Below are 57,671 nucleotides of genomic sequence, written 5' to 3'. Positions count from 1 at the left end.
ATGTTTTCTCACTTCCAACTGTGCTTAGTGCTGTAACTATTTTGTCTATCGTAGAAATAGTTATTATTACTATTCTTTCTGCTATTACTGCACTTCTATATAACGTTGTTGGTGCTCTTGTTGGTGGTATCCACGTAACTTTAGGTGATGATTAATATCTTCACTAATTAATTTTCATGTAATCATCAGTGTATTACATGGTTATAAAATAGCCCCGCTTACCATTTTAAGTGGGGCTTTATTTTGCTTAAAATATTTTATTTCAAACTTTTATGAGTTTACTTTTCTTTTTTAACTAACTCATCTCTAATTTCTTGCAAAAGAATAATAGTTTTTTCTTCACGCTCTTTACGTTTTTCTTCATCAGTTTTTTCTTGATCAATTTGAAGAAGATTAGCGCTTACTTCTCTTAATTTGTTAATTGGCAAAACAATGAAGAAGTATACGGAAGCTCCTACTATAAGAAAATTTAATATGGCACCAAGAACAGCTCCGAAAGAAATTGTTGCGCCATTAATGGTTATAGTTAATACTCCATTAAGTTCCGTTTTTCCGCAGATTATTGCTATAAGAGGGTTAATAACATGTTTTACTATTGCTGTTACTACGGAAGTAACTGCACTACCCATAACAACACCGACAGCCATATCAATAACGCTGCCTCTTGAAATAAATTTTTTAAATCCTTTAATCACAATTACTTCTTTCTAATAAATATATGAGATTTTGTAATCTGTTAGTTTTCGTTAGATATGTATAAACCGTGATTTTGGAATACTTTCAATAAAGTTGCAGAAAGAAGAGGATAAATAATTGCTGCTGCTAAAACGTCAGTAGGGAAGTGAGCTGCAACAATAAGTCTAGAAATTGCCACGATGATAACAACAACACCGCACAAAATAAGCATAATTTGCGTAAGTTTAGGCTTAACAACATAAATAATTAGCATAAGCATTGTGCATACTGCAACTGCTGCAGAAGTGTGACCACTTGGGAAACTAGGATCAGGAGGTAATTTCAAAGACAATCCTATATATGGTCTAGGGCGATGAACAGCAAACTTAACTGCAAAAATATAAACCATAGGTAGCAGAGAAATAAGAAGCTGTATTAAAAGTACATGCCAGTCTCTAATAAGAATATAAGAGAGAATTGCTAACAAAATTATTAATACTATGCAACCTTTTGTAGAAAAAACAGTTGCAAGAATATTAGAAAAACCTGCTAAAAATGATGGCGAATTCTTATGAAACCAAGAAACTATAGTTGTTTCGTAAGAACGTTCTTCAGGAGAAACAAGTAAACTCTTACCAATACATGGAACGCATACTGCAAGAATAAGCGTTATTGAAGTTGTCATATTTCTGAGTAGTGAAAAACGTGTATCGCCGCTATTTTGAGTATTATTCGTCATACTTTTAAGAGTACACTCAAGAGTACACTCAAATCACGTAAAATCACAGAAAATGAATAGTTTTGATAAACTATTAATGCAATGTTGTAACTGTAGTAAAATAAGAAACTTACATGAGTTGAATACCGTACGCGGTGACGAGTACTATGATGAACAGATAGAAAGGGTTTATCATGAGCGTGTTTGACCGATTTGAGAAGAGCGTGGAAGGTGCAATGAACGGCGTCTTCGCAAAATTCGGCTCCAAAGATTTGCAGCCAGTTGATCTTTCCAGCGCGTTGGAAAGAGAAATTGATGCTGAAGCTATGCCGATTGGTAGAGATCATACTGTTGCTCCTAACGAATACCGTTTTAAGTTGAGTACTCCTGATTTCGATCGTATTGAGCAGTGGGGTAGTGAAGCGTTAGCTAATGAGCTAGCTGATAATTTAACTCAGTACGCAAAAAGTCAGCATTATGCTTTTGTAGGTCCTGTAGTTGTTATTTTTGAGGAAGATTTAGAGCTTACAAAAGGTAATTTCCACTTAACTTCTGAGTCTGTTCAAGGTAATGCGGTTCCTGTTACAACTGACGATCAGTCTCAAAGTCATCCAATGTTGGAAATTAATGGAAATCAGTACTTATTGACTAAAGATCGCACTATTTTAGGACGCGGTTCTGGCTGCGATATTGTTATTGATGATCCTGGTATTTCTAGGCGTCACCTTGGTATTGATATAACTCCTGATGGCGTCATAGCTCGTGATCTTGGATCTACGAATGGCACATACGTAGAAGGTCATCAAGTACCTGCAGCAACACTTCTTGATGGCAATACGATTACTATTGGTCGTACTCGTATTCTTTACTGGGCTTCTTCTCAAGAGCAGGAGTAACTGAAACTTCTCACAAGGAGACGAAGCACCCATGATATTTACTGAATTAACTTTTGCGATACTAAAGTATGGATTTTTAATTCTACTTTGGGTTTTCGTATGGTGTGCCGTTCGATCTTTGCGCAGAGATATCGAAATTTTCAGTCCAAAGAAATCTTTTTCTTGGAAGAAGAAAAATCGTCACTCATCTAAAGCTGTTCCTAATCGTCAGCCTATGCCAGCGCAACCAGTTATCGCACATCCTCCTGTGCCACCTCAGCCAATGGTTCAACAGCGTACTTCTAATACAGTAGAGAGACCTACATTATTGGTTATTATTGATGGTCCTTTAGCTGGATCATCATTCCCGTTGGATGCTGCAGGTGTTACTTTAGGCCGTGCTCCTTCAAATACTGTTGTTCTAAACGATGAGTTTGTTTCTTCGCATCATGCAAGAGTGTATTTCAACCAAACTGTGCAATCCTGGATTCTTGAAGATTTAGGAAGCACAAATGGAACTATGATAGGACACTCTCGTGTAACTGAACCAGTAGTATTAGAGCCTCGTACTTCAGTTCGTATAGGCGCAACAATGTTTGAATTGAGGTGAGAATATGACACCAAACGATTCAAACAACAATGATGTTAATTTAGTTAATAATAAAGATTTTATTGCTGATACAACGCTTTTTATGTATGCAACAGCAGTGAGTGATGTTGGTACTGTAAGAAGCAATAATCAAGATTCTGCATTTGCTGGAGAACATCTTGCCGCAATATGTGATGGAATGGGTGGCCATGCAGGCGGCGATACAGCTTCTACTATTGCAATACGCTCATTAGCTCATATTGAGCAAGATTCTCGCCCTAATGATGTAAAAATTGTGTCTTCTATGCTTGAAACTTCAATTATGGCAGCTCACGATGCAATAGTTGGAAAAGCAAAAAGAGAACGCAAACTTGCAGGAATGGGAACTACAGTTACTGCTGTTACTTTAGTACACGGTTACTGGGTTTTAGCTCATTTAGGTGATTCTAGAGCGTATCTTCTTAGAGATAATCATCTTATGCGCATGACATCAGATCACAGTTATGTGCAGCATTTAATTGATACAGGTCATATTACTCCAGAAGAAGCGCGCAATCATCCTCAGCGTAATGTTGTTATGAGAGTTCTGGGTGATTTTGATATTGATCCTCGTCCAGATGTAGCTTTGCGTGCTGCTCATCCTTCAGATCGTTGGCTTTTATGCTCAGATGGTTTATGTGGAGTACTAGAAGATTCAACAATTCAAGAAACTTTGAGTACTATTTCTAATCAAGAAGAGTGCGCGCAAAAGCTAGTTTCAATGGCTTTGAAAGCCGGAAGTACAGATAATGTTACTGCAGTAATAGCGGATGCCACTTTAGCGTTAGACGCAGATGCTTTTGATCTTCCTCACCAAACGCCATTAGTAGGCGGTGCTGCAGGAAAAGATTTAGAAGCAATAGCAGATATTGTTAATAAAGCAGTAGCTTCCACTCCAGAACTTAGAGAAGGTAAAAATTCTCCTGCACAGCGTGCTGCAGCTTTAGCTCAAAACAATGAGTCAGAAAAATCAGATGATGAAAATAAAACTTCTTTATCTCGAATAGTACAACCATCGCATATTAGAGAAGAAGAAGGAGAATTTCATAATACTGATACTAACGAAATACCTATTGTTACTAAGAAAAATGGCAGAATTTCAACTGATCCTAGAGACCCGGATGTTGCTCGCGCTGTAAAACATGAGCAAGATGAGGCTCATAAAGCTAAACGTATTCGTTTACGTTGGACAAGAATTGGTATAACTTTGGCTGTACTAATGTTCTTAGTATTAGCAGCTTTAGGTGGTTACGGCGTATATTTGTGGACACAAACTCAGTATTACATTGGTAAAGATAGTAGCCATGTAGTTATTTATCAGGGTGTTCCTACTAACATTTTTGGTTTTGAACTTTCTCACAAGATTGAAGAAACAAATATTTGTGTTAAAAATCTAGACAAATCTTGGCAAGATCAGCTTAAAGATGGTATTACTTTCGGAAATCTTAAAGAAGCTCGCGGTCATATTAAGCTTATTCGCAAAGAAATGCGTGAGCGTGAGATTGAGAAACGTAAGGAAGAGCAGAAGAAGAATTCTTCTGATACTAATAACGCTACAAATAGTACGAATAGTAACTCTACTAATACTGATCAGCAGAATAATCAGCAACAGAATAATCAGCAACAGAGTGATCAGCAGAATAACTCTACTCAAGGAGGTAACGCTTCATGAGTATGGTAATAATGCGAATACGTCAAGCTACGCTACTTCTTCTTTCGCTTGTTATTAGTGCAATAGCATTTGTTCAAATGTTCTTCCGAATAGACGGATACATATCTACAAATTACATTGGTATGCTATCTCTTGTAACGCTACTGTTCGTAATATTGTGGGGAGTGTTACTTATAAAGCAGCCGTATTGCAGTCAAGCTATTCTCCCGTGCATGGTGTTACTAACTGCTATTGGCACTGTGATGATTGCTCGCATAGACAGGCAAAACAATACTAATGTAGCTATGAAACAGCTTATATGGGTTTGTGCAGCTCTTGTTTTGACAATCATATTTGTGGCAGTTTTCAACGATTATAGAGTATTAAGACGATTCTCATACATAAGCATGATTATTGGTCTTATACTTTTACTTTCTCCAATGACTCCAGGATTAGGAAAAGAAATTGGTGGAGCTAGAATTTGGATTGGTTTTGGAAGCCACACTATTCAGCCTGGAGAGTTTGCAAAATTATTCTTAGCATTCTTCTTTGCAGCATATTTGTTTAATCATCGAGACAGATTAGCTGTAGGTGGCAAAAAGATATTAGGCTTGCATATGCCTAGAGTCAAAGACATGGGTCCTATTGCAATCGTGTGGGCAGCTTCTATGGCAGTTTTGGTTGTTCAGCATGATTTAGGAACTTCATTAATGTTCTTTGCAATGTTCGTGTCAATGTTGTATGTTTCAACAGGCAGAAAAGGATGGCTTGCAATTGGTTGCGTAGCTTTCGTAATTGGATGTTTAGCTGCAGTAAAACTTTTTGCTCACGTACAGTATCGTGTTGATTCTTGGCTTCACCCGTTTGATCCAGTAGTATATAACCGCTTCCCAGGCGGTTCCGCTCAGATTGTATCAGGTTTATTTGGATTAGCTGCAGGTGGATCAACTGGAACAGGTTTAGGACAAGGTCATCCTGCTCTAACTCCGTTGGCTAATTCTGATTTTATTTATGCATCAATTGGTGAAGAGCTCGGTTTATCTGGTTTACTTGCCGTACTTATGCTTTATTTGATAATTATTTCTTCTGGAATGATTACAGCAATGAAAATTAAAGATGGTTTTGGTAAACTTCTTGCTTCTGGTTTAGTTTTTACTATGGCATTCCAAGTATTTACAGTTGTTGGAGGTATTACGCTTGTAATTCCACTAACTGGCTTAACTATGCCTTATATGGCTGCTGGAGGTTCTTCTCTTGTAGCAAATTATATTCTTGTAGCAATTCTTATAGTTATATCTAATTCTGCTAATAAGCCTGAAGTTAATGTCATGTCTGATACTTTCCAATATGAAGCTTTGGCGGCACTTCGTGAACGTGAGCTTAAAGAAAGAGAAAGTGATAAAGAATCACGTAAGAGTGAAGAACAAATTCCTTTTGAACAATCTTCTTACGAGAATTTTGCAGTAAATAATAACGTAAACTCGTATCCTAACGAGAATGAAAATTTGTTTGAGGAAGAATCGCCTTCAACAAGCACTATGCCAGTAGTGCAAGGAGGTGAGCAAAATGAATAAATGTTTACGTCAACTTTTTACAGCAGTAGTTTTTCTATTTTTAATACTCGGATTATCAACGACTTATATTACTTCTATACATGCAAGTAAGTTGAATGCTGATCCTCGTAATCGTCGTGCTTTATATCACGAATTTGGCGCTCCTAGAGGTGCTATATTAACTTCCGACGGTACAGTTATAGCGAAATCTGAACCTTCAAAAGATGCTTTCGTATATCAAAGAATGTATGCGCAAGGTGAAATATATTCTCCTATTACAGGTTATTTCTCTATAAGTCAGAGAGCAGATAGAGGAATTGAAGCATCAAGAAATGATCTTTTAAGTGGACAATCGGATGCTCTTTTCTTGAAACGAATTAAATCTCTATTTACGGGTGCTGAAGACAAAGGTGCTTCTATCGAAACATCTATTGATTCAAAATTGCAAACTCTTGCATACAATCTTATGAAAGGTAAAGATGGTGCAGTAGTTGCAATAGAACCTAAAACTGGACGTATTCTAGCTATGGTTAGTACGCCAAGTTATGACCCTAGCGAATTAGCGTTACATAATATTGGTAATGTTAATAAAGCTTATGCGCGTTTAACTTCAGATGCTTCAAATCCTATGCTAAATCGTAGCATATCTGAGTTGTATGCTCCTGGATCAGTATTTAAAACAGTAGTTGCAGCTGCAGCTCTTGAATCTGGAAAATATCAGCCGGATACAAAAATACCTGCAGGAGCTAGCTACATTTTACCTGGCACTAAAACGCCTCTTATAAATTCTAATCATCTAGCAAACGGTGTTGATGGTCAAATATCTTTCGAAGATGCGTTAGCATATTCATCTAACACTGCATTTGCTCAACTTGGTGTTTCTTTAGGGTCGGATGCGATTGTTAAGCAAGCAAAGAAATTTGGTTTCTTTGGATCATTTACATTAGACGGTTCTGATTCTAATAGTCTTCCTATGAGGCCGGTAACGTCTAAATTCTCTATAAAACCTACACCAGATAGATTAGCATTGGAATCTGTTGGACAAGGGGATTCAAAAATTACTCCTCTTCAGGGTGCAATGATCGCTTCAGCAATAGCTAATAAGGGTGTCCTTATGAAACCTACGCTTGTTGATTGCGTTAGAGCAAGCGATTTATCTGCACTTTCACAGACTTCGCCGACTGTTATGGGACAAGTTATGAGCAGTGATACTGCAGAAAAACTTACCGGAATGATGCAAGCTGTAGTAACAAAAGAAAACCCTAATCTTGCGCTAGGTAATATTCGTGTTGCCGTAAAAACAGGTACTGCACAACTCGGTGCTAGAAGTAAAAAAGTAAATGGTTGGGTAATTGGTTTTGCTCCCGCGGAAGATCCTAAAATAGCCATAGCTGTTATAGTGCACAATGCTAATACTTATGGAAGCTATTCTGCTGGACCTATTATGAAACAAATAATGAAGGAGGCGCTTACGAAATGAAACTTGTTGAAGGGCAGTTAGTTCATCACCGTTATCGTCTCGATCAACGTCTAGCTCAAGGCGGTATGGGAGAAGTCTGGAAGGGTTTTGATATACAGCTTGGGCGAATAGTAGCAGTAAAAGCTTTACGAACAGATACGAGTAATGTTGAAGCAAAATTAAGACGTTTACGTGCTGAAGCTCATAATTCCGCAAATTTGGCTCATCCAAATATTGCTGCACTTTTCGACTATTATGAGCATGACGGAATAGGTTTCCTAATAATGGAATATGTTCCGAGCAAGTCTTTAGCTGATTTATACAGAAAAGAAGGTGCGGTAGAACCTACTCGTCTTCTACCGATTCTTATTCAAACAGCCAGAGGACTGTTTGTAGCACACTCACATGGTGTTATTCATCGTGATGTGAAACCAGCTAATATTATGGTTTCTGAAACAGGAAATGTGAAAATAACTGATTTTGGTGTTTCATATTCTAACGATCAGGAACAGATTACTCAAGATGGAATGGTAGTTGGTACAGCGCAATATATTTCCCCAGAACAAGCTCAAGGTGAGCAGGCTACAGCACAGTCAGATATTTATTCTCTCGGAGTAGTAGCCTACGAGGGTTTGTGCGGACATAGGCCATTTACTGGAGCAACACCTGTTGATATTGCAGCAGCTCATGTAAATGATCCAGTTCCTCCACTTCCGGAAAATATAGATCTTCAGCTTAGACAGTTTGTTATGTCTATGCTCGCTAAAAATCCTGAAGATCGCCCTAAAGATGCTTTAGTGGTTTCAAAAATTTTGGCTCGAATTGAAAGAAGATTGTTGGATCAGCAAACGTTGTTTAATGATAAAACTTCAGTTCTTTCTCTTCCTGGATCTAGATCACTTAGACGTGTAAGAAGCATACCTCAAAATCAAGTTGATATTATTAGCATTTTTAATACCAATAATCGCAAGGAGCAGCAATGAATACCACAATGCCCACTTCGTTAGCGAATGGTCGATACGAATTAGGAGAGCTTATTGGACGTGGAGGCATGGCAGAAGTACGTGTTGCCACAGACAGGCGCTTAGGTCGTACTGTTGCTGTAAAAATCATGCGTTCTGATTTAGCTAATGATGAAATCTTCCTTTCCAGATTCCGCAGGGAAGCACACGCCATTGCACAAATGAATAATCCAAATATCGTAAACATTTACGATTCTGGAGAAGAAACAGTTGTGGTAGACAATGGCACGCAAGAGAGACTTCCATACTTAGTTATGGAGTATGTGCAAGGTAAAACTTTACGCGACATTCTTAAAATGAATGGTGCTTTAAACCAACGTGATGCTGAACAAGTTATGATTGGCGTGTTGAATGCTTTAGAGTATTCTCACCGCATGGGCATTATTCACCGTGATATTAAGCCTGGAAATATTATGATTTCCGAACAGGGCATGGTGAAAGTGATGGACTTCGGCATTGCTAGAGCTCTTGATGATTCTGCAACAACTATGACACAGTCACAAGGCGTTGTTGGAACAGCACAGTACTTGTCTCCTGAGCAGGCTCGCGGGGAGCAAGTAGACATGCGTTCCGACTTATATTCTGCCGGTTGTGTGTTGTATGAAATGCTTACAGGACGTCCTCCATTTACTGGTGATTCTGCTGTAGCTATTGCATATCAGCATGTTTCTGAAGTAGCTACACCGTTAAGTACTTTGGTACCTGGTCTGCCAGTTATGTGGGATAAGATTTGTGCTAAAGCTATGGCGAAAGATCGTCAAAATCGTTATGCTACTGCAGCTGAATTTAAAAACGATATTTTGGCATTCATGAGTGGGAATGTACCTACCGCAGAGGCTTTTAATCCTCTGAATGATCTTTCTAATATGAATGCAAGGAAGCAGGCTGAACAGACTGCTGCTACTATGGCTTTAAATGGCATAAAAGATGTGTCTGCAACTCAGAGCTTTAATCCTATAACAGGTCAATTTGATTCTTATAACACTGGTGTAAGTACTCGTGCGGCACAGCGTGCAACAATGCAGGCTCGTAGGCGTAAACGTGTTGTTATAGGTTCAATTGTTGGTGTACTTTCAGCAATAATCGTATTAGCTGGCATAATGTTTATGCTAAGCCGTGCTCGCATGAATGGAGAGGTTACTGTACCAACATTCAGTAGCACAACTACTAAGGATGCTGCTAGTGAAAAATTGCATGCTCTTGGATTGATTCCAGAAATATTGGATGATAATCAATCTTCTAAACCTGAAGGTGCTTTAACTAAACAGTATCCGAATGGTGGAGAACGAGTAGAAGTAGGTTCAAAGGTTAAGCTTTGGTTCTCAGTAGGACCGCAGTCTTCTAGAGTTCCAGATGTTACTGGTAAATCTCAAGACGACGCGAGAAGAATTCTTGAAAAAGCTGGTTTTAAGATAGCAAGCGTACGTGTTGAAGATAGTGCGGAAGTGAAGAAAGATCACGTAACTCGTACTGATCCTGATTCTGACTCGTTTGCAGATAAAGGTACTTCAATTACACTGTACGTTTCTTCTGGAATTATTAAGATTCCTGATAATCTGATTGGACAGAATAAAGATAGTGTAATTAGTCAGCTACAGAATATGGGATTCAACACGAATACTGTAACTGAAGAGTCTGATGATGTTCCAGAAGATTCAGTAATACGTTTAGATCCAGCTTCTGGAAGTTCCGTGAAAGCACATAGTTCTATAACGGTTTATGTGTCTAAAGGTTCTCCAAAAGTAGAAATTCCTCGTATTGCTTTGGGTACTGTGACACTTAAGCAAGCTCGACAAACTCTTGAAGCCAAAGGATTAAGAGTTACGACAGCTGCAATGGCTGATGATGACGATATTGTAATTTCCATGTCAGAAGAAGCTGGAACTAGTGTGAGCAAGGGTACTGCTATTACCCTTGTAACTAAGCCAGCAACAACGACTGGAAGCAGTAGCAGCACTAGCGGTAGTAGCAGTACTGGTAGTAGTGGAACATCTGATGATTTAGATTCTGCTTCTACATCAAAGCAGTAGTAAAGTTCTAAATAATAAGCAGTTCGACTGTTTTAATGAGAATAAGATTAGGCGGAAAGCGAAAGTTTTTCGCCTAATTTATTTAGAAGCCTGATTTATTTAGAAGCCTGTTAGTAAATAGTCTGTTAGTAAAATGCCTTAAGCATGCCAATAGCATCAGTATTAGCAACATAATAAGCAAGGATTTTAGAATAATAATATTATTCTTACTGTTCTGCGTCGTAATACTTTATTTAAAGTTATAAAGCAAGCAAAAAATAAAGGCAACTGCGTAATCGCAATTGCCTTTATTTATTTAAGCGCCCCTATAAGCCTTGTTATGCGCCTTGTAAGCTACGCAAGCGTATAGTTAGACATTTGATGCAGGAACGGTACGGTTGCGGCTGCAAAAGGGAAAATCCACTGAAGCAGTACAAGTGTAATAAAAAAGTAAATCAGCAATGATAAAACCCAACGAATAGGTTTAATTCCTGGCTGATATCTCAAAATACTTCCGAAAATACTCGCATCTGGCTTAGCTTTGCGGCCTGTGCGAATGAGACGAAGCTCTGGCCATTTCCAAGCGACAGCACCTGCAGCAAAAATAACAATATAGATAGCAATTACAACAAGCATGACTGGAACTAATGAGTCAAGCCTAGAAATAAGAGATTGCTGTTCGTTGTTTATAAACCTAACGTGTCCGTTTTCGTCCAAAGTAGAAAGCTCTTTAGGAATACCATCCTTAATCTTAGCCCAGTAAACGAATTCACCATAGCTGATCCAACGATGAGTTGGAACAGAATACTTTGGCTCACAAGTTGTAAGAGTAAGCATTCTCTTAGTTGGTTTCTCATCAGGATGTTCAGGATTTGGAGCAACAACTTCACCGTGATCTGGTGTAACAATCTTGTGTGTTGTGTACTTGTATACGAACCAGTAGTCTTTTGTGCGAACAATTATAGGATCTCCTGGTTGCAGCAAGTCAACATCACCTAAAGGTTGACCATAGCCTGCACGGTGGCCTGCTACCGCAAAGTTACCAATTTCGCCAGGCATTGCTGACTCATGATAATGTCCTAAACCACGCAAGTTAAGGATGTCGTTAGAAGTACCTTCTACAACGTTACGTTCCCACTGATTTCCGAATCGAGGTATGTATAAACGAGCTATAAGATCGCCTATATTGTTCTTATCTTTAAGAGCAGGAGGATCGTCTGTTTGTGGAATAGCGATTTTGGTTTTGTCTCCGCCTTGAGGGTTAGTCCACGAAGTGGCTTGACGTGCTTCTACCTGTATATGCTCAGCTTGAGCGCCTGTCCACCACATTTGCCACACGATATAAAGCACGCAAACAATAGCAGAGGCAATTAATATTTCGCCAATAACACCAATAGTTTGCCACAAAAAGCTTGATTTGCTTTTTTTAGTGCTTTCTTCGTTTGAATGGCTAGAACGCATTATGTACCCCTTTATTTGTTAATAACATCTTAAAACGCGGTGTTACCTGCAGAACCTTGAGAAACTGTAGCGTATCGCAGAGGTTGAAGTAAAGCAGACGATTCAGGGAATCGTAACTTATTCTTTTTTTCAATCTTCCATCCTAAGCCAAATGTACTCACATAGTCTTTATAAGTTTGTACAGCTGGTGAATTATTTAGAGCTTCATCCATAGAGTCCATCGGGCCAATAGCAGATATTCTATATGGTGGTGAGTACTGATGTCCTTGCAACATTAGTACATTACCTATGCAAATAACTGCCGAATTAAACAGTACACGCTGATCCTGAATCATCATCGCTTCAGCTCCACCCTTCCACAATGCGTTAACTACAGCTTCAACATCTTGTTGGTGAACAACATAATCATTAATGTTGCTTGTGCTGCCAGATCCGTTTACCGCATTTTTCCACAAAGGTGAGTCGTTAAGAGTAACTGTAATTCCTGGTCCTTCTAATTTAGGAAGTACTGTGCTGCTTCCTGTATCTGAAGAAATTTTAGCTACACTACCGCTGTCTACTAAAGTTTTATTAAGAAGAGTAATTTTAGAGTCTAAAGATTTTATATCTTCTCGCAAAGTTTTTGTTCGTTGAGAATTTCTCTCAACCATTTGACCAGTATTAGAAGTTACGAAAGCTGTGCGATTTACTCGAAGATTAGTTACAAACAGAAAGCCTGTTAAGCACACTGCAATAGCAACAGCAAAACTACCCAATGATGGGTGTTTGCTACTGTGCTTACCTGTACGTTTTGCCATAATTTCCCATTTTCTTTCTGCGTTCGAGTGTAACCACTATTATAGCGTGTAGCCGATTGATTGGAGAGTTAACGTTATGGCTGACGAAGAATTGCAACCGCTAAATACTACTGCAGCAACAGATGATGCTGAAGAAAATAAAACAGATGATACATTCTACGGTGTTCCAATGGATAAGGTAGAAGCAGTATTGAATGCTACGGCTGATAAAGCTACGCTAACGCCACAAATGCAGCGTATGATGCAGCGCCAGGCAGAAAATACTCGCCGTGTTGAGGAAAGCATCAAAGGCACTAAAGCTAACGCAAGCTGGTTTGTACCTCTGTTTTGTGCACTCATGATTATTGGCTTACTGTGGGCTGTTGTGTATTATTTGAATCCTAATTTGCCGGTTCCTGGCATTGGTGCTTGGAATCTAGTTATTGCTTTAGTAATAGTTATGGCAGGATTCGTAATGACCATGTGGTGGCGTTAATTTAGTTTGCGTAAGTTTTTAAATTTACTCAAACGCTTATATGATAGCTGCACAATTCGTGCAGCTATTTTTATTTGCTGTCTATTTTTCTGTTTCTGTTTCTGCTGCTCGAATAAGAATGTGTTGATTATTGCTGTCTGTTGTAGCAATCAGTCGCGTATTACCGCCATTTTGTATGTGTAAACGTTTTCTTAAAGTTTCTGCAGACATTGGGAAGTTTCTAGTTACTATATTTGCGTGAGTAAGATTTTCTAATGCTTTTTTGATTTCTTTTTTGTTCATACTGCACACGTTTTCGATTTTCCATATTTTTCCTGGAAATCTTTTGTTATAAGCAGAAGACACGAATACGTGACTATTGGTTTGCAATTGCAGTGTGTGATACTGCTTTTCAATAAGCGAAAAACATCCAATTTTCATAAGTGCAGCATTTGGTTCATAAACATATTTTGCATAATTCTGCCATGAGTTTTTATCGCAGATTGAATTTTCTGTATCTTCTTTAGATTCGCAATATTCTATAGATTCTGCTTTTACTTGCTGAGTTTCACTATCATATGATGCTCGTATTTTAGTAATCTGCTGATCGTTTACACAGTACACTTTTAAATCTTCATGTATTTGTGAATCCACTACCAGCAATAATTCTTTACATTCGTTATGTGATGCAATTATGTGTAGTGAAGATACGTTTCCCTTAAGATCTTGCACAGCTTTATGCCAGTCGAGCATTGGTGAAAGCTTAACAATAACTATTTTTGCTTTTTTCAATAGCTTATTTTTTAAATTTAGTACGTTCGGCGTGCAGTCTTCTATAGCATATGTGCGCTCGCCGTTCGCATTTCGACGTGCTGGATCAATATATATTATTGTTGCTTTTTCAATTGCTTCTAAAGCTTCTATGCAATTGTTGTTATAGCAATTTACGCGTGAATGGCATAATGCGTTCATATTATGTTGTGAAATGCTTGATAGTTCACTCTGTTGCTCTATGCATATTGCGGAATCGAAAAATTCCGACATTAGTGTGCAGTCAACACCAAAGCCTCCTGTAAGATCTACAAGTATTTTTTCAGAGTTTGTTTCAAGTTCTGATAGTAAATTTTTTGCAAGTTGCGCCTTATATTTTGCTGTAGCTTGAGAAGAGCATTGTTCCATAGATAGATGTATTGGATATATTACTTCTTCACATTGCGCCCATAACGGTAGTTTCTGCTTTGCTATTTGTTTTCCTGCTATTTGATTTAATGCGAAAACAGCGTCAACATTTGGTTTATTGTGAGCTAAAAGAGCGGCTTCTGTAGGAGATAAAGATATATGCTCTAATATGAATTTTCTTGTTTCTTCATTAGGCAGTAATACTGAATTTGGCTGCGTGAGAACTGATTTTTCGTTAGAAGAGTTTTGCATAATTTTCTTTATTGTAGGTCTAAGCAGAATATGTAAAAGTGCAATTAATTTAGTGAGTGTACAGAAGTTAAATGAGTGTGGATAACTTCTGTACACTTATCCACAAGCTAAAAAATCCCAAGTTATCAACGTTTGTGCATAACAATGTGGATAACTCTATTAGATATCCTCAAGTTGTACCCAACTTATGCCCAAGTTATCCACTTTTCTATCCACACTTGTGTAAAACTACAAGCTTGTAATTTGACTGACTGGAAGTGTTAAGCAGAATATAGAACATGCGGAAAGGATCACAAAAAGTGAAACAAAATACACTAAAAATCGCGTATTAAATGAAGCTTTTCTTAACAGAGGATTTTGTACTGCAAGAAGTAATCCCATAAGTGTACCAACTACAAGACCTCCAACGTGAGCCTGCCAAGCGATATTAGGAATAATAAGCGGCATAGCAAGAGTTAGAAGAATCCAAACTATAGTTCCACGCATCTCTTCGCCTAATCGCCACTGCGCTATTGCCAAAGACCCAATAAGACCCATAATTGCGCCAGAAGCACCGTAAGAAGCAGACTCCCAATTGTTTGTTATAGTGCACCAAATTACCGATGCAACATTGCCGCCAAAGCCTGAAAGTATGTATAATCCAAAGAATTTTAATTTACCAAAGAATCTTTCAAGCTCAGAACCTAACATCCACAAGCACAACATGTTAAAGAAAATGTGTGTGAAATTAGGAGCGTGAACAAACATAGAAGTGAACCAAGTCCACGGAGTTTTCAAAGCATAAAAAGGTATAAAGGCTGTTTCTCCAATAAAAGATGAATATGCTTCTAGTGAGATTACTCTCAAAACCATTTCTACAGCCCATATTATTACGCAAGCGTACACTATAAGCGCTGTAGCGTATTTGCAGTTTCTGCGAATATTAGTAAAAATAGCTTTTGCGTTTAAATTGCTCATAGATACACATTAGCCAATTGAGGCAACCAAATACAATGAATTGTTTACGAGAATGAATTTAGTACTAAAATTTATGTACAAGAATAGGAACACCGATTAAAAAAGATGCGATAAAAGAAAAAATTCACTATGATGGTAAATACGATTAACATCGTTTAATTTAATTGTCGACGTGGATAAGCGGGTCGGCTTAGCCCGAAAGGAGCCATCATGGAGAACAAGTCCTCTGGCGGTTGGAAGTTCTTTGCACTGCTCTTTGGAGCATTGCTCGCAGGTCTTGCTGCCCTTTATGTTTATAAGCAGCACAATCCTGATTATGATCCTTGGGAGGAGCCGTGGGAAAATAGCTCTTCTCCAATTGATTTAGGTGTTGATAAGGAAGAGGAAGAAGAAGTTACAGATACAGCTGAGACAGCTAAGTAATTTTTCATGCTTTATTAACAGGCGACTGCGCTATGCGTAGTCGCTTTTATTTTGTTCTATTATCATTTTTAAAAGTTTCGCAAAAATAAGTTCTAAATATACGCGAGATGAACACAAATAATTCACATATCGCATTTTGCGACACGCCGACAAATGTTGGTAAATTTTAAAAAAATAAACAAAAACGTTGATATTTCGTCATTATATAGAATCGTTTAAAAAGTAATATAAATTTTAATTAATTACTGCTATTCTGCGGATAATAACAGTGATACACTGACTTTTAGTGAAGCGTTGTTAAAGACGCATTGAAGCATCATAGCACTGTTGCACTAGTTTAACAACATTTCACTATCAATAATTAAGTTATAGTCGAAGGACACATATGAAGAACAAACCGTTCTACCGTAATGCAGCAATGTTGTTGCTCGCGGGCGCAACTATTATTCCACAATGCTTGGCAGTTCCAGCGATTGCAGCTCCTGCTAAAGAAGCTGCAACCCAGGAGGCATCTTGCGCTGCTAGCAAAGATGCACTGAACAATTATTTGTGGGATTTGCAATACGATAAAACAAATATTCTCGCTCGCCATGGCGAGAGTGTAGACAATAAATTCTCCAACGATAGCTTCAGCAAGAATGGAGAGTTTGTTGTTGTTGAACATCAAAAGAAGAACATCACCAACACAACGTCAAACTTGTCGGTTACTTCCGCAAACGATGACCGCGTTTATCCAGGTGCACTGTTCCGTGCTGATCAAAATTTGATGGACAATATGCCAAGCCTGATTTCCGCAAATCGTGCTCCAATTACTTTGAGTGTTGATTTGCCAGGCTTCCATGGCGGTGAAAGTGCTGTGACTGTACAGCGCCCTACTAAGAGCGCTGTTACATCTGCAGTTAACGGTTTAGTAGATAAGTGGAACACTCAGTACGCTGCAAACCACACAGTGGCAGCACGTATGCAGTACGATTCTGTGAGTGCTCAAAGCATGAATCAGCTTAAGGCTAAGTTTGGCGCTGACTTTGCCAAAATTGGTGTACCTCTGAAGATTGATTTTGATGCAGTTCACAAGGGCGAGAAGCAAACACAAGTTGTAAACTTCAAGCAGACTTACTACACCGTAAGTGTTGATGCTCCAGACAGCCCAGCAGATTTCTTCGCTCCATGCACCACAGCCGATAATTTGAAGAGGCGTGGTGTAGACAGCAAGCATCCGCCTGTATATGTGTCTAACGTTTCCTATGGTCGTTCTATGTACGTAAAGTTCGACACCACAAGCAAGAGCACTGACTTCCAGGCTGCTGTAGAAGCTGCTATTAAGGGTGTGGAAATCAAGCCAAATACTGAGTTCCATCGTATTTTGCAGAATACTTCTGTTACTGCAGTAATTCTTGGCGGTAGCGCAGACGGTGCAGCTAAGGTTGTTACCGGCAACGTTGATACCTTGAAGTCATTGATTCAGGAAGGTGCAAATATGAGCACCTCCAGCCCAGCTGTGCCGATTGCTTACACTACTTCTTTCGTAAAGGATAATGAAGTAGCTACCTTGCAGACCAATAGTGACTACATTGAGACTAAGGTTTCTTCCTACCGCGATGGTTACTTGACTTTGGATCACCGTGGCGCTTATGTAGCTCGCTACTACATCTACTGGGATGAGTATGGCACTGATATCGATGGAACGCCTTACGTACGTTCGCGCGCTTGGGAAGGTAACGGAAAGTATCGCACTGCACACTTCAACACAACAATTCAGTTCAAGGGCAATGTGCGCAATCTCCGCATTAAGTTGGAAGAGAAGACCGGTTTAGTATGGGAACCATGGCGTACCGTTTATAACCGTTCTGATTTGCCGCTCGTTCGTCAGCGCACTATCAGCAACTGGGGCACCACATTGTGGCCACGCTTTGCTGAAACTGTAAAGAACGACTGATTCCCTATAGGAAACATAATGAATTACTTAAAACTATAATTAAGTGATTCGCGAATAAATAAATATAGTAAAAATAAATACAGTAAAAAGGCTTTATTTCATACAATGTGTGAAGTAAAGCCTTTTTAATAATGTGCAAATAAATGGGGTTATAGGTAAGAAGGAGCTTATAACACAATATATAAACTGACAAATATGAAAAAAGGGCTTCTAGTGATTGGCTAGAAACCCTATTTGTGGAGCTAAGGAGACTCGAACTCCTGACCCTCTGCTTGCAAAGCAGATGCGCTACCAGCTGCGCCATAGCCCCATTGATATTGAATGGAAAACCATTCAAAACCGTGGGCCCGGGAGGACTTGAACCTCCGACCTCATCCTTATCAGGGATGCGCTCTAACCACCTGAGCTACGGGCCCAACTTGTATACCTAAAACATACAAGTAGATACAGTAGCACACCCACAGAAAATGTCAAACCGCAACACGCCATAAAATAAAAAATAGCATGTTGCGGTTTTTAATTCATAAATTAATTATTACAGCAGAAAAGACTAGTATTTAGCCAAAAACTACTCCAAATGGCTGCGCATAAACCATTGGAACTTTTCCAACTGCTGCACATGATCTTGCATAATATTTGAACTAATAACATCAAGCTCATCAAGTTGAGTAATAGCTTTACGATCGTTAGCGATCATATCGTTATAGTATTCAATCAAAGCCTGCAAATACTCTTTTGTAGACTTTCGACCAGTCAAAGCAAAACGCTTCCAAGTGCGAACGCCAATAACATCGTCAGCGCGACCTAGCGGAGAACCACCAAGAGTTGCAATACGTTCTGCTGTCTCATCAGCCTGTGCTAAAACTTCAGCAACCTGTGGGTCAAGCATTTCATGCACGGCAATAAAATCTGGACCTGTTACGTTCCAATGAGCATGCTTAAGCAATAAAGCAGCTTCCTGCTCTTGGCTTAAACGATTCTGCAAAATAGCAACAGTTTTTTCACTTGTCACTTCATCGAGACCTGGTAACACATGCATTAGAGTCATTTAGACATCCTTCCGCTTATTTTTCAACATGCAACTTAATACTAATTATGATTAACTATTGTTGCTTTACTGTTTTATTTTACATCCAAAAAATTAGAGTCAGCTGAAAAAGATTACTCGTTTAAAGTTTATTTTCTTCAGCATCTTCCTTTTCTGCTTGCTTTCGAACTTCAATAGTTGCGATACGTCTTCCTTCCACTTCAGTCACAGTCATATCATATCCATCAGCATCATGAAGAACAGCGCCAACAGAGCCCATAGAACCAGTGTGAGCAAGGAAATATCCAGCTACCGTCTCGTAAGGGCCATCTTCAAGCTCTATTCCAGTAATATCAGCAAAATCTTCGATAGTCATTCCACCGTCAACAGTAGCAACGCCATTTACAAACACTGTTGACTTATTTGCATGATTCTGATCAGAACCGTCTGGCAAATCGTATTCGTCGCGAATATCACCAACAAGTTCTTCTGTCATATCCTCAAGCGTAACAATGCCATCTGTGCCGCCATACTCGTCTATAACAACAGCTAAATGTATTCCACGCTTACGTAAAAGTTCCAAGCTAGGTAAAAGCTTAGAAGTGCCAGGCAAACTAATACCTTCTCGAGTAACATCCGCAACTGTTTTTGCGTTCGGATTACGCACATCAAGCAAATCTCGAACATGTACAAAACCAATCACATCGTCAAAATCTTTCCCAGTAACAGGGTAGCGAGAGTACGGCAACTCGCGAATCTTCTTAGCCGCTTCTTCTAGACTTAAAGATCCTTCCAAAAACTCCACATCCGCACGAGGTCGCATTACTTCAGCAACAATAGTTTCAGAAGCGTCAAAAACATCATCCAAAATGTTACGCTCATCCTGGCTAAGTTTTTTATTTGAATTTACAAGAACTCGTAGCTCCTCGTCTGAAACTTCACTCTCTTTCTCATTCGGGTCAAAACCGAGAAGTCGAACAAAACCATTTGTATTTTTAGCAATAAGCCATATAAGAGGTTTACAAATTTTCGAGAAAATATCTACAGCTGGTACCGTGGCTCTAGCGATCTGCTCAGCGCGCTGCATAGCGATACGTTTAGGAACAAGCTCTGAAATAACTATAGAACAGTACGAAATAATCAAAGTTAAAACGATTGTTGTAAGAGGTCCAGCAATATTCTTTGGAACACCCCACTCGTGCACATGTGGAACTATGCATGGAGCTATGGCAGATTCTCCAAAAGAAGCCGACAAGAATCCGGAAAGTGTTACACCAATTTGCAAAGTTGATAAGAAAGTATTAGGATCTCTAGCTATTTTCGCAACCCTAGCACCTCTAGAATCTTGCAATTCCATGCGATCTATTTGTGAACTTCTAAGGCTAACTAATGCAAGCTCTGTGGCCGCAAAAACGGAACCAAAAAGCAGAAAAACAAAAATCAGCGCAATATTTAAACCCAGAGCCATATTTGCTATCTTAGTTGACTTCTGGCTGATATCAATACAATAATTTGTGAAACAAAATATAAAAACAGTTACGGTCTATAAAAATATCCTGTTGGAATTTTTTTAACTTCACTGACTGACACTAATTTAAGTACAGAGCCGTAATGCTGGTAGCCGGGTATGCCAATATTTCCTTTACTAACAGTGGCAACAAGACTAATCCACTTATGCTCATTAAGTCTCGTTTTTTGTGAAGACTCAACTACAAAACCAAATGGTGACATATCCAAAATGCAGCAAGACATAAATTGTCTAGAAATACGAAATTGATTAACACCCAAAGTGTTATTTCGACTTACAAAACCATTAACTATTATTCGGTACCCCAAATATTTTTTTTGATTATGATCAATTTCGTCATACCATAAACCAAAATCGTCGTCGCTAATTCGAATAGTACGATTTTTTTCGTCTAATCCGCGCAACTTGTGCACGCCAACTTCTTTTCTTATAGCTATAGCTCTGCCCCCAGAATATTGATCAAAACCATCTAAACTACGAGAATTTTGAGCATTGCTTAAAGGTATGACTATAAGAAGAGTTGGAACTACTAGCGCAACAAAAATTCTAAACGAATCTTTTGCACTAAAATTAAATATTCCAAAAGCTGCGCATATAGACAAAACCAGTAAAAGAAAAGACGCTAATAAAAGATACAAATATGCGCGAGGAGTGGTAAGCACGGTGTAGCTTCCAGAAAAAGCACTTATCGCAAGAGATAATGAAAAACAAAATAAGCATAATGCTGAAACATAATCAGCAAACTTTGGCCACTTGTGACTATTTTCTACCATAGTGCACTTCCCCAAGCAAAGTTTGTTAGCAAGGCAGCAAAAAAGCACATTATAGCAATAGTTAAAGTAAGTCTTAATACAAATTTAGCTTTGCAATCTGAAACCAGCATAAGCGTATTTTTTAAATCTAACATAGGTCCAAAAAGCAAAAATACCATTACAGAAGACATGGGTAGAGAAGCGGCCAAACTACGAGCTATAACAGCATCAGAGCTTGAGCATAAAGAACTTGCGTAAGCAACCAGCATCATTGCTGGTATAGCTACAAGTGCGGTAGTGGCATTAATGCGAGATGCGGGATCGCTTCCAAGCCACGCGCGTATAAGAGAAGCAACAGCAGCTCCAAAAACAATTATTGGCAAAAGAACAAGAATATCTCCCATTAAATGCTTCACGTAACGTTTAATATCGCCTATAAACGAGCGGTTTATAGGAATTGGACTATTATGCTCACAGCAAGCACAATCAACATCTGACATTATTTTTTCTCGCAAAACTGGTGTTTTCTGTGGAAATATTACGAAACTTAATCCAACTAGTATTGCAACGGCAACGCCTAAAGCAATGCGCATAATTACGATTGCGGGGACATCATAGAAAGCGTACCAAGTTGCCCAAATAGATATTGGATTTACAACAGGAACAGCGCACAAAAACGTTACAGCACAAGATAATGGAAGTTTACGTGCAACTAATCGTGAAAAAGTAGGAACTATTACACAATCACAAACAGGTACACAAACTCCAGCTATAATTGCGAGCAAAAATCCGCCAGCAGTAGACTTAGGAGCATGATTTTCAATATATTTTGAAGTCACCCAAGTTTCAACCGCAGCAGAGACTAAAGCGCCAATAAGAGTAAAAGGAACTGCTTGAAGAAGCAATCCGGATATACCTCTTGTAGTTGCATCTATGAGCAGCCAAGGATTTTTTGCTTGCAAGGCTGGAGCCATAGCAATAAGAAGAGCGAGAACAGGCGTTCCAGCTATAAGATACAGGTAATTTGCTGAACTTTCGCGAGTTTTTTTAGAAAACTTACTGCGTTGTGAACACGCGCAATTTACAGGCGAAGAACTTGCGCTCATTTGTTTTCCCATTATTTTAAAAACTTTAAGTCAGCACGAAAGCATTTCAACAAGACCGTCACTCATGCGGTATCTTGCGCCAACTATCATTAATTGATCGTTGAAAACAGCTTCGCGAATAATTTGAGATTTATCACAAATATCAGCTAGAACATTAGAAATGTGGATGCGCTCAATATCATCAGTTCCAAGCTCTTCTTCAATACCCGAAACAACTGCTGGGCCTAAATAGCGCACCAAGATTGAGTCTGAAGACTCAACCATATCGCTCGCAATGTCTTCGCCATACTGATCAACAAGTTGCAAAACTTTCTGCAAAACAGCTTTTACAGCCCCGCAATGTTCGTGTCCTAGTACGATAAGTACTTTCACTCCCAAATCAGCTACAGCGTATTCTAAAGTCTCTATAACAGCGTCGTCTACGGTTTCGCCAGCCGTTCGTACAGAAAAAATATCCCCAAGTCCTGCATCAAAAACAAATTCTGGAGCTACTCTCGAATCTGCACAAGAAAGCACCACAGTTCCCGGATTTTGACCATTAATAAGTGATTCGCGAGTTTTGCTATCTACTCCGGCGTGAGAAGATTTATTCTGTGCAAATCTACGATTTCCTGCAAGAAGCGAACTCAATATTGATGTTGCTAACAAGGAATCTTCATTAATTGAATTATCTTGCATAATAACCTCTTAGTACGGAGCTAAAACAAGCTTTTTTATTACCTACAACATTCTATATTCACAAAGACGTTTAGCGAAAGATGCTTAAAATAAGATACTCAAAAATAAAATGCTTAGAAATATGAACATAAGCGAAAATAAAATAAGCAAATATAAGAAAACCTTCGCAAGCTAAATTGAAAAATAAAATTAATTAATCAAATAGCAATGCGAAGGCTTTCTCAACACTGAAACCTTTTAAAATCATCCAGTATTCTGCAAGCCTGCAGCAACACCAGAAACAGTGCACAAGATAAGGTAAATAAACTCTGCCTGCTGGCTTTCGCTCAATTCTTCCTTATCTACTTTGTTGCGAAGTTTGCGCAAAGCAAGTGACTGAATTACAGACAAAGCATCAACATACGGCGAACGCACGCGAATTGCTTGGCCGAGAACATGACGATGCTGCAACGGCCACTTATCATCAACTATCTGCAAAACCCACTTGCGAGTAAGCTGCATTTCCGAAAGCACTTTATCGCTCAAATCTTCACGATCTCCAAGGCTTAAGTACATGCGAGCAATACGCTCATCCGTTTTAGCCAAAGACATCTCAATGTTGTCAATAAAAGTACTAAACAGCGGCCACTCTTCGTAAGCGCGACGCAAAGTTTCCAAATCGCCAAACTTTTCGCAAGCTGTACCCAAGCCGTACCATGCAGCAAGATTAATGCGAGCCTGTGCCCAAGAGAACACCCACGGAATAGTACGCAAGTCATCCAAAGACTTTGCACCCAAACCACGTTTTGCAGGGCGAGAGCCGATTGGAAGCAAACCAATTTCACTAAGCGGCGTAACTGTAGAGAACCATGGAGTGAAATCATCTGTTTGAAGCAAATCAAGGAAACGCTCATGAGCTGAAACATCAAGCTTTTGCGCCATATCAGCATACTTGTGTGTCATCTCAGTATTTGTTTTCTCAACGCTTGGCGAAGACTGAAGCAAAGTTGCAGCAGCAACAGACTCTAAGTGACGAATTGCTAAAATTGGGTTACCGTAACGCGCAAAAATAACTTCGCCCTGTTCGGTTAACTTAAATCGGCAATTGACGGAACCAACAGGTTGAGCAAGAACTGCACGGTTTGCAGGACCGCCACCGCGACCAACAGCGCCACCGCGTCCGTGGAAAAGCGTCAAATCAATATCGTGCTTCTTAGCCCACTTAGCTATACGCTCCTGAGCAGAGTGCAAAGCCAGAGTTGCGGAAGTAGGGCCGGCATCCTTGGAAGAATCCGAGTAGCCAAGCATAACTTCCATCTTGCGGCCAGTAGCCTTAAGACGAGCCTGAACTTCAGGAATCTTAATAATCTCCTCAAGCACGTTAACAGAGTTCTGCAAATCTTCCAACTGCTCAAACAGTGGAATAACGTCAATTGTTGGCGCATCCTGTGGGTGAGCGAAAGCAAGACGATTTAATTCAAAAACGTCACGAACATGCTGAGCAGACTTTGCGAAGGAAATAATATAACGGCGAGCAGCGCGCATACCGTTACGCTTCTGAATTGCTCCCAAAGCGCGGAAAGTATCAAGAACTTCGCGCGTCATAGGCTGAAGTGGACCGCGCTCGCCGTGTAATCCGTGCTCACGAATATCTTCCAAAGCACGAGAATGTACAAGAGAATGCTGGCGGAATTCCATTTCAACCATGTGGAATCCGAAGGTTTGCGCTTGCCAAATCAAATCTTGCAAAGGACCGTAAGCGGCTCGAGGATCTCCACCTTCAGCAAGTGAACGCTGAACAATATGTAAATCTTCAATAAAATCTTCGCAAGAATGATACATCAAATCTGTATCGCGGCTAATCGTACGATGTAAACGATCAGCCATAACAAGCATCACTGCGCGATGCGGTTCGCTATTAGAAACATCTGATGCGCTTTCTGTGAGCTGTTCGCTCATTTCACGCTGACGATTCCACAACTCAAGAAGTTCTATACTTGGTGGCGTTGTGCGAGTTTCCATAGTCAAGCATTTGCCGACTTCGCGAGTACGAGCTTCTAAAGCAGTCAAAACATGATCGCTAAACTTGCGTGCAACTTGACGGCTTACTTTAGCAGTAACATTCGGGTTTCCATCGCGGTCGGAACCAATCCAGCTACCTGGGTGGAAGAAAGCAGGGCAGCGAGGTGGAACCAAGCCGGCTTTCTTACCGAGCAGCCAGTCGTCAAATCTGCGATAAACCAGCGGAATTGTATCGAACAAGGTTGCGTCAAAAATATCAAGAATTGTATCTGCTTCTTCAACAGGAGTTGGCTTCTTCAAAGCTATAGGAGAAGTGCGAAGCAAAGCGTCAATCTCGTTATACAAACGACGATAATTTTCGCGCTTATCAGATCCGCCAAGTCTATCATGTTCGCTTAAAAGCTTAGAAATACGGCGAATCTTACCAGCAACAGCTTTACGACGAGCTTCAGTTGGGTGAGCTGTGAAAACAGGATGGAATTCAAGTTTTGAAAGCAATTCCTTGGCTTCAGCAGGACCCATTTCTGTAAGAAGTTTGTGATACGCGCAAGTCAACTCATTAACTGGATCTACAGGATTTGCATCGCTTACTTCACACTCACGTTGGTGCAGAACAGAAACGCGATAATTCTCTTCGCACAAATTTGCCAGGTGGAAGTATGTTGCAAAAGCGCGCGCAAGTAGCTGCATATCAGGCAATTCCATGCCGTTAATTTTTTCAACAGCCTTGCTTAGACCATCATCTGCAGTAGATTCTGCATCAACCATTTGTGCAAAATGTGCAGAGCTTGCTTCGACAGCGTTTAGACGTACTTCATCGAATACTGCAAGCAATTTTTCATCAAATTCTCCAAGAACATCGCGAAGAATATGCAAGCATAAATCCATGTCTTGCTTAAGCGATTCTGGAAGGTCACGCTCCTCTGGTCCTTTTCGACCTAAACCAGACGTCACAATAGTGGCGTCTGCTGGATTGACCTGTTGATTTTGATCAGCCATCAGACCTCCTTACGCCAGTCATAAGGTTGCTCGGTCAGCTGACTTCCGCGGCTCCTCCGCGGTTATGTAGGTCAAAAGTTGCGAGCCCACAGCCTCTGTTTCCAGCGAGATACCAACATAATTGTTAAACTACCACCGGACTGAAAATTAATACGCAAGCTAAATTGAGCTTAATTGGGTTTAATTGAGCTAAATAATAAACCTGATCTAGGTAACGGTAGTGCGTATACTGAAAAATTGTGAGCACAGCAGACAATAATGCAAACAATAATTTCGACGGAAGCGACGGCAATAGTAATAATATTCCGGAAATTCTTCCAAATGGTCATATTGTAGGAAAACCGTCAGGACGATTCCATACGCATGCCATTCCTCTCGATATGGACGACGTTGAGCGTGACTGGGATAAGCCTGTTACGGAGGCTGGAATCGCAGCAAAATCTAGCATTATTATTCGCGTAGGTGCTCTCGGATTAGGTGCCGGAACTGGTAGCTACCGAGTGAGAGAGCTAATGCATAGAGTTGGCGAACCTATGGGTGTAAACGTAAGAGCAGACGTGAATCTTACGGACATAGAAGCAACTTGCACAGACAAGCATGAGAGAATCACTGAAGTAGTTGATTTGCCTACAACCGGCGTAAATACAGAACGTATATGGCTTTTAGAGCACTTTGCAGATTGGTTTAATGTAAAGCTTGGAAACGATTCTCTATACCATTCAAAAGCAACAGTTTCGAAAGAATTAGTTGACACTTTGCACGCTTCGGATGATGAAAAAACTATTGTGCAAACTGCGAAACAGTCTGAAGAAAAAGCTGCAAAATTTGAAAAAGATAAGGCTTTACAAGAAAAAATTAAAAACGAAAAGCCTCACGGAATTTTTGCTCTTAAACCAGAGCACGTTTACGAACAGCATTTCGATCATATAAATCACGGATATAGTGATGATGCTGAAAATGCAAATAAACCACTTACTGTTAGAGAAGTACACGATAGACTTGATTTAATTAAAAATCGTAAGCCGCTTTATAAGCCTTGGTTTGCAGGACTTGCTTCTGCTGTTGCGTGCGCTTCCTTCGCATTTTTGCTTGGCGGTGGCCCGTACGATATGCTCGGAGCTTTTATTGGAGCTGGAATTGGCCACTATGTTCGTCGCCGAATGTTTATGCATCATTTAAATCAGTTTGTAGTAACTTTTATTGCGGTTGCAATAGGTGCTCTTTCTTGCATTTGCTCTTTGCGACTTATTGGATATTTTGATCCTGCAGCACTTAAACATAACACTGCGTACATTGGTTCAGTTTTGTTCGTGATTCCTGGATTCCCGCTTATTACAGGCGGTTTAGATATAGCGAAAATTGATTTTCCTTCAGGAATTCAACGCTTATGTTACACGATGGCGATTATTCTAATGGGAACGCTTGCTGGATGGATGGTAGCAAGCCTTGTTCAGCTTAATCCTCAAGGTTTCACTCCTTTAGGATTAAACCCTTGGCTTAACGCTATTTTGCGACTTATTACTGCTTTTGCAGGCGTGTGGGGCTTCTCTGTTCTGTTTAATTCTCCGCAAAGAATGTGCTTAGTTGCTGGTGTTATTGGAGCTATTACTGATACGCTTCGTCTTACCATGGCTGATTTTGGTGTTGCTGCCGAAATAGCAGCATTTACTGGCGCTCTTTTGGCTGGCTTGCTTGCATCCGCCTGGAGGACGATAGTTCGACACGGTTTAGCACCGCAATATTTAGGTTATCCGCGAATTAGTCTCACTGTTCCGTCTATTGTGATTATGGTTCCGGGACTTTATATGTATCGTGCAATGTTCTATTTAGGCCAATTTAATACTCTTCCGGCTTTAGATTGGACCTTCCGAGCTTTTATGGTAATTATTTGCTTGCCGTTAGGTCTTGCTGTAGCTCGAGTTATTACTGATAAAAATTGGCGTTACGACGTTTGATTTAATACTACGTTTTGTTGATCAAAAAATTAGAAGCCGCTTACAAATTATGCAAGCGGCTTCTATTATTTTGCTTATAAAATTCTTATAAAATTCTTATAAAATTTCTAATTTGCGAGCTGTTATTTATTTAATATTTCATTCCCATAGCGTCTCGCACTTGAGCAAGAGTTTCTTCTGCAATAGCATTTGCGCGCTTATTGCCGTCATGTAAAATATCGCGAATGCTATCCATATCTTTTGCAAGTTCTGCGCGACGTTCACGGTGAGGAGCTAAGAAATTATTTACGTTTTCAATTACGTAAGCTTTCAACGCGCCTGCTCCAGCGTTACCAATTTCTTCAGCAATATCTTTTGGATCGCGACCTGTAACTAAACCTGCGGTTGTAAGAAGTGCAGAAACTTGTGGTCGAGCTATTGGGTCAAATGTAATCATTCGCTCAGAGTCAGTTGGGCTCTTCTTAATCAGTTTCGCAGTTTCTTCAGCAGTTGCGCCCAGCATAATCGAATTTCCGTAAGATTTGCTCATCTTTCGTCCGTCTAAGCCTGGGATTTCAGGAGTATCAGAAAGAATTGCAGAAGGCTCTGGGAATATAGGATTCTTCTTTGCATAACGTTCGTTGAATCTGCGAGCAATAGTGCGCGTAATTTCAATGTGCGGCAAATTATCTTTACCAATCGGCACAACTGTTGCCTTGCAGAACAAAATATCGCAAGCTTGGTGAACAGGATAAGTTAACAAAAGTCCAGTAAGAGCGTGTCCTGAAGCTTCCATTTCGGATTTAACTGTAGGATTTCTGTGCAACTCTGCTTCTGTAACAAGCGAAAGGAAAGGCAGCATAAGCTGATTTTCTGCAGGAACGGCGGAATGTGTGAAGATCATGGTTTTTTGAGGATCGATTCCTGCTGCCATGTAGTCGAGTACTAAATTCAGTACGTTATCTTCAATATGTTCTGTGGTGTCTCGGTCGGTAATAACCTGATAGTCGGCGATAATGATGTTTGTATTTACGCCGCGATTTTGCATCGCAACGCGCTCTTTAATGGAACCGAAGTAGTGGCCTAGATGCAATCTTCCAGTAGGACGATCTCCAGTTAGCATAGTAAATGCTGACGGGTTTGCTTTTAATTTTTCTAATGTTCTATCAGAACGTTGCTGAGCTGCGACGAAACTTGCACTAATCTCGTTACCTGCTGCAGTTACCTGCGTTTCTTCAGCCATGATTTACTCCTTAGGAAGCATTTATTTCGCGCTTAAAATATGGCTTTTATCGTAAAAGTTTACACAGACAAGGCACTCTGTTGCGGCAAAGTGGTACGCTTTGTGTGATGAATTCATTGCTACGGTAGATAGAGGGGGTCAGATGGGCCGCGGACGACAGAAGGCAAAGCAACAGAAAATTGCCCGTAAGCTCAAGTACCTGACGACCGATACGGATTATGACGAGCTCGCTAAAGAGCTTAATGCGCATGAGCCAGGCCAGGGATCTTATGATCCGTTTGCATCGAGCGAGGACTTTGATGCTGAAGGTAATCCAACGGATGTCAACGTCAACCAAGCTCAAGATAATGCAGCAGAACATGAGGATAATAGTGCAAACGAGCTTGATGATCTAGACGAGTATGCTAAGTGGGCTGCTGAAGCTGCTGCCAAGGCTGTAAGTAGCGAAAACGCAGGTTCTAATGCAGCGCATACTCCTGCACATCATCATATTCCTATGCCTTTGCCAAGTTTCATGCATAAAAAAAGTGATAAGTGAGTAAAAGCAGTACGTAACTTTTGCTTTTTGCATAGTATTGTTGCAGTTTGTAGCGCAATTTACCCGGATTTTATATTTCTAGCGGTAATATTGCGCTCAAATTGTCTCGTTCACCCATTGCGCTTATGTTTCCAGCTTCTTTTTCTTCATCCCATGTGCTTATTGCGCAAACTAATCGCAACCAAACACTTGGCTCTAATTCTATAACGTCTGGAGGGGTTAAGTTGTGAGGGTCAGATTCTGGACCTTCTAAGATTTTCACAGCTCCCCATGGGGATACTCGAACTTCAACGCAATTGCCAGGAGCGCGTAGTTCTAGTAGATACAGCGAATATCGAACTGCCATAGCTTCGTCAGATTTTGTAATTTCCATAATCTGACTATCTATTTCCTGGAATTTTGTTCCTCTGATAGCTTCTTGTTGCGCTTGCGTTTTCCACTTATTTAGTGAGTTTTTCCCTTTTTTCATATCTCGTTCAAGAATTACTGCCATATTAAGCATTATGCATTAGCGTTTAGAAATGAGTAATGCCATTTCTATAACATTTCTTAGATTAAAAATAATCACTTTTAGCACGTAATCGCACAAATTTTGATTACTTTTTTTAACAAACGAACCTGTAGGTAAGTATTAAGTGTGTCGATGTCGCAGTAAAAATATCAATATTTCTCAAAAATAATCGGAAAATGGGAGATTTTTATGTAATAATTTCTGCAATTTACAATATTATCTATATGTTTTACTGCACATAATATAAGGGTTCGGGTTGTGCTATTATCTGACAATGAAATCGTGTGTATTCCTTCATGCCTTTTTGTAGATAACTACAACACGGTATCGGTTTAATTGCCTAAACATAAAGTTTCGGGCAGCACACTTTTTAGGAAATATAACAAACGGCACAAGGAGTCAAATATGACTAAACACGTCGCGCCGAAAGCCAAAACTACTGCGACGGCATTTGCCAAAGAACTTCAAGAGCACCTCAAGTACACCCAGGGTGTAACGCCAGAGCAGGCCACTACGGCAGATGTGTATGTTGCCGCTGCTACCGCAGTTCGTCGTCACTTGATGGACTCTTGGATGCAGACCCAGCATGACATGGTTAACGGCAATACCAAGGCTGTGGGCTATTTGAGCGCAGAGTTCTTGATGGGCAAGCAGCTTGAGAACGCTTTGTTGAACGCTGGTCTTACTGACCAATTCAATAAGGCTGTTACTAAGCTTGGCTTCGATCCAAAAGCTGTTATTGATGCTGAGTATGAGCCAGGTTTGGGTAACGGCGGTTTGGGTCGTCTCGCAGCCTGCTTCATTGATTCACTCGCCTCTATTGGCGTTCCAGCATTTGGCTACGGCATCCAGTATCGTTACGGCATCTTCAAGCAGCGCTTTGATGAAGAAGGTAAGCAGGTTGAAACCCCTGATTACTGGCTTAGCAATGAAGAGCCATGGGGTCACATTGATTATGGTCGTGACCAGCGCGTCAACTTCGGTGGTGAAGTTGTAGAAGAAAACGGCAAGCGCGTATGGAAGCCAGCTTGGTCTGTTCGTGCAGTACCAGTTGATTACATGGTTCCAGGTTATAATTCTGGTCGCGTAAACACTCTTCGTTTGTGGACTGCTAAGTCTTACGACGAGTTTGATTTGCTCACTTTCAACAAGTCTGAGTACTTGGATGCTGTAAAGCCACAGGTTGCAGCGGAAAACATTTCTAAGATTCTTTACCCAGAAGATTCCACTCCAGAAGGTAAGGCTTTGCGTCTTGAACAGCAGTACTTCTTCGTAGCTGCTTCTATTCATGATGCTATCCGCGTATTCTATCCAGGTCAGGATAAGCCGGATCTCACCACCTTCCCAAGCAAGATCAACTTCCAGTTGAACGATACTCACCCAGTTATCGGCATTCCAGAGCTTATGCGCGTTCTTATGGACGAGTACGGCTACGATTGGAACACCGCTTGGGGTATCACCACCAAGACCTTCAACTACACTTGCCATACTTTGCTTCCAGAAGCTTTGGAAGTTTGGCCAGCCAAACTTATCGGCGAACTTTTGCCACGCCACCTTGAGATTATTCAGGGCATCAGCGAGCAGTTCCGCAACGAGCTTCGCGGAAAGGGTGTTGCTGAGGATCAGGTTGAGCGCATGCGCATCGCTACCGACGCTGACGAAAATGGCGAAGGTGCTGTAGTTCGCATGGCTTACTTGGCTACCTACGGTGGTTCTTACGTTAACGGTGTTGCTGAGCTTCACTCTGAGTTGTTGAAGGATGTCACTTTGAAGGACTTCTCCAGCGTTTACCCAGATAAGTTCAAGAATGTTACTAACGGCGTAACTCCTCGTCGCTTCGTGCGCTTGAGCAACCCACGCATGTCTGCTCTTATTACTGAGGGCTTGGGCACCGACGCATGGCAGGGTGATTTGGAGCTTCTCGAAGGTTTGAAGCCATTGGCTGACGATCCTTCCTTCGTTAAGAAGTTTGCTAAGGTTAAGCAAGAGAACAAGCTCGCCTTCGTTGATTTCGCAAAGCAGAAGTATGGCTTTGAAATCAACCCAGACACTATGTTCAACACCATTGTTAAGCGTTTGCACGAGTACAAGCGCCAGTCCATGAAGATCCTCCAGGTTATCTCCACATACGCTGGAATCAAGAATGGCACAATCGACGTCGACAAGATGCTTCCACGCACCGTGTTCTTCGGCGCTAAGTCCGCTCCAGGCTATGCTATGGCAAAACTCACCATTCAGCTCATTAACAATGTTGCTCGCGTGGTGAATAACGACCCAGCATGCAAGGGCAAGCTTGCAGTGTTCTTCCCACCAAACTACAACATCGAGTTGGCTATGAACTTGATTCCTGCCACCGATTTGGACGAGCAGATTTCTCAGGCTGGTAAGGAAGCTTCCGGCACCGGTAACATGAAGTTCGCTTTGAACGGTGCTTTGACTGTTGGTACTCTCGATGGTGCAAACGTTGAGATTCGTGAGCGCGTTGGCGCTGAGAACTTCTTCCTCTTCGGCATGACCGTTGACGAAGTTGATAAGCTCTACGCTGAAGGCTACGATCACGGCGGATCTCGTAAGTACTACGAGTCTGATCCTCGCTTGAAGACTGCTGTGGATATGGTTGCCGACGGCACCTTCTCCAATGGCGACAAGAGCGTGTATGAGCCACTCGTTAACGATTGGCTTACCCATGATTACTTCATGGCAATGGCTGACTTCAGCTCTTACATGGATATTCAGGCTCAGATTGAGGAAACTTACCGCGATCCAATGAAGTGGGCTCGCATGGCAGTCTTGAACGTAGCCAACTCTGGTTACTTCTCTTCTGACCGCTCTATCGAAGATTACCTCGATCGCATTTGGCACACTGGTGCTCTTCCAGCACACGTTGATGAGTGATCACTGAGTAGTGCTTTAATATCTTAAAAACAAAGGCGGGGCTGTTAAATGTAACAGTTCCCGCCTTATTTTATAGATTGTTGCTTAGTGTCGAATTTTTTTGAGAATCTTTCTCATCAAGGCATGTTGTTATAATGAATATTAATAAATAAATATTAGTATCTTTACGCCGTGTATTGAGTGCATTAAATCTTATGATCTTGCTGCTCTCAGTGGGTTAACAAGGCGTGAAATCGTGTTAGCAACGTTTCTCGTAGTTAACCTGATCAGCGTAAGGAAAGTATATGCGTAAACTTTTAGCGTATTGCCGTCGTGTTCCACAATTAACAATTGTTACTCTTGCATTGCCGTTTATTGCGGTTTTATATGTATCGAATACTTCTGTATTAACAGCGTTCGGTAAGCAATTTTCTAAATTATTGCAGCAAATTTTCGATTTTGCACGTATCAATTACAATATTGCAATAAATTTAACAGTTGGCCAGTTTATTATCGTTATTTTTGTAGCCTACACGTGTGTTATTTCGTTGTGTAGCATGATTCGCGATTTAAAAAATGGAACGTTGGGTATAGATTTGCTTGCTTTCGTTGCACTATTAGCAACACTTGGTACAGGGGAGTTTTGGGCAAGCTATCTTATTGTTGTAATGGTTTGGACCGGAGAGGCGATTGAAGATTTTGCTAATATGAAAGCTCAACGCAACTTGTCACTTTTAGTAAATGCTTCTCCTAAAACAGCCCATCTTATGACATTGCCTGGTATTGAACATGAAACACATCATATTCAAAATGCGATTGAAGATTACAATCCGCCATGCGCAAATGACAATCAATGCAAGCCAACTTTATGTGCTCTTTGTCAGCATGCTGAATTTAGGAAAGCAGATACTGCTTATGCTACAGATTCTGCAGAAGATTATGATCAACTCCATAATTGCGCTCATAAACGCAATGTCTGCCCATTTTTGCAATCAAACACAGATGGTTCTATTGTCTCAAAATTACAGCGTTACACTACGATTCCTGTTGATGATTTAAAAATTGGCAACGTTATTATTGTTCTTCCTGGCGAAACTGTTCCTGTTGACGGAGAACTATTAAGTGGTTCAGCTGTTTTAGATACAAGTGCTATTAATGGTGAATCTGTACCTCGAGAAGTTTATGCTGGAGCGTCAGTGCTATCAGGCTGCGTAAACGGTGGTGTTGTGCTTATTATGCGCGTAACAAAACTGTCTAAAAATTCGCAGTATCAAAAAATTATGCAGCTTGTCGAATCAGCTAAATCTTCTCGCGCAGCTGTTGTGCGATTTGCAGATATGCTTTCAGTACCGTTTACAGTATTTTCGTTTATGCTAGCTGCTGCAGCTTGGATTATTTCAGGAGATCCTTTGCGATTCGCGCAGGTGCTAGTGTTGGCAACGCCGTGTCCTCTACTGATAGCTGTTCCTGTAGCTTGTATGGCTGGTACGGGTCGTTTAGCAAAGCTTGGAATCGTAGTAAAAAGTCAAAATGTACTTGAACAGTTAAGCCGCGTAACTGACGTATTTTTCGACAAAACTGGCACGTTAACTGTAAAACAGCCGCAAGTTGTGACAGTAGAAGTAATTGATACTACGCAAAAAGCTAATCGCATAGTTATGCTTGCTGGCGTGCTGGAAACATATTCTCAGCATATTCTCGCTGGTGGTATTGCAAAAGCGGGTTCTGTTTTATGGGAGCGTGAGCATCCATCGTCTACTCCGCAGATTCCTAGCGTGCGAGAATATCCTGTAGTTAACAGTGTTAAGGAAACAGCAGGACAGGGTATTCAAGGCATTGTAGATGGTATTACGGTACGTGTAGGACGCAGAAAGTATGTAACAGAGCAAGAAGATAATTATGCTACAGGAAAACCTCTTGCTTCAGACGAAATGGCAACTTACGTATCGTTCAATGGAAAGCTTGTAGGTCGCATTGTACTAAAAGATGTTCCGCGAGATAATGCAAAATCAACTATCAAAAAATTGCGTTCGCTAGGAGTGCGCTCTATAGCAATGCTTACTGGAGACGGTTTGCAGGCAGCAAAAACAATAGCTTCAAGCGTTGGAATAGATTCTGTACATGCTGATTTACTTCCTGAAGATAAGCTTAGATACGTAAAGCAAAATGATTACAGTGATTCTAATGTTCGTAAACCTGCAGCAGTAACAATGATGGTAGGAGATGGCGTAAACGATGCGCCAGTTCTTGCAGCTGCCGATATTGGCGTAGCTGTTACAGATGGAACTGATACTGCAGCATCTGAATGTGCGCAAGTTGTTATTATGAACAATAATATTTCTGCTGTAGCAAGTGCTATAAGCGTGGCAAAACGTACAAAAATTGTTATGATTCAATCAGTTTTGCTGGGAATTGGTTTAGCAATTATTAGTATGATTTTTGCAGCTTTTGGATTTATTCCTGCGGTTCTAGGAGCCATGATGCAAGAAATTATTGACGTAATTTCTATCACTTGGGCGTTAACAGCGTTGCGACCAAATAAAGAAGTCGATTAAGAAAATAGTTAACAAATAGTAGCAGAAATTTATTTTCGTAAGCATTTTCTAATACTTAACTATGCGCTAGTCTAAATATGAAAGCATACGCGGAAGCTTTTGATTGTTGAGTGCTAAAGATAGCACGCGAAGGCATCCCATGCTTGAAGACCGTGCAGAATGCGCGAAAAAACGGCAAAATTGCTGTATTATACAGTTCAATATGGGGATAATAATGGAAAAAGATAATATAAATGAAAAAGCTTTTAACAGTGAGCCTGAATTGCGTATTGCTGTTATAGGAGCTGGTCCTGCAGGGGTATATTCTTCAGATATTTTCTTGCGACAACTTTCAAAACAAGGAGAAGAATTAGGGCTTGGTACAAGCGCTCGCATTGATCTTTTTGAAAAATTGCCTGTACCTTTCGGTTTAGTGCGTTACGGTGTGGCTCCAGATCATCCAAGTATTAAATTTATTGCCGATGCTTTAGAAAAAACTCTTGATAATCCAAATATTCATCTTTATGCGAATGTTGAATTTGGTAAAGATATTACTCTTGAAGATTTATTAGCTCGCTACGATGCTGTGCTTTTCGCTACTGGCGCTGTTGAAGATAGGCCACTTAAAGGAGTAGCGGGCGCTGATCTAGATGGTGTTTATGGTGCTGCAAAATTTGTAGAATGGTACGACGGATATCCAACTAGTAAGCGCACGTGGCCTCTTGAAGCTAAGGAAGTTGCTGTTATTGGTGGCGGAAACGTGGCAATGGACGTTGCTCGCGAGCTTCTTAGAGATCCTGATTATTTGCGTGCTCATACTGATATTCCTGATGATGTTTATGAAGGATTACAGCAAAACAGTACGCAAACTTTGCATTTATTTATTCGCCGTGGTGTTGCTCAAGCAAAATTCTCAGTTCAAGAATTACGTGAAATGGAAAAGTTATCCGGAGTTCAGATTGTTATAAATGAGGATGATTTTGAGCTTGATGAAGAAACAATAGAAGTAGCTGGCAACGATAAGCTTACTCGCCAAATGGTTGAGGAACTGTTTGCTATTCGCGATATGGCTGAAGATATGGAAGATGCTGGAAACGTTGATTTTGAAGGGAAAACTGCTAATAAACGTTACGTAATTCACTTCAATTCAGCTCCAGTAGAAATTATTGGCGAAGGCGGACATGTTAAAGCGATTCGCGTTGAGCGTACTAAAACTAGCGCAGACGGAATAATGTCTCGTACTGGAGAATTTGAAGAGTATCCTGTGCAAGCAGTGTATCATGCAATTGGTTATCATCCTGCTGAAGTTCCTGGCATTGCTTACGATGAAAAACGTACTTTGCTTGCAAATAGTGAAGGACGCATTACAACTGCTGCAGAAGATGGTGAAGTTAGAGAACGATTGTATGCTACTGGCTGGGCTAAGCGTGGACCTGTTGGATTAATCGGTTCTACAAAATCGGATGCTCTGTTCATAGTTGGCAACATGTTGGAAGATCTTGCAAAAAGTGGTTTTGTAAATATAGATAGAGATCCTCAGTCTATAAATAAATTACTTGAGTCTCGTGGCATAAAGGCAATAGACTATGCTGGCTGGAAACGTGTTGATGCTTATGAGCGTGAATCTGGTGCCAAAGAGCAGCGCACTCGTAAGAAGGTAGTTTCTACTGCTGATCTCGTAAAGATTGCATTAAATGAATAAATAGTTGCGTCTATTGTGCTGAAGTGCTCAATAGTACGTGCTAGTCTTAAAAAGTTGCACATTTATTGAAGTGTTTTTGTTTTAGCACTTGTAATTTATTGTGCAACATGCGGATGTAGTTCATCGGTAGAATGGAAGCTTCCCAAGCTTCAGAGGCGGGTTCGACTCCCGTCATCCGCTCCACGTGGAAAACGTTGGTATATCAACGTTTTTGGCTTGTTTTTACGCCTTAAAAATAGGCTAAATGTGCAAATGATGCGCATTTTGTGTACAAATTGCTGATATTATTTTCGATCAAAATATAAAATTGTTATTTTGTTGATTTTTATTGATGATTCACATAAGCACTATAGAAAATGCCTATAAATCTAGAATTTTTAATAGATGTAATCTATTTTTGATATTGAAAGATAAACGCAAAGAAAGCGCAAAATCAGAATTTAGGAGTAGTTATGAGTTTAATGAATACGCACATTCTTCCATTTAAAGTAAATGCTTATAAAAATGGCGAGTTTACTGAAGTAAGTGACGCTGACGTACTCGGCAAATGGGCAATTTTCTTCTTCTATCCAGCAGATTTTTCCTTCGTGTGCCCAACTGAGTTGGAAGATTTAGCTAACCACTACGAAGAGTTGCAGAAGCTTGGAGTAGAAGTGTATTCAGTTTCAACAGATACGCATTTCGTACACAAAGCTTGGCATGATGATTCTGAAGCAATTGGCAAAGTAAAATACACAATGTTGGGTGACCCTTCTGGTGCTCTTTCGCGTAACTTTGACGCTTGGAATGAAGAATCTGGTTTGGCACATCGTGCTACATTCCTGGTTGATCCTCAAGGCATTATTCAATTCTTCGAAATGACTGCCGACGGCATTGGTCGAAATGCTGATGAGCTTCTTCGCAAAGTTAAAGCAGCACAGTATATTGCAGATCACCCAGGCGAAGTATGCCCTGCAAAGTGGGAGCAGGGAGAAGAAACATTGGCTCCTTCTATTGATTTAGTTGGAAAGATCTGATTTTTCTAAAAGCGCGTAGGAAGTTTTTAATTTCCTGCGCGCATGATTTTTACCATAATTAATTGTTATAAAAAATTTTGAAAGAAGTAAAGTTTTATGTCTTTGTTGAATACGTCTTTAACTGATCAGTTGGCGCAATTATTGAAGAAAATGGTATCGCCAGTTGAGATTGTAGCGTATCTTGACGATTCGGAAACATCTCAAAAAGTTAGTAATCTTTTAAAAGAAGTATCTCAACAAAGTGAAAAAATTAGTGTTATTGACGGAGAAAAAGCAGGTATTTCGTGCAATATTATGCGCAAACCAAGCTTTGTGATACGCAGTACAGAATCGCAAAATAATCAAAACAAAGAAAATAATATAGAAGTTACTTTCGCAGGTCTGCCTTTAGGCCACGAATTTAGTTCACTCGTACTTGCACTGCTTCAGGTGAGTGGTTACGCTGCAAAAATTACTCCAGAACAGAAATCTGCAATTTTGCAACTTGGTTCTCATGATTTAACTACTTATATGTCTGTAACGTGTTTAAATTGCCCGGAGGTTGTGCAATCTCTTAACACAATTTCTATTATTAACCCTGCGATTCGTCACACTGCTGTAGAAGGTAGCGCTTTTCGCGAAGAAGTAGATAATCTAGGTGTAATGAGTGTGCCAGCAGTGTTCGAAAATGGCGAACTTATTGCATCTGGGCGGCTTGGTATTGACGAACTTGTGTCTGTGCTTTCTCAGCTTGAGAAAGAAAAATCAAGTGACGGCTCATCAACTAAATTTGACGCTAGTGTTTCACGTGAAAATTCGCCTGCTAGTCGTACTATTGCGCAAAAAATGAATTCTCAAAATCCGTATGATATTGTGATCGTCGGAGGAGGACCTGCTGCTTCTGCGGCTGCGATTTATACAGCTAGAAAAGGCTTAAGCACGGCAATGATTATGGATCATCGCGGTGGGCAAGTGGTAGAAACAGAGAGTATTGAAAATCATATTTCTCAGCCTCACACTACAGGAGCTAAACTTGCTGCAAATCTAACTGATCATATTTCTCAGTACGATATAGATGTATTTACTCCAGACTGGGTTGATTCTATTGATATATCTTCTAAGCCTTACGGTTTGCACACAGTACACGCTCGCTCTGGTGGTGAATTGAAAGCTCAAGCTGTGATTATCGCAACTGGTGCAACATGGCGCACTCTTAGAGTGCCAGGTGAAGAAGAATATCGCAATAAAGGTGTCTCATTCTGTCCTCATTGCGATGGGCCATTGTTTAAAGATAAAAATGTTGTAGTTGTAGGCGGAGGAAACTCTGGTGTCGAAGCTGCAATAGATTTAGCTGGTATTGCAAAGCATGTTACAGTAGTCGAATTTATGGAAACTCTTAAAGCAGATAAAGTTTTGCTAAACACTCTACATAATTTGCCTAATATTGACGTAATCACAAGTGCTGCTGTAAGCGGTATTGATGGTAACGGTAAAAAAGTAACTTCCGTGCGATATCGCAGTCGCGTAGATAATGCTGAAAAATCTGATTTAGAAAATGTTATTACTACTGATGGCGTATTTGTACAAATCGGTTTAGTTCCTAATACCAATTGGTTGAATAATCAGGTAGAGTTGAATAAGCGTGGCGAGATTATTACAGATCGCAGCGGCTGCACAAAAATACCAGGTATTTTTGCTGCAGGAGACTGCTCAAATGAGCCGTATAAGCAAATAGTTACAGCATATGGATCTGGTGCAACTGCAGCACTTTCCGCTTTTGACTATATTATTCGTAGGCCGCAGAAAAATTAAATAGACTAGAATTTTTGCGTTCTGCATGAAATATGTGCAGAATTCGGTTAAAAATTAATGGAGGCTTTCGTGAACGTAAGAGCGCTTGAATATCTTATAGCTTTTGCACAAGAAGAGAGTTTTACAAAAGCAGCCGCACGAGCGAAAGTCTCCCAGCCGACGTTGTCTACTCAAATAAGAAAACTTGAGGAAACTCTAGGAGTAGATCTTATTGAGCGAAATCCTGGTAAACAATTACTTACTCCTGCAGGGCGAGAAGTATTGTATTACGCAAAGCGAATACAAGCAGATATGTCACATATTCGTCAAGCAGCTAGATGTGCAGAAGACCCGTGGTCGTCAACAATTGTTATTGGAATATTTCCTACTCTTTGCACATACCTTCTGCCGCGTTTAGCGCCCGTTTTGCGAAAATATAAGCCGAATCTTACAGTGAGATTTGTTGAAGAAAAATCAGGGGAATTACGCCAGTTATTAGATGACGGTCAGATTGATGCTGCAATTTTTAGCGAAGGTTTTGCTAGAGCGTCTATTAGTGTTAAACACTTATTTGACGAAGATTTTTTGTTGGCTGCATCTACAAATTCTGCTTTTGGTCACGAGACCAGCCCTATTGAGATTTCAAAACTTTCCTCGCAGCGCGTGCTTCTTTTAGAAGAAGGGCATTGCATGCGAAGAAATATGATTGATGTTTGTAATAAAGTTGGGGCTAATCAGTCTGAATTTTCTGCAACTTCGCTTGAAACATTGCGTTATATGATACCTAGCAGTAAAGATGTAACTTTACTTCCACGTTTATCAACTTTGCCGCCTATAGTGCAGCCTGCTGGAGTTGTGTTAAGAGAATTTGTTGATCCTAAACCTTACAGATCGCTTTATTTGCAATGGCGTTCTGCATCTCCAATAAACGGCATTATGGAAGGTTTAGCCAATATTATTAGTGCTACTTGTTCAGATTTGCACAGAAAATAAATTACGAAATTTTAGATATTTCGTTGAGTTGACTTTCAGTAAATAAAACAAAAACGTTGAAATATCAACGTTCTTAAGAGTGCGAACGGCGGGACTTGAACCCGCACGAGTATACACTCACTGCCACCTGAAGACAGCGCGTCTACCATTCCGCCACGTTCGCATACAGAGCATAAAACTACCATATTTACGCTTATTTAGCAAATAAAATATTCAAATAAATATAAGCGTGTTGGTAGTAATAATGCTCAAAAAATAATTATTATCCGCGCGATCCATTCTCATAGTAGTGTGCTAAGGATTCATCTCGAAATTCTTCGAAATAGCCTCCATTAATAGACGCACGAATATCGTCAAGCAGTTTCACAAAGAAACGCTCATTATGAATTGTTGCAAGAGTGTATCCGTTCATTTCCTTAGCACGAAGCAAATGATTTAAATACATGCGTGAATAATGCGTGCAAGTGTAGCAATCACAACCTTCTTCCAGAGGGCCTTGATCATGCTTAAACTCAGCACGCTTTACATTGTAGCGACCATGTCTAGTAAAAATCGCACCATTTCGGCCGCAACGAGCTGGAGCCACGCAATCAAAAGTATCTCCGCCGTTTTCTACGCAAGCAAAAATATCATCCACGGCTGCAATACCAAGCACGTGACGTGGTCTATTTTCTGGCATAGCGTCACAAATCCAAGCGCAAGTGTCTCCAATAATACGCTTTTCAATTGCGCCGCCAATACCAACTCCGTCAAAATCAAGAGAAGCAATCTGTTCAGCAGCATGCCTACGCAAATCTTCGTAATTTGCTCCCTGAACAACACCGTATAACGCTTGATAAGGTTTACCTAAGCGCTCCTGCGTTAAACGCTTATGCTCAGCAACGCAACGCTTTGCCCAGCGGAAAGTGCGCTCAACCGACTCCTCTTGATATCTGCGAGTATTCATCAAAGTTGTAAGCTCATCGAAAGCAAACATAATATCTGCGCCAAGCTTATGCTGAATTCCCATAGAAATTTCGGCGCTAAAACGATGCTTAGCCCCGTTAAGAGGAGACTTAAAAGTTACGCCATCCTCGTCAACGAATGCCATGCGTTCTTTTCCTTCAGCAATAACATCGTCGGACTTCATGCCCGTAACATCCATTGCAAGAGTTTTTTTGAAACCAGCACCCAGAGAAAGCACTTGGAAGCCGCCGGAATCGGTGAAAGTTGGCTTATCCCAATTCATAAACTTTCCCAATCCGCCTGCTTCATCAAGAATATCTTCACCAGGACGTTCATAAAGATGGAAAGCGTTAGAAAGCATGCATTGTGCGCCTAAATCTTTAATATTTTCCGGAAGCACTGCTTTCATAGCGGCTTGAGTTGCTACTGGCACAAAAGCAGGAGTTTGAATATCTCCGTGCGGTGTATGTATTACGCCTGTGCGTCCGTACCTAGCGCCGTCACGCCCCTTACCTTCAGCACTATTTGATAAACGAGTAGTTGTTGTAAAATAAAATTCACTTCGATCTCCTGGTTTACCAGGTTCTGCTCCGCGTGGATGCTCAAGAAGACTTGTCATATTATTTACTTTATTAGATGGCATGAAGAATAGTTAGTAATGTTGAGTTATAAAAATATTGTGACATGTAGAGTATATGTATATAAAATGATGTAGTTGCGTGTAAAAATAACTGTATTGATTTGTGACGGAATGGTTTATTATTGTGTGGAATGGCTTTTTAAGGAGAGTTAATGGCTGAAGATATTTATGGCACTAATAAGCAAGAGGCTTATGATAATCAGGCCAATCAATCCTATAATCAGGAATTTCAACCTGCACAGGCAGCAGAGCAGCCAACTCAGGGACAAGAATCACAACCTACTCAAGTTTACAGTCCAGCTCCAGAATTTGGTGCGTACGGTCCTGTAAATACTACTAACAATCAGCCACCTTCCTATCAGCCTGCTGAGGGTGGTAACGGAAGCAATTTCGCGAATCAACCTGGATATGCGTCTGATAATTCACAAAATCAAGAATTACAAAGTCGCCCTGGTTACGGAATGTTTAATAACCCATATCCTGCTAGCCAGGATTCGAATAATTCTTCTTTTAAAAACGGTACTCAGAACGGAACTGGTAACAAAGAGCGTAAAACTAGCAGCAATAAAGTTCCTAACTTTGTAGTTGCTATTTTATCTTCTGCTGTTTCTGCAGTAGTTTGCGTTGTAGTCATATGTTTTGCTATTACGCAAGGACTTATTACTATACCAAGTTCTGAATCTTTGGCTGATATTGGTAAATCTTCGGGATCTGCAAAAGGAACGGCTATTGTTAAGGGCGGTCAAGCTCCAGATTGGAAGGGTGTAGCTCAGCAAGTTTCTGGATCTGTAGTTTCAATCCAAACGCAACTTGCGGAAGGAATGGGTAAAGGCTCCGGTGTGATTATCGACAAAGATGGTCATATTGTTACAAACAACCATGTTATTTCTGGAGCTAAGCAGATTCAGGTAACTCTTGCAAATGGTCAGATGTGCAGTGCAACTTTAGTTGGTGCTGACAAGACTACTGATTTAGCAGTTTTGAAATTAGACAATCCTCCGAAAAATCTTAAAACTTCTGAATTTGCTGATTCAGATTCGTTAGCAGTCGGTGAGCCTGTTATGGCAATAGGTAACCCATTGGGATACGACGATACTGCAACTACTGGTATTGTTTCTGCTCTAAATAGGCCTGTGTCCGTTATGGACGATAAGAGCCGTTCGGAAATCGTAACAAACGCAATTCAGATTGATGCTGCAATTAATCCTGGTAATTCTGGTGGCCCAACTTTCAATGCTGCTGGAAAAGTAATCGGTATTAATTCTTCTATTGCAGCAACATCAGCTAAAAGCGGAACGGCAGGTTCTATTGGTATAGGTTTCGCAATTCCTGCTAACTTAGTAAAGCGCGTAGTTTCAGAAATAATTAAACGTGGATATGTAAAGCACGTTGCTCTTGGAATAACCATTAAAAGTGTTGCTGTAGAATCTGGTGGCGTAACCAGAGGTGGCGCACAGGTTGTTTCTGTTAACAATGGTGCTCCTGCGTCTAAAGCTGGTATGCATAGTGGAGATACGATCGTAGCTTTTAACGATAAGCCTGTTTCTAGCAATTACGCTTTGTTAGGATTTGTACGAGCTACAGCTTTGAACGATACTGCTGTTATTAGTGTGGTTAGAAACGGAAGCATTGTAAAACTGAAAGTTAAATTCGATCAGGAAGAAGCTTCAGTAATAGGCAACAATAAGCAGGATGCTAATCAGAAGCCTGATTCTACTCCGAAAAAAAAGCCTGGTTCTGATGGTAAATCTGACGATGATGACGATATTCCGTTCTCGCGTGGCGGTGGTGACGACGACGGTGATGACGGCGGAATTGTAGACCCATTCGGATTCTGGTAAACAGAATAGCTTAGCGCTTAGCGCTTAAGCTATAAACTGTGGGTTTTGCGCGTCGTTAGTTTTGCGCTGAATTGTCATAATCCTTGTGCAATTTTCGCAAGATTTGCTAATCTGCTAAGACTCGCAAAAATCATACGTAAGTTTCGTTATTAAACAGCTGCATATATTTAGTAATGTATTTACTAACTATTTATATAGCAGCTGTTTAATAATTTTTATAACTATTTATTTATTTATTCTATTTATTTATTTGAGAAAGCGGTTTTCGCTCGTAAACCTTAATTTCCGTGTAGCCAACTCCAGCTTTCCAAGCTGAAAGTACGCGAGCTATAACATGCAAATTATAGTGTTTAACATTGTAATTAAGCTTTTTAAAGTAATACTGCGGATCTTTTATAACGAAAATAAAGAAATCAGGTTCACCTTTAGCTGCACAATTTTCAATTTCTTGCTTAATCTGCTCATCTGTTGCTCTCTTATTTGTAATAAACGAGCGATTCTGGTAGCTGCAGCTTAAAAGATTACTATCAAAATATGGGTTTGCGTTGATAATTTGCCAAGCATATTGATGAGTATCGTTACCAGCAGCCTGCTGTAAATTGCCGTCACTATCGTAAATTGCTTTGTCTTTAAGCCATGTTGTCATCCAAAGCTTATGCTGCGCATTTTTTGAAATGACGTACTGAGCAATAGCGCGCGACCCAGAATAATCAAATAAAATATCACTTACGCAAGCAACAGTGTTCCAAACGAGACTTGGCAGTAGTACAAGAACGATAAGTCGTGAATTAGTTTTCTTGCTATCAAGTTTCTTATTTTTAGTAAAAGCTTTCCATAATTTAGTAAAAATTATTGGAACGTCGTCAGCATCAAGAGGTTTTTTATCAACACAAATCCATAATTGAGCAACGAAGAATACGAAAATAAGACCTACATGATGTAGTGTGAAATATCTATTTGCAATTATTGAGAAGATAAAATACGGGATAGTTAAAACTATGAGAGTTTTTCTGCGTCGTGCTATACGAATTGCAAACATCCAAATAGCAATAGAAATAATTACAGCAAATATTGAAGGGAAGAAATGCAATGGCATTTTGCGTATAGAAACATCGCCAGCAAATTGAGTAAACATGCTTTCAGAAGGAAGAACAAAGAAGAAAGCAAGGAACTGCATAATAGGAGAGTTTCCGTCGTAAGTTATTCGAGCTCCAAAAGCATCCGGATAAGGCCAGATACAGACCAAACATGTTACGCCTACAATAGCTAATAGAATCCAGCCTAGGAGACGATTCTTGTCATAAAACAAAGATAATAATGCTTTAGGGCTTTTAGAAATTCCAGCTTTTAGAATAGTTTGAAGAACCCAAACAATAGCAAAACCAGCTGCAAGAGCAATACCATATGCGCTTAATAGACACATAAGTATAAGCGTAAAAGTTAATTTCCAAGTATCAGACGGTTTCTTATCAGCTCTGCTCCAATAATACGCAACCATAAGCAGAGTAGCGCAAAGAAGAGCATATGGTCGAGAAGTAACACCGTATTGGAAGCAGAAAAAGTAAGTAAACGGCAGAAGTATAAGTGTCAAACGGTTAAACGGTGCTCGGAAAATAAGCCAAGAACCTAAAACTATTGCGCACAAAAATTGAACACTTTTAAGACCAATCTCGTACGGAACACCAGTTTTTGCTGGAATTGAAAGAATAAGAGTCCATAAAGGAGGGTGACCCTCGTAGTGTGGTCTTAAAGTAAGCAACTCAGAAAATGACGAGTCGCGCGCAATAAGCCAACTTTGTGCCTCATCAAACCAAGGTTCATGGAAGCACATCACTATCACTATTACCGCAAGATAAGCGGAAAAAGTGACTGTACGAGGGTGTTCTTTAAGCCGTGAACGTAATGATAGTTGAGCTAAAGATTTTTTCTCGGTCATAAACACTTTTCTCTTGGTTGTAAAAGTTTATTTTCTGCCGTTATTTTCAGTAGTCTATTTCTGGTATGACTAACTAAAGACTAGATAAAGTCTACTTAAAGTCTACCTAAAAACTACTTTTTAAAGTGCTGCTAGTCGGCGAGCGTTTGCTACAGCGTACAAACTAATACCTGCTGCAACTGAAGCGTTAAGAGATTCAACCGTGCTAGAAATTGGGATTCCAGCAATAGCATCGCACGCTTCTCGCGTAAGGCGACTCATTCCCTTACCTTCGGAGCCGAGCACAACAACTAGCGGATCAGTTTCAAAACCAGTTTCTCCAACGAGCTTATCGCCGCCGCCATCAAGACCAATTGCATACCATCCGCGCTCGCGTAAGCTTTGAATAGCTTTATTTAAATTCACAACTCGAGCAACCGGCAAGTGAGCTGCAGCGCCGGCAGAAACCTTCCAAGCGGCAGCAGTTACAGAAGCGCTTCTACGCTCAGGTAAGATAACGCCATTAGCGCCGAAAGCTGCTGCAGAACGAATAACAGCACCCAAATTTTGCGGATCTGTAACGCCGTCCAACGCAATAAACAATGGTCTAGCGTTAATGCGTGCAGCCAAAGAATCAGCTTCCTGCATAGCGCGAGCTTTTTTCTCTGCTTTATCTACTAGTTCCTGCAAAGAGTGGTATTGATACGGCTGAACTTTAAGAATAATTCCTTGATGGTTGCCAGATCGAGCTATTCGATCCATTTCTAAACGGTCTGCCTCAAGAAGTCTTAGCCCTTGCATGCCAGCTAACTTAACGATTTCGCGAGTGCGATCATCGTGTTCTATACGGTTTGCTACATAAAGCTGTGTGCTTGGTACGCCAACTCGAAGTGCTTCCAGCACAGCATTGCGTCCAATTACCAACTCGTCTGAATCAGTTCCCAGCTTATCCACTCTTCTTCTTGCTGCTAGTCGCGGATCCGCAAAAGTGCGCTTAATTGCAGCTTTCTTAGCAAAATAAGCTTTATGATATACGCGATCTTCAGCTTTTGGTGTAGGTCCTTTTCCGCGTAATGCATTACGATGTTTTCCGCCTGACCCCTTGGTCGGCCCCTTTTTCATATTCATACTACTATTCTCACATGCCCCCGAGGCATTGCTATTAATAGCTTTTCGAAGTGTCCAAAGTTTGCTGCTTCTAAGCCTGGCGAGTTGTATGGCATAATAGAACGGTACTTAATTGTTGCAAACTATTGCAATATTCCACAACCGCGCAATAGTTACAATACGAATCGCTAAAAATAGCGTTAGCATTGCGATTATTGACTACTCCGCGGCATTCCCAAGGGGGAAAATATGGTTGATCACGCTATTGATCAATCCGAAATTAAAGACTCTGGTGCTTATCAGAAAGACCCATCTTTAGAGGATTACAAAACTGTTGCTGAAGCTTTACATGTTAATGTTGCGCAAGGTTTAAGTTCTGAAGAAGCAGCTCGTAGACTTGAACAATTCGGCCCAAATGCTTTAGCTGCAGCTCCTAAAATTCCAGCATGGAAACGATTCCTTGAACAATTTAAAGATCCGCTCGTTTATTTGCTTATTGCAGCAACTATTATTTCTGCAATAGCATGGTTTGTTGAGCGTTCTCAGCATAAAGGCAATAGTGGTGGAGAGATTCTGCCGTTTGATTCAATCGTAATTATCATTATTTTGATTGCAAACGCAGTTCTCGGCTATATTCAAGAGTCGCGAGCAGAAGAAGCAGTCGAAGCTTTAGCTAGAATGAGCGCTCCGCAAACTTCAGTTTTGCGAGATGGTAGCGTTGTGCGCATTAATACTGCAGAAGTTGTTCCTGGAGATATTCTTGTGCTTGGCGAAGGCGATGCGGTTTCAGCGGACGCAAGATTACTTGCTGCAGCATCGTTACGCGTAGCCGAGGCAAGTCTTACCGGGGAGTCTGTTGCGGTAAGTAAGAAACCTGATACTTTACAATCTGCAAAAGCTTTAGGCGATCGTACAAATATGGTTTTCAACGGAACCGCTGTTACGCAAGGAACTGGCCGCGCTGTAGTTACAGCTACAGGAATGCGCACGCAAGTTGGCAAAATTGCGGATATGCTTTCAAAGTCGGATGATGAAGCAACACCTCTTGAGAGAGAAATGGTACGCGTCTCTAAAGTTCTTGGAATTGCGGTGTGCATTATTGCTGTTGTAGTTCTTGCATCAATGTGGATTCTTGAAGGTTTCCATACTATTCAAGATATTATTGATTCTTTGCTGCTTTCTGTTTCCCTAGCTGTTGCTGCTGTTCCAGAAGGTTTAGCAGCTGTTCTTACGGTGGTTCTTGCTCTTGGTGTGCAACGAATGGTGAGACATCATGCTGTTGTAAAAAAGCTTTCATCTGTGGAAACACTTGGTTCTGCCTCTGTTATTTGCTCCGATAAAACAGGAACTTTAACTCGAAACGAGATGACTGTTGAGCGCGTAATAACACCTAGCGGCGAAGTTCAGCTTACGGGAAGCGGTTACAAGCCTGAAGGTCGCATGATATTAATTGGTTCTGCGGATGCGGATCTGGCAGTGCCACAAAATCTTGCTACAGAAGTATTAGGTGCTTTAGGCTCTGGGTGTTTAGCTAACGACGGCGATTTACACTATGACGAAACTGCTAAAAATTGGCAGCCTGTGGGAGATCCTACAGAAGTTTCGTTAATAGTAGCAGCGCGTAAAACAAAAGCAGACAAACGTTACGCTCATTTGACTCGAGTTGCGGAAGTGCCTTTTACTTCTGAACGCAAGCGTATGTCTGTTGTCGTTAAAGATGGTTCGGATTCCGGCAATCTTATGGTTTGCGCTAAAGGTGCTCCGGACGTTCTTCTTTCTTATTGCACGCGTATTGCAGTAGCTGGTGCCGTGCGTCCGCTTACTGACGGCGATCGAGAAGATATTTTAGCAACTGTTGAACGTCTTTCAGGAGAAGCCTACCGCACGCTTGGAATGGCTTATAGGCCGCTTGGAGTCGATAGTCTTTCAAAAGTTGATGGCATGGTTTCTAACGCTGCAGGTCAAATCGCGGATGTTGCGGAACAAAGTGACGTACTAGAATCTGATTTGATTTGGAACGGCATGGTTGGAATTATTGATCCTCCGCGAATTGAAGTTCGAGATAGCGTAGCTCAAGCTCATCGCGCTGGAATCCGCACTGTTATGATTACAGGCGATCATCCTCTTACAGCTACGCGTATTGCTCGAGATCTTGGAATTATTGGAAAAGATGGGCATGCGCTTACAGGCGACGAACTTGACGATTTGCTTTCACGCGACGACGACAACATTGCTTTTGACGAAGCAATCAGTAAAACTAGCGTGTACGCGCGAGTAGCTCCTGAACACAAGTTGGCAATCGTTTCTTCGCTTCAACGTCAAGGAAATATTGTTGCTATGACAGGCGACGGTGTGAACGACGCTCCTGCAGTAAAATCTGCCGATATCGGCGTTGCAATGGGCATTACTGGTACTGAAGTAACTAAAGAGTCTGCCAAGATGATTTTGGCTGACGATAACTTCTCTACAATTGTTGCAGCAGTGCGCGAAGGCCGCGGAATTTTCGACAATATTCGTAAATTCTTGCGATACTTGCTTAGCTCTAATGTTGGCGAAGTATTCACTGTTTTTGGCGGAGTTGTTTTTGCTGGAGCGTTGGGAATTACTCAACCAAACTCTACAGGTGTTACATTGCCTTTGCTCGCGACGCAGCTTTTGTGGATTAATCTGCTTACGGACGCGGCTCCTGCGCTCGCAATGGGTGTTGATCCACAAACTGACGATGTAATGGATAGAAAGCCTCGAAAACTCACAGATAGCGTTATTGACCGACCAATGTGGGGAGATATTGTATTCATTGGCGTACTGATGGCTGCTATCACTTTGATTGGCATGGATATGCATTTGGCAGGCGGATTGTTTACGGATCGTTCAGTTGGAGTTATGAGTCACGCTGCTCAAATGACACATGCGCGCACTATGGGCTTCACAATTCTTGTGTTTGCTCAAATGTTGAACGCACTTGCTTCGCGTTCTAATTTGCAGAGTGTGTTCGTGGGATTGTTTGCAAACCGTTGGCTTTGGGCTGCTATAGCGGTTTCTGTAGTACTTCAGCTTGCGGTAATTTATATACCGTTCCTGAACGAGCCATTTGGTACTGTGCCGCTTGACTGGACTGAATGGTTCGAATGCCTAGGCCTTTCGATGGTTGTGCTAATTGGCTCTGAGCTGCGTAAATGTGTTTTGCGTTTTATTGCTAAACGCAAAGCTGCAGGAGCTTTGACAATGCCTGCTTAACGAAATAAGTGCATTATAGCAATTCTCAAATACGCGGTACAGTACGTGGTTTTCTTGCATCACCTACGTTTTGTACCGCGTTTTTGTGTTTTTAGTTTCTGTAAAATTTTTTGTAATCAAGTACAGACTGCAGCACGCGCTACAATTGTGCATATTGTAATTTTCGCGCAAAATAGATTATAAAAATATTTCGTGCGAACGATGAAGTTGCTTTTATACAGTCTTTTGCAAGGAGATTTGACGTTATGCTGTTGTCTGATCGCGACATTCTCAAAGCTCATGATGAGGGTCATATTGATTTGACTCCGTGGACTCCGGAAATGGTACAGCCTGCGTCAATTGACGTGCGTCTTGATCGTTTCTTCAGATTATTTAATAATCACGCGTATACGTATGTTGACCCTGCGGAAAATCAGGGTGAGCTTACTGAAGAGTTTGCTGTTAAACCTGGTGAGCCTTGGATTCTGCACCCAGGTGAGTTTGCTTTAGGTTCTACTTGGGAGTATGTGAAACTTGATGCAACTATTGCTGCGCGTTTGGAAGGCAAAAGTTCTCTCGGACGTCTCGGAATTTTGACGCACTCTACTGCAGGTTTTATTGATCCTGGTTTCGAAGGTCATATTACTTTGGAACTTTCTAATGTGAGCACTTTGCCGGTTAAATTGTGGCCTGGCATGAAAATCGGCCAAATGTGCTTCTTCCAGATGAGTTCCCCTTGCGTGCATCCGTATGGTTCATCAGTGAACGGCTCTCACTATCAGGGTCAGCGTGGTCCAACACCTTCTCGTTCATACGAGCATTTTTATCGCGCTGATTTGGATGACTGAATTGCAATTTGGGAAAGAAGAGTCTCTAAAAACGAGATTTTCGGTAGAAAAGTAGGAAATTCTCAGACAATTCACAGATAATCTTTGTGAAGCGTTAAGAATTATATGTTTAGATAATAATATCAACAAAAAAGATGGGCGCCAAAAGCGCACATGAATTATTCTTTCTTCTCTCCTTTATTTCCCCGGCGCGTGACGCCGGGGTTAAATTTTTTTAGCACAACAAAGCAAAGAACGCTGGTGAAATTATGAATGAAACTATTAATTCTGATGATTCTATGAATACTAATAAGTCTACGAATAGCATCAATAATAGTAATAATCTCATGTCTGCTAAAACATATGAATCTCATATTGGTCGCGAATCTAACATAATTAGAGGGCATTTTGGAGAGCCGCTTGAAGTAACGTGTGCTAAGTATTCGAGAGGTAACGCAACGGCATACCCTGCTCATCCGCTACTTCTTTTGCTGCACGGTTGGGGATCCAACGAAGAAGATCTTCTTGATTTGTTGAGAGTAGTAGCGCCTTACAATGATGCAATTGCACTACGAGCTCCGCTTAAACTTGCAGAAGGTGCTTACAGCTGGTTTCATGATGCTGTGCCGCAGCGCGAAGATTTAGATTACGATATGTATTCTGCTGCTGCCGCGATAGACAAATGGGTGTGTGAAAATGTTCCAGCGAATCGCGATATTGTGCCATTTGGTTTTTCGCAAGGTGCTGCGCTCGCGGTACATGTTTTGCGTTTGAATCCTGCGCGCTATCGTGCTGCTGTTTCACTTTCTGGTTTTATAGCACCTAATGTTCCTGCTTTTGCGTCTGAAATTGTGTTGAAAGATGATGATCTAGCGGAGCGTAATACTCCAGTATTTTTCGGTTACGGTTTAGAAGATGATGTGATTCCACCTTACGAATTTTCAGCTGCCGCAGCATGGCTTGAGGAGCACACTTGGCTTGAAGAACGTCGTTACCGAGGTCTCGATCATTCGGTTGATATGAATGAAATCGGAGATATTCGTAGATGGTTTATTACTCACGATATTTCTTCTGGGCTTATGTAGAGATTCACTTAGGTTTATGTAGATTTATTCGATTTTTATTTGTTTCTTAGTTTGTAAAGTGATTTCATGAACATGAGCGATGAGATAGTATTTGCAATGAATCAAGCCTTAGTTTTGGCTCGAGAATCTGCTTCTGCAGGCGAGGTTCCAGTTGGAGCAGTTGTGCTTGATGGTGATGGGAATATTATTGGCAAAGGCGCAAACATGCGAGAACAGAAAGCTGATCCTTTGGCTCACGCTGAAGTGCTTGCTATGAAATCTGCTGCTTTTTCGCGAAGATCTTGGAATTTATCTGACTGCACTCTTGTAGTAACTCTTGAACCTTGCCCTATGTGTGCTGGGGCTGTGTTGCAGACGCGACTTAAGCGTGTAATTTTTGGAGCATGGGACGCAAAACTAGGTGCGTGCGGATCTGTTTGGGATATTTTGCGAGATCCTCATGTAGGATCATATCCGGAAGTTATTGGTTCAGTATGTGAATCTGAGTGTGCTCAACTCTTGCGAAACTTTTTTGAGAATCACCGTTAAAACTGAATAATTTTTTAATTAGAAACGCCATAAGAAACGCAATTAGAAAAATTTTTGACAATCTCCGCGAATTGAGTAATATGCTATAAAAACAAAAAGCAAATCGTTTTTACTTTTGCTTTTGCAATATTTGTAGTCGCTTCGACGTAATTCCTGTAAAACGCATGAATCTCGCCTAAGCACATTTTTATCTAAAAGGAGGTGTCACTATGAGTGGCATGAAATATGCAATGATCGGTTCGGGAGCTATGGGATATCGCTATGGCGTTTTGTTGCAGGAAACGGCCGGTATTCATGTTGATTTCATTGACGCCTGGGATGAAAATGTGAATAAGGTTCGTGAACAGGGCGGCGTAATGGTGAGCCGAGACCATGAAAATCGTCATCTTGTGCCAATAAATATGTACACACCTGAAGAGTATGAAGGCGATCCGGATGTGTGGATTGTGTTTATGAAGCAGATGCAGCTTGCGGAAATGTTGGAGCGTTGCAAGCATTTGTTCAAAGAGCATCAGGTTGTGTTTGCTGCAATGAACGGTTGGGGTCATTTTGAGAAGATTCAACAGTATTTCTCGGACGATCGTATTTACGGCGGTACTGCAATGATTGCAACCGTTTTGAACGGCCCGGGTGATGTTGATTTTATTGGTAAAGTTGGCGTTGGCACAATGAATATGTGCGCATTGAACGAGCAGGTGAGCGATGTTGAGCTTGCTATGCGAGACGATTTTAAAGCTGCTGGACTTAACCCTACAATTACGGAAGATTTCAAGGGTACGTGCATGGCTAAGGTAGTTTTCAATTCCGTAGTTAACACTTTGTGCACAATGTATCAGATTCAGATGGGTCAGTTTATTTCTTATCCTGGAGCTATGGATATGGCTCGACAGCTCATTAACGAAGCGTACGACGTGTGCGATCGTGCAGGAATTCGTATGGTTAACACGCGTCAGCAGGAGCTGGAGGCTATTGACTATGTGAGCAGAGTCGCAAATCCTTTGCACTATCCTTCTATGTACCAAGATATGAGCCGCGGTCGCAAAACGGAAGTTGATTATATCAACGGATATATTGCGAAGCTTGGTCGCGAAAACGATTACGTTTGCCGCACTCACGAGTTCTTAACTCACGGCGTGCATTTGGCGGAACTTGCATTCAAGCTGCATAATCAGAAATGAGCGGTATTTAATTTTTTACAGAACGTACCATGAATGAGAAGGAGGTGCGGCTCGCGGTTTTTTACTGCGAGCCGCTTTTTTATTATCCGCGCGTAACATCTAGTATGTTGATAAAATTTAGAGTCTAAAATCATAAATACTATTAAATAAATAGAATTATTTGTAATAAATAAAACTGCAATAAAAATACTTATCAATGTAAATTAATGGGGATTAAATGACTACTTTTGACAGAGCGAACTTGCCAGAATCCGTGCGCACAAACGGCGCAAATCCAAATCCTTGGTGGGCAAATGCTGTAGTGTATCAGATTTATCCGCGAAGCTTTCAGGATACTAATGGCGACGGAATTGGCGATTTGAAGGGCATTACATCACGCCTTGACTATTTGGCTGATTTAGGTGTTGACGTGCTCTGGCTTAGTCCTGTTTACAAGTCACCACAAGACGATAACGGTTACGATATTTCCGACTATCAAGATATTGATCCGCTTTTTGGAACTTTAGAAGATATGGACGAGCTTCTGGCTGGAGCTCACGAGCGCGGTCTTAAAGTTGTGATGGATTTGGTAGTAAATCACACTTCTGACGAGCATGCTTGGTTCCAGGCTTCAAGAGATGCTTCTAGTGATTATGCGGATTGGTATTGGTGGAGACCTGCGCGTGAAGGTTGCGTGCCTGGTGATCCGGGTGCGGAGCCAAATAAGTGGGGCTCGTATTTCGGTGGTTCCGCGTGGACTTATGATCCAAAGCGCGGAGAATACTTCCTTCACCAGTATTCACCAAAGCAGCCAGATTTGAATTGGGAAAATCCTGCGGTTCGCATTGCAGTGTACAAAATGATGAATTGGTGGATGGATCGCGGAATCGACGGCTTCCGAATGGATGTGATTACGCAGATTTCAAAGCATGTTGATTCTGAAGGCCGTTTGCCGGGTGAGGTTGGTTGCCAGATTGAAGATTTGCCTGCTGGTGCCGACGGCTATTCTTCTCCATTCCCGTTCTGCTCGGATGGCCCTCGTTTAGACGAATTCTTGCGCGAGATGCGTGCAGAAGTTTTCGAAGGGCGCGAAGGTTATCTTACTGTTGGTGAGGCTCCGGGAATTTCAGCGCATCGCAACACATATATTACGGATCCTGCTCACAAAGAACTCGACATGTTGTTCCTGTTCAACCACGTGGATATTGATTGCGAAAACGGAACTAAGTGGAATCCTGTACCGCTTAAGCTTACTGCATTAAAGCGTGTGATGGCTGAACAGCAGCAGGCTGTAGCGGATGCTGGTTGGGCGAGCCTGTTCTTTAATAATCACGATCAGCCGCGTGCGCTTTCTCGCTGGGGTAGTGAGGCTAGCGACGAGATGCGAGTTCGTTCCGCTAAGGCGATTGCAATGCTTCTCCACATGCATCGCGGAACCCCTTACGTGTATCAGGGTGAAGAAATTGGCATGACTAACGCGCACTTTACGCGTCTCGAGCAGTATCGTGATTTGGAAGCGTTGAATATGTTTAAGCAGCGCGTAGAAGAAGCACATATTCAGTCTGCTGAGTCGATGATGGATGCGCTCGCAAAGCGTGGTCGCGATAATTCTCGAACTCCAATGCAGTGGAATGCTTCTAAATATGCGGGATTTATGCCTTTTAATGTCGCATCGAAAAATAACGCGGAGCCATGGATTAGTGTGAATCCTAACTATGTGGATATTAATGCGGCTGAGCAGATGGAAGATTCAGATTCTGTTTACGCTTTTTACAAGTATTTGATTGCTTTGCGCCATTCGGAGCCGATTGTTTCCGCAGGTTCTTGGAATTTGGTTGATGCTGACGACGAGTGTGTGTACGCTTTTTTGCGCGAGCTTAAATCTGATTGCAAAGAGCAGGAAGATTCTACAGAACGCATGCTCGTAATGGTTAATATGACCGACTCAACTGTTCCTATCCCTGCAGAAAGTGCGCAATTATTGCAAAATAGCGCTTCTGACAGCTTTGTAGAAGGTGACGTAATAGTTACAACCTACGACGTAAATCACGCGCTTATATCGCTTAAAAATGGCACACTATCTCCTTGGGAAGGTATTGCTGTCACTTTGTAATAGTTATTTTGTAATAGTTATTTTGTAATAATCACTTTGCAATAGTTTCGTCTACTAATTTTGGCAGAGCTTTCGCAATATCTTCTCGAATAATGCGCTCTGCCAAATAGTCGTATTGCGTAGAGCCTAGATTCATTATCGTAATCGGCACTCCTGCACGCGCAGCTAGCGGTACTAGAGAAGCAGCTGGAAATACTTCAAGAGTTGATCCAATAACCCACAATTCGTCTGCTTTAACTATTGCTTGCGCGCTTCTTTCCATAGCGCCTTCAGGAAGTGCCTCGCCAAAATAAACAACGTCAGTTTTAATTAAGCCATTGCAAGGCATATTGCCACTGTACGGCAGAGCGCGTCTGCAATGCGGATCTGGATGTGCATCCAAATCTGCCATAATATCGGCAGTTTTGTAGCTTGCATGGCAGCTCATGCAGTGTGATGTTCCGATGCTGCCGTGCAAGTTCACTATAATATCTGGGTTATTTCCAGCTTTTTCGTGAAGCGCATCAAAATTTTGTGTGGCGATTAGATCTAGCATTCCAGCTTGCTCAAGTTTTACAAGCGCTTTGTGTGCTGTTCCTGGCTGAGCGTTCCAAACAGGTGATTCTTTTTGCCAGCGCCAAGAGTAAACGCGATCTTCTTCGCTGCTTAGGAATGCGTCTATGTCATAAACGCTCATTTGCTCTGGATGCTTAGTCCATACGCCGTCTGGACCGCGAAAATCGGGTATTCCTGCGCTAGTAGATATGCCAGCTCCAGTTAGTACTACTATATGATGGCTGTGATTGTTTTTATGCGTACTGTTGTTGATGGTGCTCATAGTGCTATTCTCGTTTTCTTCTTTTGTGGTTGATTTTATATTTAGCTTTTATATAGATATATAGTACTTACATATTGCGGTTGGTTGAATATTTGAATAATTCGATTGGACAGCTGTTTTTGTTTCCGTTTTTGGTTTGTTTTTGTGTTTTTGGTTTGTGACACGCCCGGTTTTTTGGTTTGTGGCGTGTTTTTTGTTTATTTTTTGTTGGTTTTGGGTCGGGTT

General features: G+C 40.9%; 44 protein-coding genes and 4 tRNA genes (1 of these 48 running past the window's edge). 27 read left to right on the top strand and 21 right to left on the bottom strand.

What is annotated here, in order from left to right; all coding sequences use genetic code 11:
• Window positions 1-155, top strand: the 3' end of a protein-coding gene (locus ACNEUN_RS00240) for a DUF3566 domain-containing protein (protein WP_427877648.1). Its footprint begins 331 nt before the window's first position; the window shows 155 of its 486 coding nt (coding positions 332-486); its start codon lies beyond the left edge, outside the window; its stop codon occupies window positions 153-155.
• Between the two features lie 123 nt (window positions 156-278).
• Here ACNEUN_RS00240 and mscL read toward each other — a convergent pair whose 3' ends face one another.
• Both mscL and ACNEUN_RS00230 read right to left on the bottom strand, forming a co-directional pair.
• Window positions 279-695: a large conductance mechanosensitive channel protein MscL gene (gene mscL / locus ACNEUN_RS00235; protein ID WP_463630057.1), complete on the bottom strand. Its 417-nt coding sequence runs from the start codon at window positions 693-695 to the stop codon at window positions 279-281.
• 41 nt (window positions 696-736) lie between these two features.
• Window positions 737-1,414, bottom strand: coding sequence for a phosphatase PAP2 family protein (locus ACNEUN_RS00230; RefSeq protein WP_463630055.1), 678 nt, complete (start codon window positions 1,412-1,414; stop codon window positions 737-739).
• Window positions 1,415-1,587: 173 nt separating this feature from the next.
• Between ACNEUN_RS00230 and ACNEUN_RS00225 the strand changes: the two genes are divergently transcribed.
• The 7 genes from ACNEUN_RS00225 to pknB are packed head-to-tail and all read left to right on the top strand — an operon-like array spanning window position 1,588 to window position 10,611.
• Window positions 1,588-2,289 (top strand): FhaA domain-containing protein, encoded by a 702-nt coding sequence (locus tag ACNEUN_RS00225; RefSeq protein ID WP_427876021.1) that lies wholly within the window; start codon window positions 1,588-1,590, stop codon window positions 2,287-2,289.
• Between the two features lie 31 nt (window positions 2,290-2,320).
• A complete protein-coding gene (locus ACNEUN_RS00220) occupies window positions 2,321-2,878 on the top strand; it encodes an FHA domain-containing protein FhaB/FipA (RefSeq protein ID WP_427876023.1) in 558 nt (185 codons plus the stop codon).
• 4 nt (window positions 2,879-2,882) lie between these two features.
• Window positions 2,883-4,568, top strand: coding sequence for a PP2C family protein-serine/threonine phosphatase (locus tag ACNEUN_RS00215; RefSeq protein ID WP_463630052.1), 1,686 nt, complete (start codon window positions 2,883-2,885; stop codon window positions 4,566-4,568).
• The gene (locus tag ACNEUN_RS00210; protein WP_427876027.1) at window positions 4,565-6,121 is read left to right on the top strand and encodes an FtsW/RodA/SpoVE family cell cycle protein; all 1,557 of its coding nucleotides are present in this window, start codon (window positions 4,565-4,567) and stop codon (window positions 6,119-6,121) included. The genes ACNEUN_RS00215 and ACNEUN_RS00210 overlap by 4 nt, the downstream gene beginning before the upstream one ends.
• Window positions 6,114-7,580: a peptidoglycan D,D-transpeptidase FtsI family protein gene (locus ACNEUN_RS00205; RefSeq protein WP_463630050.1), complete on the top strand. Its 1,467-nt coding sequence runs from the start codon at window positions 6,114-6,116 to the stop codon at window positions 7,578-7,580. Before ACNEUN_RS00210 ends, ACNEUN_RS00205 begins: the two co-directional genes overlap by 8 nt.
• Window positions 7,577-8,542: a serine/threonine-protein kinase gene (locus ACNEUN_RS00200; RefSeq protein WP_463630048.1), complete on the top strand. Its 966-nt coding sequence runs from the start codon at window positions 7,577-7,579 to the stop codon at window positions 8,540-8,542. The genes ACNEUN_RS00205 and ACNEUN_RS00200 overlap by 4 nt, the downstream gene beginning before the upstream one ends.
• Window positions 8,539-10,611 carry a Stk1 family PASTA domain-containing Ser/Thr kinase gene (gene pknB, locus ACNEUN_RS00195; protein ID WP_463630046.1) on the top strand — a complete coding sequence of 691 codons (2,073 nt, stop codon included), beginning with the start codon at window positions 8,539-8,541 and terminating at the stop codon, window positions 10,609-10,611. The genes ACNEUN_RS00200 and pknB overlap by 4 nt, the downstream gene beginning before the upstream one ends.
• Before the next feature lie 333 nt (window positions 10,612-10,944).
• On the opposite strand, the gene ACNEUN_RS00190 is transcribed toward pknB, so the two are convergent.
• Together ACNEUN_RS00190 and ACNEUN_RS00185 are read right to left on the bottom strand one after the other, a co-directional pair.
• On the bottom strand, window positions 10,945-12,054 hold the full coding sequence (locus ACNEUN_RS00190) for a class E sortase (protein WP_463630388.1): 1,110 nt from the start codon (window positions 12,052-12,054) through the stop codon (window positions 10,945-10,947).
• A gap of 26 nt (window positions 12,055-12,080) precedes the next feature.
• A complete protein-coding gene (locus ACNEUN_RS00185; RefSeq protein ID WP_463630045.1) occupies window positions 12,081-12,848 on the bottom strand; it encodes a DUF881 domain-containing protein in 768 nt (255 codons plus the stop codon).
• A gap of 76 nt (window positions 12,849-12,924) precedes the next feature.
• On the opposite strand from ACNEUN_RS00185, the gene crgA reads away from it, so the two are divergent.
• Window positions 12,925-13,323 (top strand): cell division protein CrgA, encoded by a 399-nt coding sequence (gene crgA, locus ACNEUN_RS00180; RefSeq protein ID WP_427876037.1) that lies wholly within the window; start codon window positions 12,925-12,927, stop codon window positions 13,321-13,323.
• Between the two features lie 81 nt (window positions 13,324-13,404).
• On the opposite strand, the gene ACNEUN_RS00175 is transcribed toward crgA, so the two are convergent.
• Together ACNEUN_RS00175 and ACNEUN_RS00170 are read right to left on the bottom strand one after the other, a co-directional pair.
• Window positions 13,405-14,733: a THUMP-like domain-containing protein gene (locus tag ACNEUN_RS00175; protein WP_463630043.1), complete on the bottom strand. Its 1,329-nt coding sequence runs from the start codon at window positions 14,731-14,733 to the stop codon at window positions 13,405-13,407.
• Window positions 14,734-14,961: 228 nt separating this feature from the next.
• Complete coding sequence (locus tag ACNEUN_RS00170) at window positions 14,962-15,690, bottom strand: rhomboid family intramembrane serine protease (RefSeq protein WP_463630042.1); 729 nt, start codon at window positions 15,688-15,690, stop codon at window positions 14,962-14,964.
• Window positions 15,691-15,900: 210 nt separating this feature from the next.
• Here ACNEUN_RS00170 and ACNEUN_RS00165 point away from each other — a divergent pair, with 210 nt between their 5' ends.
• Both ACNEUN_RS00165 and ACNEUN_RS00160 read left to right on the top strand, forming a co-directional pair.
• Window positions 15,901-16,113, top strand: coding sequence for a hypothetical protein (locus ACNEUN_RS00165; RefSeq protein WP_427876040.1), 213 nt, complete (start codon window positions 15,901-15,903; stop codon window positions 16,111-16,113).
• A 385-nt stretch (window positions 16,114-16,498) separates the two neighbouring features.
• Entirely contained in the window at window positions 16,499-18,049 is a 1,551-nt protein-coding gene (locus ACNEUN_RS00160; RefSeq protein ID WP_427876041.1) for a thiol-activated cytolysin family protein, read from the top strand.
• A 237-nt stretch (window positions 18,050-18,286) separates the two neighbouring features.
• Here the strand turns inward: ACNEUN_RS00160 and ACNEUN_RS00155 are convergent.
• The 8 genes from ACNEUN_RS00155 to ACNEUN_RS00120 form a co-directional block, all read right to left on the bottom strand.
• Window positions 18,287-18,359, bottom strand: a tRNA-Ala gene (locus ACNEUN_RS00155).
• A 32-nt stretch (window positions 18,360-18,391) separates the two neighbouring features.
• Window positions 18,392-18,465 (bottom strand) — tRNA-Ile (locus ACNEUN_RS00150).
• Window positions 18,466-18,617: 152 nt separating this feature from the next.
• Window positions 18,618-19,097, bottom strand: a complete 480-nt coding sequence (locus tag ACNEUN_RS00145; RefSeq protein ID WP_427876043.1) for a Dps family protein — start codon at window positions 19,095-19,097, stop codon at window positions 18,618-18,620.
• Window positions 19,098-19,218: 121 nt separating this feature from the next.
• Window positions 19,219-20,544, bottom strand: a complete 1,326-nt coding sequence (locus ACNEUN_RS00140; RefSeq protein ID WP_463630039.1) for a hemolysin family protein — start codon at window positions 20,542-20,544, stop codon at window positions 19,219-19,221.
• 68 nt (window positions 20,545-20,612) lie between these two features.
• A complete protein-coding gene (locus ACNEUN_RS00135) occupies window positions 20,613-21,377 on the bottom strand; it encodes a TIGR03943 family putative permease subunit (RefSeq protein WP_463630037.1) in 765 nt (254 codons plus the stop codon).
• Entirely contained in the window at window positions 21,371-22,462 is a 1,092-nt protein-coding gene (locus ACNEUN_RS00130) for a permease (protein ID WP_463630035.1), read from the bottom strand. The genes ACNEUN_RS00135 and ACNEUN_RS00130 overlap by 7 nt, the downstream gene beginning before the upstream one ends.
• Window positions 22,463-22,492: 30 nt before the next feature.
• Window positions 22,493-23,140 carry a carbonic anhydrase gene (locus tag ACNEUN_RS00125; protein ID WP_427876051.1) on the bottom strand — a complete coding sequence of 216 codons (648 nt, stop codon included), beginning with the start codon at window positions 23,138-23,140 and terminating at the stop codon, window positions 22,493-22,495.
• 243 nt (window positions 23,141-23,383) lie between these two features.
• Window positions 23,384-26,140: a phosphoenolpyruvate carboxylase gene (locus tag ACNEUN_RS00120; RefSeq protein WP_427876053.1), complete on the bottom strand. Its 2,757-nt coding sequence runs from the start codon at window positions 26,138-26,140 to the stop codon at window positions 23,384-23,386.
• Between the two features lie 239 nt (window positions 26,141-26,379).
• Between ACNEUN_RS00120 and ACNEUN_RS00115 the strand changes: the two genes are divergently transcribed.
• Window positions 26,380-28,095: a threonine/serine exporter family protein gene (locus ACNEUN_RS00115; protein WP_463630032.1), complete on the top strand. Its 1,716-nt coding sequence runs from the start codon at window positions 26,380-26,382 to the stop codon at window positions 28,093-28,095.
• Window positions 28,096-28,225: 130 nt separating this feature from the next.
• Here the strand turns inward: ACNEUN_RS00115 and trpS are convergent, their stop codons facing one another.
• The gene (trpS, locus tag ACNEUN_RS00110) at window positions 28,226-29,317 is read right to left on the bottom strand and encodes a tryptophan--tRNA ligase (RefSeq protein ID WP_463630031.1); all 1,092 of its coding nucleotides are present in this window, start codon (window positions 29,315-29,317) and stop codon (window positions 28,226-28,228) included.
• A 142-nt stretch (window positions 29,318-29,459) separates the two neighbouring features.
• Between trpS and ACNEUN_RS00105 the strand changes: the two genes are divergently transcribed.
• Window positions 29,460-29,855: a DUF3073 domain-containing protein gene (locus ACNEUN_RS00105; RefSeq protein WP_427876059.1), complete on the top strand. Its 396-nt coding sequence runs from the start codon at window positions 29,460-29,462 to the stop codon at window positions 29,853-29,855.
• Between the two features lie 70 nt (window positions 29,856-29,925).
• Here ACNEUN_RS00105 and ACNEUN_RS00100 read toward each other — a convergent pair whose 3' ends face one another.
• Window positions 29,926-30,348: a sterol carrier family protein gene (locus ACNEUN_RS00100; protein WP_463630029.1), complete on the bottom strand. Its 423-nt coding sequence runs from the start codon at window positions 30,346-30,348 to the stop codon at window positions 29,926-29,928.
• 423 nt (window positions 30,349-30,771) lie between these two features.
• Here ACNEUN_RS00100 and ACNEUN_RS00095 point away from each other — a divergent pair, with 423 nt between their 5' ends.
• The 7 genes from ACNEUN_RS00095 to ACNEUN_RS00065 all read left to right on the top strand — a co-directional run bounded on the left by ACNEUN_RS00095 (window position 30,772) and on the right by ACNEUN_RS00065 (window position 41,255).
• Window positions 30,772-33,261 (top strand): glycogen/starch/alpha-glucan phosphorylase, encoded by a 2,490-nt coding sequence (locus ACNEUN_RS00095; RefSeq protein WP_463630028.1) that lies wholly within the window; start codon window positions 30,772-30,774, stop codon window positions 33,259-33,261.
• A 284-nt stretch (window positions 33,262-33,545) separates the two neighbouring features.
• Complete coding sequence (locus tag ACNEUN_RS00090; protein WP_463630027.1) at window positions 33,546-35,795, top strand: heavy metal translocating P-type ATPase; 2,250 nt, start codon at window positions 33,546-33,548, stop codon at window positions 35,793-35,795.
• 214 nt (window positions 35,796-36,009) lie between these two features.
• Complete coding sequence (locus tag ACNEUN_RS00085) at window positions 36,010-37,476, top strand: FAD-dependent oxidoreductase (RefSeq protein ID WP_463630025.1); 1,467 nt, start codon at window positions 36,010-36,012, stop codon at window positions 37,474-37,476.
• A 109-nt stretch (window positions 37,477-37,585) separates the two neighbouring features.
• Window positions 37,586-37,659: transfer RNA gene (locus ACNEUN_RS00080), tRNA-Gly, on the top strand.
• A gap of 269 nt (window positions 37,660-37,928) precedes the next feature.
• On the top strand, window positions 37,929-38,492 hold the full coding sequence (gene ahpC / locus ACNEUN_RS00075) for an alkyl hydroperoxide reductase subunit C (RefSeq protein WP_427876067.1): 564 nt from the start codon (window positions 37,929-37,931) through the stop codon (window positions 38,490-38,492).
• 96 nt (window positions 38,493-38,588) lie between these two features.
• Window positions 38,589-40,283, top strand: coding sequence for an alkyl hydroperoxide reductase subunit F (gene ahpF, locus ACNEUN_RS00070; protein ID WP_463630023.1), 1,695 nt, complete (start codon window positions 38,589-38,591; stop codon window positions 40,281-40,283).
• A 69-nt stretch (window positions 40,284-40,352) separates the two neighbouring features.
• Window positions 40,353-41,255: a LysR substrate-binding domain-containing protein gene (locus ACNEUN_RS00065; protein ID WP_427876070.1), complete on the top strand. Its 903-nt coding sequence runs from the start codon at window positions 40,353-40,355 to the stop codon at window positions 41,253-41,255.
• An 80-nt stretch (window positions 41,256-41,335) separates the two neighbouring features.
• On the opposite strand, the gene ACNEUN_RS00060 is transcribed toward ACNEUN_RS00065, so the two are convergent.
• Together ACNEUN_RS00060 and tgt are read right to left on the bottom strand one after the other, a co-directional pair.
• A tRNA-Leu gene (locus ACNEUN_RS00060) sits at window positions 41,336-41,418 on the bottom strand.
• Window positions 41,419-41,517: 99 nt separating this feature from the next.
• On the bottom strand, window positions 41,518-42,843 hold the full coding sequence (tgt, locus tag ACNEUN_RS00055; protein WP_463630021.1) for a tRNA guanosine(34) transglycosylase Tgt: 1,326 nt from the start codon (window positions 42,841-42,843) through the stop codon (window positions 41,518-41,520).
• A gap of 149 nt (window positions 42,844-42,992) precedes the next feature.
• Here tgt and ACNEUN_RS00050 point away from each other — a divergent pair, with 149 nt between their 5' ends.
• Complete coding sequence (locus ACNEUN_RS00050; protein WP_463630019.1) at window positions 42,993-44,681, top strand: S1C family serine protease; 1,689 nt, start codon at window positions 42,993-42,995, stop codon at window positions 44,679-44,681.
• A 238-nt stretch (window positions 44,682-44,919) separates the two neighbouring features.
• On the opposite strand, the gene ACNEUN_RS00045 is transcribed toward ACNEUN_RS00050, so the two are convergent.
• Both ACNEUN_RS00045 and rlmB read right to left on the bottom strand, forming a co-directional pair.
• A complete protein-coding gene (locus tag ACNEUN_RS00045; RefSeq protein WP_463630017.1) occupies window positions 44,920-46,617 on the bottom strand; it encodes an ABC transporter ATP-binding protein in 1,698 nt (565 codons plus the stop codon).
• Window positions 46,618-46,737: 120 nt separating this feature from the next.
• Complete coding sequence (gene rlmB / locus ACNEUN_RS00040) at window positions 46,738-47,724, bottom strand: 23S rRNA (guanosine(2251)-2'-O)-methyltransferase RlmB (RefSeq protein ID WP_427876078.1); 987 nt, start codon at window positions 47,722-47,724, stop codon at window positions 46,738-46,740.
• Window positions 47,725-47,952: 228 nt separating this feature from the next.
• Between rlmB and ACNEUN_RS00035 the strand changes: the two genes are divergently transcribed.
• The 6 genes from ACNEUN_RS00035 to ACNEUN_RS00010 all read left to right on the top strand — a co-directional run bounded on the left by ACNEUN_RS00035 (window position 47,953) and on the right by ACNEUN_RS00010 (window position 56,629).
• Window positions 47,953-50,940: a cation-translocating P-type ATPase gene (locus tag ACNEUN_RS00035; protein ID WP_463630015.1), complete on the top strand. Its 2,988-nt coding sequence runs from the start codon at window positions 47,953-47,955 to the stop codon at window positions 50,938-50,940.
• 245 nt (window positions 50,941-51,185) lie between these two features.
• Window positions 51,186-51,767, top strand: coding sequence for a dCTP deaminase (gene dcd / locus ACNEUN_RS00030; RefSeq protein WP_427876082.1), 582 nt, complete (start codon window positions 51,186-51,188; stop codon window positions 51,765-51,767).
• Window positions 51,768-52,093: 326 nt separating this feature from the next.
• Window positions 52,094-52,831 carry an alpha/beta hydrolase gene (locus ACNEUN_RS00025; protein WP_463630386.1) on the top strand — a complete coding sequence of 246 codons (738 nt, stop codon included), beginning with the start codon at window positions 52,094-52,096 and terminating at the stop codon, window positions 52,829-52,831.
• A gap of 66 nt (window positions 52,832-52,897) precedes the next feature.
• Complete coding sequence (locus ACNEUN_RS00020; protein ID WP_427876083.1) at window positions 52,898-53,359, top strand: nucleoside deaminase; 462 nt, start codon at window positions 52,898-52,900, stop codon at window positions 53,357-53,359.
• Between the two features lie 209 nt (window positions 53,360-53,568).
• Entirely contained in the window at window positions 53,569-54,537 is a 969-nt protein-coding gene (locus ACNEUN_RS00015) for a ketopantoate reductase family protein (protein WP_463630013.1), read from the top strand.
• Between the two features lie 217 nt (window positions 54,538-54,754).
• Entirely contained in the window at window positions 54,755-56,629 is a 1,875-nt protein-coding gene (locus tag ACNEUN_RS00010) for an alpha-glucosidase (RefSeq protein WP_463630011.1), read from the top strand.
• 31 nt (window positions 56,630-56,660) lie between these two features.
• Here ACNEUN_RS00010 and ACNEUN_RS00005 read toward each other — a convergent pair whose 3' ends face one another.
• Window positions 56,661-57,446 (bottom strand): SIR2 family NAD-dependent protein deacylase, encoded by a 786-nt coding sequence (locus tag ACNEUN_RS00005; protein ID WP_427876091.1) that lies wholly within the window; start codon window positions 57,444-57,446, stop codon window positions 56,661-56,663.
• Window positions 57,447-57,671: the final 225 nt, after the last annotated feature.

It is taken from the genome of Gardnerella sp. C0684A1 (genome assembly GCF_055326835.1).
The sequence above is the reverse complement of the archived record's forward strand: the minus strand, read 5'-3'. Positions and strand labels throughout refer to the sequence as shown.

Coding starts and splice junctions, on each gene's coding strand:
- ACNEUN_RS00220 (WP_427876023.1), top strand. CDS start 2,321: ATGATATTTACTGAATTAACTTTTGCGATACTAAAGTATGGATTTTTA.
- ACNEUN_RS00005 (WP_427876091.1), bottom strand. CDS start 57,446: ATGAGCACCATCAACAACAGTACGCATAAAAACAATCACAGCCATCAT.
- ACNEUN_RS00185 (WP_463630045.1), bottom strand. CDS start 12,848: ATGGCAAAACGTACAGGTAAGCACAGTAGCAAACACCCATCATTGGGT.
- pknB (WP_463630046.1), top strand. CDS start 8,539: ATGAATACCACAATGCCCACTTCGTTAGCGAATGGTCGATACGAATTA.
- ACNEUN_RS00090 (WP_463630027.1), top strand. CDS start 33,546: ATGCGTAAACTTTTAGCGTATTGCCGTCGTGTTCCACAATTAACAATT.
- ACNEUN_RS00200 (WP_463630048.1), top strand. CDS start 7,577: ATGAAACTTGTTGAAGGGCAGTTAGTTCATCACCGTTATCGTCTCGAT.
- ACNEUN_RS00010 (WP_463630011.1), top strand. CDS start 54,755: ATGACTACTTTTGACAGAGCGAACTTGCCAGAATCCGTGCGCACAAAC.
- ahpC (WP_427876067.1), top strand. CDS start 37,929: ATGAGTTTAATGAATACGCACATTCTTCCATTTAAAGTAAATGCTTAT.
- ACNEUN_RS00020 (WP_427876083.1), top strand. CDS start 52,898: ATGAACATGAGCGATGAGATAGTATTTGCAATGAATCAAGCCTTAGTT.
- tgt (WP_463630021.1), bottom strand. CDS start 42,843: ATGCCATCTAATAAAGTAAATAATATGACAAGTCTTCTTGAGCATCCA.
- ACNEUN_RS00205 (WP_463630050.1), top strand. CDS start 6,114: ATGAATAAATGTTTACGTCAACTTTTTACAGCAGTAGTTTTTCTATTT.
- trpS (WP_463630031.1), bottom strand. CDS start 29,317: ATGGCTGAAGAAACGCAGGTAACTGCAGCAGGTAACGAGATTAGTGCA.
- rlmB (WP_427876078.1), bottom strand. CDS start 47,724: ATGAATATGAAAAAGGGGCCGACCAAGGGGTCAGGCGGAAAACATCGT.
- ACNEUN_RS00135 (WP_463630037.1), bottom strand. CDS start 21,377: ATGGTAGAAAATAGTCACAAGTGGCCAAAGTTTGCTGATTATGTTTCA.
- ACNEUN_RS00105 (WP_427876059.1), top strand. CDS start 29,460: ATGGGCCGCGGACGACAGAAGGCAAAGCAACAGAAAATTGCCCGTAAG.
- ACNEUN_RS00165 (WP_427876040.1), top strand. CDS start 15,901: ATGGAGAACAAGTCCTCTGGCGGTTGGAAGTTCTTTGCACTGCTCTTT.
- ACNEUN_RS00160 (WP_427876041.1), top strand. CDS start 16,499: ATGAAGAACAAACCGTTCTACCGTAATGCAGCAATGTTGTTGCTCGCG.
- ACNEUN_RS00095 (WP_463630028.1), top strand. CDS start 30,772: ATGACTAAACACGTCGCGCCGAAAGCCAAAACTACTGCGACGGCATTT.
- ACNEUN_RS00130 (WP_463630035.1), bottom strand. CDS start 22,462: ATGAGCGCAAGTTCTTCGCCTGTAAATTGCGCGTGTTCACAACGCAGT.
- ACNEUN_RS00145 (WP_427876043.1), bottom strand. CDS start 19,097: ATGACTCTAATGCATGTGTTACCAGGTCTCGATGAAGTGACAAGTGAA.
- ACNEUN_RS00045 (WP_463630017.1), bottom strand. CDS start 46,617: ATGACCGAGAAAAAATCTTTAGCTCAACTATCATTACGTTCACGGCTT.
- ACNEUN_RS00170 (WP_463630042.1), bottom strand. CDS start 15,690: ATGAGCAATTTAAACGCAAAAGCTATTTTTACTAATATTCGCAGAAAC.
- ACNEUN_RS00210 (WP_427876027.1), top strand. CDS start 4,565: ATGAGTATGGTAATAATGCGAATACGTCAAGCTACGCTACTTCTTCTT.
- ACNEUN_RS00025 (WP_463630386.1), top strand. CDS start 52,094: ATGTCTGCTAAAACATATGAATCTCATATTGGTCGCGAATCTAACATA.
- dcd (WP_427876082.1), top strand. CDS start 51,186: ATGCTGTTGTCTGATCGCGACATTCTCAAAGCTCATGATGAGGGTCAT.
- ACNEUN_RS00215 (WP_463630052.1), top strand. CDS start 2,883: ATGACACCAAACGATTCAAACAACAATGATGTTAATTTAGTTAATAAT.
- ACNEUN_RS00140 (WP_463630039.1), bottom strand. CDS start 20,544: ATGGCTCTGGGTTTAAATATTGCGCTGATTTTTGTTTTTCTGCTTTTT.
- ACNEUN_RS00225 (WP_427876021.1), top strand. CDS start 1,588: ATGAGCGTGTTTGACCGATTTGAGAAGAGCGTGGAAGGTGCAATGAAC.
- crgA (WP_427876037.1), top strand. CDS start 12,925: ATGGCTGACGAAGAATTGCAACCGCTAAATACTACTGCAGCAACAGAT.
- ACNEUN_RS00050 (WP_463630019.1), top strand. CDS start 42,993: ATGGCTGAAGATATTTATGGCACTAATAAGCAAGAGGCTTATGATAAT.
- ahpF (WP_463630023.1), top strand. CDS start 38,589: ATGTCTTTGTTGAATACGTCTTTAACTGATCAGTTGGCGCAATTATTG.
- ACNEUN_RS00175 (WP_463630043.1), bottom strand. CDS start 14,733: ATGCAAAACTCTTCTAACGAAAAATCAGTTCTCACGCAGCCAAATTCA.
- ACNEUN_RS00015 (WP_463630013.1), top strand. CDS start 53,569: ATGAGTGGCATGAAATATGCAATGATCGGTTCGGGAGCTATGGGATAT.
- ACNEUN_RS00120 (WP_427876053.1), bottom strand. CDS start 26,140: ATGGCTGATCAAAATCAACAGGTCAATCCAGCAGACGCCACTATTGTG.
- ACNEUN_RS00230 (WP_463630055.1), bottom strand. CDS start 1,414: ATGACGAATAATACTCAAAATAGCGGCGATACACGTTTTTCACTACTC.
- ACNEUN_RS00125 (WP_427876051.1), bottom strand. CDS start 23,140: ATGCAAGATAATTCAATTAATGAAGATTCCTTGTTAGCAACATCAATA.
- ACNEUN_RS00035 (WP_463630015.1), top strand. CDS start 47,953: ATGGTTGATCACGCTATTGATCAATCCGAAATTAAAGACTCTGGTGCT.
- ACNEUN_RS00100 (WP_463630029.1), bottom strand. CDS start 30,348: ATGGCAGTAATTCTTGAACGAGATATGAAAAAAGGGAAAAACTCACTA.
- ACNEUN_RS00085 (WP_463630025.1), top strand. CDS start 36,010: ATGGAAAAAGATAATATAAATGAAAAAGCTTTTAACAGTGAGCCTGAA.